Here is a 45,997-nt window from a genome sequence, read left to right as displayed (position 1 = left end):
CTTAGGTCTGTCTTGTTAACTTTCGCCCATGACAGACTACTCGTTACGCTACATGAATATCAATATCTTTCAAGAACTCTCGCGCCTCCGCTCACGCTTCGGCTTTTTTATCTTCCGCAGCCCCGAAAGGCCGCATCCGTCTTTGCTTCTTTTTCTGCCGCCGGCACATCGCGCGCCGGCTCCGGAACCTACCGTCTTTCAACCCCCCGTTCCGTTTGGGACTGCAAAGGTAAGGAGCTTTTTTTATTCCACCAAAAAAAATTTTACTTTTTTTTTTACCCCCCGAAACGCCCGGAAACCAAACGCCCCCAAACAACCGCAAAACCTTACCCAAACCGTTCAAAAAACAACCGCAAACTCAAAACTTCTTACCGTTTCCCCGTTTGCGGGCTGCAAAAGTAGAAGAGTTTTTTTGATATTCAAAATGTTTTTCAAAATTTCTATCAAAAAACATCTAATCACTTAATTATCAGCTCTTCCCTTTTTCTGGTAATTCCTTCTCAATGAACAACAACCTACTTTTCAAAAAAGCAGGGCATCAAAGGTAGCCATTTTTACCTGTTGATGCCAAATAAAATTGAATAAAAATCAAGCATCAATTATCCTCGCGATCATTCTCTCTCCAGTGAAATCGCATTTGCTGGGATAAAATCGCCGTTGGCGTCCAGCAAAAACGACATCGGCCGTTCAGGATTTTTGATAATTTCGAACAACGAATACCCCCAAGGCTTCCAAAAATTCTCGAGTACCTGCCCGAATGTTTTCACCTGCCATTGATCAAACATCGGCCTCATGCTCATACTGGCCAGCGGCATCGGTTCGACATATACCATATCAGGCGTCGTCAATACGGTATATTCAGGCAACCGGCTAAATAAATATGCCGAATAAAAATACCTTGCGCATAATTCTTCAAACTGAATCGGATGCAGCACCTTCCCCGTTATCTTTTCCAGGTATTCCCCATGATATACGTTATTGGTACCATTATCCTGCAAGCACACGATAAGGCCAAAATCATTCATCCTAAGTGAGTACACCAACGTATTGATTTCGTCGCGGTAGCCGAATGTATTTTCGGGATTGTCCACCGGTACAACCACCACGGAAAAAGGTATAGCACCATCAAACTGCATAGGCCTGATAAGCGACTGCAGCATTAAGTGCAAATTTTTAAATTTATGCGCCAGTACCTGTGAAAAATTCATGGCCTCTCCGCTAAGCATTTGCTGGCGTATGCCTGCTTGTATCTCATTAAAGACAACTCCATACACCATCTTAGCCACCCACTGAAACAGCAATACGCTCTCCAACTCCTTTACCGCATGGTACCCACTGTCAAACGCTTGCTCCACCTGTCTATCCAGCTCGGCAATCCGTTCAGCCACTTCCGTCGCACATGGCAGTTGCAATTGCTTATAGGTACGCATACTTTCATCAAGCAGCTTGAAGGGCTTGTCTTCCAAATCAAACTTGCGCATGAGCCAGTGCGGAAAGACCTGTATGTGTTCATCCACCGACTGCAACGGCTGCCCGCTCAAGAAGCAGCTATTATTGTCGAACCGGAAGTCGGTGAATGGGTTGTATAGAGTTGTATGCATAAACTAACGCGTCATTTGCTAAATGGCAAGGTCGGTACCTTGCCTTAATCCAATGAGGGAAATGATATTCCTTTTATTTTCCGATAAAGCTCCACGGCGTAGAGGTCAGTCATCCCCGAAACAAAATCAAGTACCGACCGAATTTTAGCGTACGTATCCTGCCGTTGGGTGTAAAACTGCTGGGGCATTAATGCCAGCAGCTTCGTATCATATTTCGTCCGCTCCTGTTTGAGGTAGGCGGGGATAAACTCTTCCAATAGACCGTTCATGACTTTATAGCCCGCAACCTCAATTTGCACGACCGATTGCGCATTGTAAATTTTTTCTACCGACACCTGCTCGATCGCACGCATGGCATTGACCAAATCAACATCTACCGCAGCCATTAACGGCTGGCCAAACTGCCCCCGCAAAAGGGCATCTTGGTTTTCTGCGAAGACTTTTGCGCAAGACATAATCAGTGTATTTATCGCCTTTGCCCGCAGCAAACTTATCCGGCTATCAAAATCGGCAAGTTTTTTTAAGCGTCCTTCCAGTTGGTCATCGCGGCAAACCGGCAACAACAGGCGCTCGACCTGTTCGTAAGACAAGATGCCAAGCCGATGGGCATCTTCAAGGTCAATGATATTGTAGCAGATGTCGTCCGCCGCTTCCACCAGATAAACCAAGGGATGACGCTTATAGCCCGTCTGTACGTCCGCATCTTTAATCAGCCCCAACGCTTGCGCTATCTTTTCAAAGACAGGCTCTTCAGATTTAAAGAAGCCATACTTCTTTCGGTGGTGTGTATTTTTGTCGTGCCCATCAATGGCGGCGCACGGATATTTCACAATGGCAGCCAATGTCGTATAAGTCAGCGCAAAGCCGTGCTCATCTTTACCCGCAAAAGGATGCGTAAGTATACGCAGCGCATTAGCGTTACCTTCGAAGTGAGTCAGATCGGCCCATTCAGCCGGCGTAACTTGGTCTTTAAATTCAACCCCAATCCCATCTGTAAAATAGTTTGAAATAGCTGCCTCTCCCGAATGCCCAAAGGCGGGATTCCCTAAATCATGGGATAAACATGCAGCGGATACAATATTACCCACTTCCTGCAAATAGGGAATCTCGTTGTCTATCTCCGGATTTGCCCTACGCATTTCATTATAAAAAATACGCCCTAGCGATCGCCCTACGCTAGCTACTTCAAGGCTATGAGTAAGCCTGTTGTGTACAAATACACTGCCCGGCAATGGGAAAACTTGTGTTTTGTTTTGAAGTCTACGAAAAGGCGACGAAAAAATCAGTCGATCGTAGTCCCGCTGAAATTCGGACCGCGCGTCATGCTGATCATCTACCTGGCGGGATTCGTATCCCCACCGCTTGGCGGAGAGCAATTGTTTCCAATTCATTACGTCCATGTGCAGGCAAAGGTAAGACAAAATTGACTAAACATCGTGGGTTACTGAACCGCCTCCAAAAAATCCCGCAGCCCATCCACAATGCGCTCAGCGACCTCATCATGAAAGCCAATATCCAACAACCGCTCCTCGTCGGCCGGATTCGATAGAAAAGCTACCTCCACCAAAGCGGATGGAAATCCCGTGGGCGCATTGAGTGCGAAATTAAATCCGCCTACATTACCGAAATCCGCCAACCCCAGTTTTCGCAACTGGGCAAGAATATGGCGCGACAGGGGCCGGTACGCGTGATGCCGGTAATAGGTAGACGTTCCCTGGACCAAGGGGTTTACCGAGGCGTTGCAGTGAATACTTATCAATAAATCCGGATGCTGCGCTTTGAGCCACGTCAGCCGGTCGCCGTTGTTGAAGGACCGATCTGTTTCCCGCGTCATAATCACCGTCGTGCCTATCCTTTCCAAGGCAGTTTTTAATTTCAATGCCATGGATAAGTTGAGGTCTTTCTCCAGTGCCCCTGTCATTCCCGTTGCGCCACGATTACGCCCGCCATGCCCTGCATCCACGGCGACGCGCAGCTTTCCAAGGTCAAGCTTTGGAGGCTGGGCCTTTACACGGATGACCAGCTGAGTACCGCTATACCCCACATCATATCCCCACAATTGTGGTTGCTTCGTCTCGATATATACGCGAAATACATCTTTACTAACCTGCTCATACCACACATTTTCAATCGCTATAAGGCTGTCCTTCTGTGTTATCCAATTACTGTTAGACACCGCACCATAAATATCCACCACGATGCGCGTGGGCGCATGCTGTACAATTGCGGTATAAGGAAGCCGTTCATTCAGGCCAATGCGGATGAAATCGTTCGTGCTATCCGACGACACCATCCAGCTACCGGTAAGCGAATAAGGTCGAAAATGTACACCTTGCTGCAAGCGAACAAAATCTATCGGCACGTAAGCCTGCACTTGTTCAGAGAGCCTCAACCGGTACATATCGTTCATTTTGCCTGTTATTTCCAACTTCACCAGACTATCTAGATACCCCATCTTGGCTCCGCCCAAACGATCGGTGCCTAAGCCATAGAATAAGGGGACATCATTGGTCTTGGTCAAGCCCGTCAATGCATGGGATTGATTCAATACAGTAATCCGCTGGCGGCTGTCCTTTGTTACCGTTTGTTGGGTAGTTTCGTCGTATAACACAAACCGAATAGCCTGTTCCATCAAACTATCGGACGGTTGGATCACATATTCACCCGGGTAAATCCCCGCCACCTCCGCATCTGCCGTGTCCACTTCAAAAAGTGGAATACCTTTATAAAACGTGGCTTTCATCCCCGGAGAAGCCTTCATTTCTACCTGTAGTAAATCGCCGGGCTGCAACCATAAATCCCCCTCCATCGATAGACGCACGTCATCGATGGCAAAACCGCTCGTCGGTTGGGGCGGAGCAGGCTTTTTATAAACCACAACCATTCGCCGACACACCGTATCCGAACCAACAATGTACCGGACATGCAGCTCATTGTCCCCTTCGGTCAGGTGCAGTGGCGCGGCAAACATACCGGTGCGATATACCTGTACTTCGTTGCCATTGAGGAAAAGCATACCTGAAGGATCAGCCTGCCCTTTGAAAAAGGCAATGCCTTCCGCCACGATCGTACTATCCGAAGTGGGGAAGGCAACTTTTAGTTTTGGCGCCTGTTGCGCAGCCAGCATCAACGGCCAACCGGCAATCAAAATAAACGTTGTCCTAAAATCTATTATAAAGCGAAACAATGAAGCGTAATCCATGATCTTTCAAGCCCTTTGCGTATTCTTTCCATCCCCGCCATCACCGCTACATTTGGGGGATTGGTTTTTGATTAGCAAGAATAAAAAAAATCAGATTACATTGTACGCTTATATTCCATTTCCCATTGGGGCAGCTAAGGCGAAGGCATCGGGTAATAACTCGCCTTCAACAGCGAGGTCGGGTCGGTGAATGGGTGCTTAGGTTTTAAGTACCGCCCGAGAAACTGATAGATCGTCAACCGGACTTCCACCGCCTTTTTAGTATCCAGCCGGTCAAAGACATGTCCGCCGGGCATATTCTCGAATATTTCATACTCGAAAGTCTTATTTGCCGCTTGGAGGGACTTGATCAGGTGTTCTACCTCCAGCACATTCACATCCTCATCGTTGGTATTTGCATGTACAAACAACGGGGTTTCCAACTTATCCGCATTCCAAACCGGCGAACGCTTCCGGTATTCCGCCACGTTTTGGTCGGCGCTTTTGCCCAAATGATAATCTGCCGAGTACAACTGCCGATATCCATCGTTTTTATATCCCATACGGGCGATAAGGTCACTTACCGGCACCCCGGCAAACCCGACTTTATAATCCTTCGGAAAATTAAACAAATTCATCAAGGTGATCATTCCTCCGTGGCTCCACCCCATGATACCGACCCGGTTTTTATCAATGAAGCTATACTGATCCAACATAAAATCTTTACTCACCCGCACATCTTCATTCTCCAATCCGCCGTAGTCAATCTGTTGGTAAAATCCCCTGCCATATCCGCTACTCCCCCGGTATTCCGGGGCGACCACCACATACCCTTGTATCATAAGCTCCTTGATGATATGCGCGTATGCCGTTCTGAAATTCCCATGTACGCCATCATGGGGCAATACAAGCAATGGGTATTTATCATCAGGATTAAAAGGTTTAGGGATAAACACATAGGCCATGAATTTCAACGGATTGCCAGCACCCTGGCCGGTCGGATTCCGCTCCACCGCTGGTGGCGGTCCTGTAAGTTGCACTTTGTCCATGTAAGCAAAGTCATCCAGTCCGAGCATCCAATTCAGATCGTCAATAACCTTATTCAGCTGCTGAAATTGGTGTTGCAAATTTTCAAACTGACTTTGCAACCGTTCATACGACTGGTCGGCCTGCTGGCCCACCACGATTTGGGACACAAAAAGCCCAGCACCTAAACATGCCAGCCGCGCCCAGCGAAAAGAGGGGATAATAAACATGACTAATTAAGTATGAGGTACAAAAATTCCTATGCATTCATGGCCGGCAGCTGCACAACCCGCCCTGTACGCACCGATTCATCACAAGCAAACGCAATACGCAGGCTGTTGATGGCGTCGTCCGTCGCACGGGAAAGATCCAGATCTTCAACGATGGCCCGAAGAAAAAAGGCCTGTTCGCGATTACACAGTTCCTGGTGATCGGGTTCGTCTTCCATACTGATCCATTCATCCGGCGCCACAAACTCATTGGCACCATCTAAAGCCGCATGATGCAACCGCAGTCGCTCCGTCTTGGTGTGCGACGCCACAGCATCCGATTTTCCATCCTGCTGGGCGTTAGCAGCCACAATTGAGACCGAACCTTTAGGCCCGATAACATCTTTTACAAAGTAAGCCGTCTCGCTGATCATCGGCCCCCAACCCGCTTCATACCAACCGACCGATCCATCTGAAAAGCGAAGCTGTAATTGGCCGTAATTATAATTGGTGTCGGCAATGTCATCCGTCAGTCGTGCACCTATCGCGCTCACTTGCGTTGGCACCCCAGGCGCCATTTGGCACATCACATCGATATAATGCACACCGCAGTCGACAATGGGGCTAAGGCTCTTCATCAGATTACGGTGGGTATCCCACATGGCGCCGTGGCTTTGCTGGTTTAAGTTCATCCGCATAACCAACGGGGTTCCCAAACGGCGGGCTTCCGCAATAAACCGCATCCACGAAGGGTGGTGCCGTAGAATATAACCCACCACCAATTTTTTACCACGTTCCACAGCCGCGGCCTTCACACGCAAAGCGCCGTCAACCGTGTCCGCGAGCGGCTTCTCAAGAAATACGTGAGCTCCTGCCTCAAAAGCCGCGATTGCATACGCCTCATGTGTATCAGGATACGTAGCGATACACACCGCATCGGGCTTGGTAAGCTTCAGCGCTTCCAAATAGTTGTCGTATAAGGCATAACCCCCTCCCAGCGCGTCGTTGAGGACTTCTTTGCTCTTTCCGGGGGAAACCAGGCCACAGATCTGAAAACCTTCCAGTCCGTGGTACGCATGGGCATGAGATGCCCCCATATTTCCACAGCCCACTACAAGTATGCGGAGCGGGGCACGTTGGTTATTGGTCATAAGTCTCCTTTTTTTAGCGCGCTGATAGCATAGTCGCACGCCCGCGCAGTGAGCGCCATGTAGGTAAGCGATGGATTTTGGTTCCCCGTAGATGTCATGCACGCTCCGTCCGTTACAAACACGTTAGGTACCTCGTGCAATTGGTTCCATTTATTCAATACTGAAGTCCTCGGATCATGCCCCATTCGGGCGGTACCCATCTCATGGATACATGCACCCGGGTGCGAAGGTCGATCATAGGTACTGATGTTTTTCAAACCAGCCACTTCCAGCATTTCGGCAGCGTCATTCTTCATATCCACACGCATCTTCAGCTCGTTCTCCTTAAACTCCGCATCAATGGCCAGCAGTGGCAATCCCCATTTATCCTTTTTTGCATGATCCAGCCACACCCGATTCTCGTAGTAGGGAAGGGTCTCACCCCATCCTGCGAGTCCCATACGCCACTCTCCCGGCTTTGTCCGTGCTTCTATTTCTTCCGCATAGCTCAGTTCAGCAATGTTTTTTTGCCATCCTGAACGGCTCGCACTGCCGGACATTCCAAATCCCCGCAAATAATCACGCTTATCTTTTCCAAAATTACGGTAGCGGGGCACATATACAGACGCCGGTCTTCTGCCGGAGTAATAAACATCTTCAAATCCTTCGAACGTGCCCGATGCACCTACCCTGAAGTGATGGTCCATTAAGTTGTGCCCCAATTGGCCGCTTCCATTACCCATTCCTTCAGGAAAAGCATCCGAAACCGAGTTCAGGAGGATGTAAGTACTTCCCAACGTCGACGCATTCAGAAAGATGATCTTGGCGTAATATTCCGTAGTTTCCAAAGTCTGCGCATCGATTACCCGAACACCCTTTGCCCTTTTGGTTTCCTTATCATAGATTATTTCGCTCACTACCGAAAATGGACGCAACGTCAGATTTCCTGTCGCGACGGCAGCAGGCAACGTGGCCGATTGCGTGCTGAAATATGCGCCATAAGGACAGCCCCGGGCGCAGAGGTTTCGGTTCTGGCACTTGCCCCGGCCGTTGTGCGGCACGGTCAGGTTGGCCATCCTAAAAATCGTCAGCACCCGCTCCCGGTTGTAATGCGCTTCTATTCGCTTCTTGACCTCCTTTTCCACGCAGTTCATTTCCATGGGCGGTAAAAAAACCCCGTCGGGGCATTGGGCCAGCCCTTCGGCCTGCCCACTTATGCCCGCAAAGCGCTCCACGTAGTCGTACCAAGGTGCAATATCTTGATAACGGATAGGCCAGTCCACGCCTATCCCTTCTTTAGCGTTTGCCTCAAAATCCACTTCGCCCATCCGTAAACACCCTCTCCCCCACATCAGCGACCGCCCGCCAACGTGGTAGCCCCTGAACCAGTCAAACCGCTTCACCTCCACATATGGATTCTCTTCGTCGTTCACCCAGAAACTTTCGTTGTATTCATTGTAGTGCCCATGCCGGGTCTGCACGGGGTGGGTACGCTTCTGTTCATTAGTCAGCTCCCCCCGATGCTTAAACTCCCAGGGCTGCTTTAAGGTATTTTCGTAATCTTTGATATGCTCTATATTGCGGCCGCGCTCCAACATGAGTACTTTCAGCCCCTTTTCGGTTAGCTCCTTGGCCGACCAACCCCCACTAATACCAGAGCCGACGACAATAGCATCATAGGTATTCGTTTTTTCTGCAGTAATATTTAGGTACATCCTTTTGTTTTATTTAGTTAGTGTCTGTCTATCCCGTCTCTGGCTTCATTGCGATCTCCCGGTAAACGGTCTTTACGACACGTCATTTGCGTTTTTCTGCCCATGTGCTCCTTGCTGGATACCAGGGTAGCCGAGTCCCTGCGTTTCTGGATAGACGCCAGTCATTATCCGCGCTACATTGCCCAAGCACGCTGCCCTTCCTGCAAGGGCAGGCACCCATGGTAGTCACCCGGTATAAAATCCATCACCAGCGCTTGCGTAGCGCCGATTTCAGACGTATAATACCCCTGGTTGGCCAACCGCTTAATCAAGCCGAAAAACGGTGCGCTGTCTCCCTCAAATGTTTTAAGCAACTTCTCGCGGTCTTCCGGCGTCAACTTGTTGAAAGATTTGCCATGGTATTGCCTGGCCTCTTTTTCCAGGGTCGACAATCCCTTCGATACGAGTTCGCGGTCTTCCTCACTGTAGCAATCTTCCAGCATCATCAACACGAATGGTCCGACGCCGGCAGCTTTTGCCCCCGGTATATCCGTTTCCGGAATCAATGTATCACATACCGCGTCCATCAACTCCCGTTCGGTATCGCTGAACGCTGACGTTTCTCCGCGCTCTCCCGAACACGACTGAGTCATCAACCCAAAGGTAGAAATGGTAGCGGTACCGCCGATGAGCATCGCTACACCTTTGATTGCTTGTCTTCTATTCATATACTTGTTGTCTTTTTTTCCTTTCGTTGAAAAATAATACCAATAGCACAAGCAGCGCTACCGATATGTATGCAGGAATTAACCAAACGCTTTCCCAGTTATACGTTGTGTGGTCACCACCGACGATGACATATTGTTCCGTAAGGTACCCCGAAATATAGGATCCCAAAAACATCCCAATCCCATACGTCGCAAACGTGATAAGCCCTTGTGCAGCGTTCTTGATCCGCTCACCAGCCACATGCTCTGTATAGATTTGCCCCGTGACGAAAAAGAAATCATAACATGCACCATGCAATGCAATGCCAACCAAAAGCATCCACATGGCGTTATCAGCGCCCCCGAACGCAAAAAACAGATAGCGCAATATCCAACAAACCAATGACAAAATCAACATCCGCTTGACACCCAGTTTTGCAAACAGAAACGGAATAAGTAGCATAAACAGTGCTTCCGATACCTGGCCCAGTGTCATTTTCCCCGCAGCATTGGATACGCCTATATCATTTAAAAAAGGATTAGCGAAATTGTAATAAAACGTCAAAGGGATACAAATCAGTATGGATAACACAAAAAACAGCAAGAAAGCACGGCTTTTGAACAGCACCAATGCTTCGAGTCCTAACAGCGATTTCCAGGAGGCGTTGTTCGTCCGATTCGGCGGCGTATGCGGAAGCATAAAACTTAGCACCCCGAGTGCTATCGAAGCAATTGCCGCAACATGAAAAATAAGTGACGAGCTATCCAGCTCCAGATAACCTATTAACAGGCCGGCCGCTATCCATCCGATGGTGCCCAGCACCCGTACCGCAGGAAACTGCTTTCCCGGATTATCCATTTGCCTGAAAGAAATGGAGTTGGCAAGCGAAATGGTTGGCGTATACAGTATCGTATATAGTAAGATCAACCACCAGAATGCGGAAAATTCCGTAACCTTGCCCACAAAGAAAAGCACAACAGCTCCAGCGATATGCAATACACCCAATACACGTTGGGAAGGGAAAAAACGATCAGCCACTAATCCGACAAAAAAGGGGGAAATGATGGCCCCGATGGAAAAGGTCGCATACGCACTCCCCACCTCCACGGCTCCAACCTTAAGGTGGGTCATCATGAAGGTGCCCATGGTTACGTACCACATGCCCCATACAAAATATTGCAGGAACATCATCGACGACAACCTCAACCGAAGAAAAACATCCATATAGCGATTAAAAAGTGTGCAAACTATCTTAAAGAAGGAAGCCACTGTAGGCTTCCTTCCATCATCCTCTACTTACCCATTAAATGCGTTACGCAACACTTCCAAACTTTTGGGCACGGCAATATCCGGGTTTTCCTTACCTTCCATCTCCAACGACACATATCCCTTGAAGCCTTTATCACGTGCAATCTTACCTATACGCGGATAGTCGAGATCCAAATCATAATAATGGCCACCTCCATAGTACGTTTTCGCCTGAATGATGTTGGCATATCCCACCAACCGCTCAAATTGCGGGTACGGATCACCTACATAGTTTCCTGTATCCAGGTTAAGCCCCATTGCGGGCGAGTCCTTGAGGGCTGTATAAATACGTTCGAGGTAGTCAATATTGGAAGAAAGCCCCCAGTGATTTTCGATAGCCAATATCACCCCTGCTTTTTCCGCATCGACCAAACATTCGCCCAAGCCATCGATACACCACTTAATCGCATCTTCGTCGGTATACCCCGGAAGCGGGGTTTCTTTACCCGTTTTATAGTAATCAGGTGCTGACCGCCCGGTGCCCCAGCTACCGGTATTCATCCGGATGCAGGGAATTCCCATTTGCACGGCCAGTCCGATGCAACGCTTAGTATGGGCAATATCACGCTTACGGCGCTCAATATCTGGTTGCACGAAACTTTGGTGAATCGAAAGCATCGGCAGAGCCAATCCAGCGTCAAAGGCAAGACGCTTCAATTTATTCATGTAAGGCACTTCCTCGCTTTCCATTTGTCTATGCAGGATTTCCACCCCATCAAAACCCAGCTTTGAAGCGTTTTCAATAACCTTTTCAATCGGATATTTGACTTTCTCGAAATGCCAGTATGAATACGTAGACACTGCAAACCGTATGGGAGGTGTATAAGGTGCGGCTTTGGAAGCTTTGGCGTCCGCTTTAGCAATCAAGCCAGGTGCAGCTACCGCTGAAGCACCAATGACAGCTGCATTTTTCAGCCATGACCGGCGTGATAATGATGTTGAATTTTCCATTTTTTAAAATTTACTTGTTTTGTTACTAAAAAGTCAAGCAACTAACGATGCTCCTTGATGTTTATATACGTTAATAATTGGGGTTCGGCACCAGGGTTCCCAAACTCAAATCGATCTGAGCTTGTGGAATGGGGTAATACTCATGCTTACCGACTTGGAAGACGGCCGATCCGTAATACGTATGGACCGCTTTTTCTTTCTCCCAGTAAGCCGTAAGCTCTTCGGCCACGGTACCGTACCTTACCAGGTCAAAGAAACGGTGTCCTTCCATGGCCAATTCCAGTTTCCGTTCGAATCGTACGGCTTTCCGTCCATATTCCGGATTAGGAAATGTCGGATAAAGCCCGATTTTGTAGTTTGCCGCCGGAATATCGGTGAAACCCATTCCGGGGTTATCATTGTTGATATAGGTATGTACCCACGTGGCGGGATCACTCATCCGGCTGCGCACGCGGTTTACCAGTTCGGTTGCTCTCACTAAGTCACCCAATTCCACTTCCACTTCTGCCGCCATCAGCAACACGTCCGCAAAGCGGATTATTTTGTAGCTGATGGTTGTATAGATGCCGTACAATGCCGTAGCATCTGAATACACACCTTCTTGTGCCTTGTAATAAACCGTTTTGATTGGTGCATAGGGTCCGCCGCTCGATTGCTCGCGAACGGCTGCTTGCCCCGGATGTACACCCCAATCCAAATATGGAATACCACGGCGCCCCACAGTCCAATCCAAGCGCGGATCAAGGGCGGTTTCATCCGGCGTAAACGGCGTCGTGGAGGATATCCCTTGATCATTTTTCACGTCCACTGCGTTGAAATTATCCAAGTAAGGAAGCCCGTCTTCGTTCACCCGGAATGAGTTAACTAAGCTCTGGGAGGGTTGAAAAAAGCCGCTGCCCCCCGGAGGCCCCCAATTATAAGGCCCGTTGAGCCGGTCGCCACGGTTGCCATTTTGGCCGTTCGAGCCATCATTCACCGAAAACTGTACCGCAAAAACCGTTTCCGCATTATTTGATCGCTCCGCGTTAAAGTTGTCATGGAAGTTCACCAAATCATATTTCACGCCCAGGGGGTTTGTTCCATTCGTGATAATGTCATCAAACAATGGCTTGGCGGCTGAGTATTTGCCTTGGAAAAGGTAGGTTTTTGCCAAATACGCCTTCGCCGCCCAACTGTTGGCCCTGCCTATCGCCGACTGTGTTGACGGAAGGTTTTCAGCCGCAAAAGCAAAATCGTTTTCAATCTTCGGCCAAATGTCCGCTGTGTTTGGGACATTCAGGTTACCGTTGTTATAGTTGATGCTTTCATCCAGGAAGGGCACGTTATTCCATTTTTTCTTCGCTTCAAAATGAAAATGCCCCCTTAAAAAGCGCGCTTCTGCGGCAATCCGCGTTCTTTCCGCGTCCGAGATGTCGTTCACCAACTCGAGGATACGCAGCACCTCGTTACTCCGTTGTATCGCGTCATACAACACGCGCCATTCGCTGTTGAACAAACCAGTAGCCGGATTCCCCGCGAACGTTTCTACCGCCAAAATATCCGGAAGGTCTCCGAGCGTAGAGCCTTTGTACGCGTCATCAGCGGCCACACTTCCAAACACCCAGTTTGAGCTCGAAATGCCATTGCCACTGCCTGCCCCGCCGACTTTGTCCAAAAGCGAATAGGCACCGATGAGTAAGCCTTCCGCACCTGCGGCATTGGCCAGCGTCTGATCACTCAATGTCCCCAAGGGATCGACTTTCAAAAAACTATCACTGCATGAGCTCACACCTAAAAGTGTCACCACACCCATGCTGTATACCGTTATCTTTAAAATGAATTTTTTCATTCGAATAATTTGTTTTTGACGGCAATGAATCTTGCATAAATCATTCATGTCCTTTTGTTTATGCCTATTTATGCAGGTTCATATCGATCAATTCCTTAAAATGTGAAACTTACACCTAAGTTATAGTTACGTTGATTATTCGGGTAGTTGCCATAATCGATACCGAACGCGCTCTCCGTACCGCCAAGTTCGGGATCCAGTCCGGTATATTTCGTGATGGTGAAAAGATTCGCCACCTGCAAGTAGACCCGCAACTGATTGATACCCAAACGGGTCAATTGATTCCCTCCAAATGTATAGCTGAGCATGATGTTCTTCAGCTTTAAGAAAGAAGCATCCTCGATATAATAAGAATTAGGAACCGCGTTGTTGCTAAAGTTCGATTGGTTTTCAATAATGGGCGTTTTAGCATCCAGGTTATCGGGGCGCCATGAATTGTACAACAGGTCCTTGCTCTTCACGCCCTGCAACGACGGAAAAAAATCCGTCCACCAACGCTGATAGTTCACGGCATCATTGCCTTGCGAACCGTAAAAAAACATGGTCAACCCGAATTGCTTATAACTTGCGTTCATATTCAAGCCATAGGTAAAATCGGGGTTCGGATCCCCGATGAACGTACGGTCTGCGGTAGAAATCTGGTTATCACCGGTGATATCCGCATATTTAAACCGACCTGGGGCTGCGGCATCCTGCGCGGGCGAATTGGCCACATCGTCCGCATCGCGGAAAAGCCGTTCAACCTGATAGCCGAAGAATGCGCCAACGGGATGCCCCACTTGGTTCCTCACGAAATTTCCCGTCCGGGTAGTACCCGTATCAAAATACGTGTTCGGCAAATCAACCACGCGGCTCCTATAACGAGTCACGTTCAATCCTAAATCAAAGGTCAGCTCTCCAGCTGTCCCATGGTAGTTTGCATTAAAATCGACCCCTTTGTTTTCGATATTCCCGATGTTTACCGTTGGCAGGGAAGCTCCACCAGCCGTGGCTGGCGATTGATCTTCAAACAACAGCCCATTTATCCGTTTCTGGTAATACTCAACCGAAAGGTCAAGTTTTGAATTCAGCACGGTCATATCCAGCCCGATGTTGGAAAGCCGGTCTTCTTCCCATCCGGTAGCTAAGTTTCCTATCCGGCTAAGCCGGAATCCCTGCAGGGGGCTTGACCCCGTCCCACCGATGTCATAGTACGAATTCAAACTGCCGCCCACCGTGCTGTTATATTGCGTGTAAGCATTGCTGGGATCCACATTAAGCTGATTGCCCAAAATACCCCAGCTCCCACGAATCATCAAATTGTCAAGCCAGCTTACTCCTTCCATAAAACGTTCTTCGGATGCTCGCCAGCCTGCGGAAAACGCCGGAAACATTCCCCAGCGATTCTGTTCACTAAACCGGGACGATCCGTCGCGACGGAGCGTGACCCCGACGATGTATTTCTCGTCAAAATTATAGTCAACTTTACCAAACTGGGAGTACAGGGTATACTCCGACATGCTGCTACGATTGGTAAAGTTGCCCGAACCCGAGCTTAATGTAAGAAAGCTTGGATCGTCGCTGAAGTATCCGGCCGAGCTGCCACCGAGCGTCCGGCCAGTATTCTCCACAGCCTCCAAGCCCGCCAACACCTTTACTTGGTGCCGTCCAAACTTCTGGTTGTATTGAAGCGTATTGGTGAATGTCCACTGCTGGGTATACGACGAACCCTCGTTGTACGTATTTATTGAATTATTTTCGGCATCTTCATACGTCCGGCGCAGGAAGTTGTTGGTATTTCCACTTCTTACGAATCCACCGAAAGAAGTTCTGAAATTGAAATGCTTAAGAAAGTCGATCTCCGCGAAGATGTTTCCCTGAGCGGTCCACGAACTGTTATGATACCCACCGTTGCGCTGAGCCACAGCATAAGGGCTGGGGCTTTGTCCCAATCCCCGGGCCCGCGTACCCGCGTAGTTGCCCATCAAGTCAAATACCGGAATAATGGGCTGCATCATGAAAGACAGCATCAATGGGTTACCGGTATCGGAAGTGTTTTGTACGCCGGTGTATGCGCTCGGATTATCCCGGGTAAACAGGTATAGGTTTTCCCCCACACGGATATTATCTTTGATATTGAACGATGTATTGGCCCGTACGCTATACCGCTTTAGGTAAGAGTCTATCATCGTCCCTTGTTGGTTGAAATACCCCGCAGAGAAAAAGTAAGACGATTTATTGCCAGCGCTTGAGGCTGACACCGTATGGCTTTGTATGGGAGCCGGTTTGAATATTTCATGGAACCAATCCGTCCCTTCCTTATTTGCCGGTATGATCTGATAGATATCTCCCCTGCTATAATCAACGTTGTAACTTGCCAGCTGTTCTTCGGTCAAGCTACCCACCACACCCGTATTTGTGCCCACAAGGATGTAATCCGGTATAACGGGAGTCGGGCCGTTGCCATATTGCACATGACTGGGATTACCGTTGGCATCCACTTGCCCGGAGTTAATGAATGCTTTCCAGGTCACCTCGGCCATTTCCTGCGTATTTAGCAGGTTATAGACATTGCCGCTCGGCGGTGTCTGAATCCCGTAATAACCGTCGTAAGTAATTTTAGCCGCACCGGCTTTTCCTTTTTTGGTGGTTACGACAATCACGCCATTCGAACCCCGCACCCCATAGATTGCAGCTGCGCCTGCATCTTTCAACACTTGTATCGATTCGATATCGTTCGAATTGATGTCGGTCAATTCGCCCTGTACACCGTCGATAATGACCAAAGGACTGTTGTTGCCGAATGATGTAATTCCTCGAATCCGGATATTGCTTGCCGAGCCCGGACTGCCGGACGTCGTAATGTTCAGACCTGATGCCCGGCCTTGCAGCATCTGCTCAGCGCTTCCTGCAGGGACATTCTTCATATCTTCCACATCCACGATGGCTACCGAACCGGTGATTTCTTTTTTGGTTTGGGTAGAATAACCGACCACAACGACCTCTTCCAGCACGCTGGGCTCTTCAACAAGGGCAATGCCGTATGTCGTCCGTTGATCGGTAGGGACAGTTTTAGTTTCGAATCCCACATACGAAACAACCAACGAAGAATTCGCCGGCACCGTAAGTGAGAATCGGCCGCTCTGATCCGTGTAGGTGCCATTACCAGCACCACCCTGTATGGATACGGATGCACCACTTAAGGGATTTCCCGTTTCATCCGTTACTGTTCCCATGATTTGTCTGGTAGAATCTTGTGTGACGGTGGCTATCGGTGCCTGTAGGTGCTTGCGCGTAACCAATACCATCGACTTTTTAATACGGTAAGACAAAGGCTGATTGGCAAAAACGGCATCCAGAATCTTGGTAATGGGAGCATTTTTGAAGTTAACAGTGAGTGGTTTGCTTCCACTGAGATCGTCGAATGCATAAAGGAAATCATAATCCGTTTGCTTCTTTAATTCTTCAAAAATCCAGACCAGTGAAACATTTCTGGCTTGAATGGTCGCGTTTTGACCATATGCTGTCGCTTTGACTTGAAATACCGCTATAAGCATCAATGCAATACATAGCTTCATGGTTATCAAAAGTCTAGTTAGGGAAAGAGCGTGACTACTGCCTCTTGCTCGGGCAGCAAAAATGTTATACATTTGCATATTAGGTTTGTTAAAAATTGTTTCCGCAATTGATTGACCTAATCACAGCGTTTGCCGCTGGATAATGAACCGGAAGTGTTCGAGCACTTCTGGTTTTTTTTTAAGTTGATGTCACGACATAACGATAATCCTCCTTCCTTTCTGCTTAAACTTAAAATTGCCGATCGACTGAAAATATTCCAGCAATTCATTCAGCGTACGTTTTCTGGAAAACGTGCCACCGAAGAGTCGCGGCGAGATCTCCCCCTGAAAATAAATTTCTACATCATACCATCGCGATACCTCTTTCATGATACTGGTAATATCCTGTTTATAAAAAGCAAAATATCCATTTTTCTTGGCGATAATGTTGGCGACATTTATCGAAGATACCTGTATACCTGGCATCCCTTGCTGTGTTATGGCCTGTTGGCTTGGCGTCATTGATAGCGATTCCTCAGGCGTGGCCATCGTAATCATGCCTTCAACCAATGTTGCATACGTAGCTTTTTCATCCCGGTAGGCTTTAACATTGAACTGGGTGCCCGTGGCAATGACTTCCGTTTCGTTGGCCGCAACGATGAATGGATTTGTTTTATCAGACGTCACGTCAAAGAATGCTTCTCCAGATATCGTTACACGACGCTCGCTTCCGGTGAAGCGTGTGGGAAACTCCAATGCGGACTCGGTGTTGAGCCACACGTCCGATCCGTCGGGAAGCGTCACATTAAAGTCCCGCCCCTTCGGCACAAAAATCGTATGCTTGGCAAAGACCCTGGACGACGAATCCATGTCGCCCAAACGTTGGTAATAGCTCAAGCTATTAATCGATGTCTTTTTGACCACGGCTTGTCCAACAGTTGTTTCGACCCCGATTGGCAAACTATCTACCAAATAGTCTTTTCCTTCAGCATGAATCGTCAACGCCGCATACGTTTGAAATGCTACGGGTTCACGCTGTTGTATAGCAACGGTCCCTACCGTTGGTAGGGGATGACGACCGAGAAACCAAATTCCCAGCCCTGTCAAGGCCAATAACAGGATGGCAGCCGCACCGGCCAATTTTCCGAATAAGCTCCTGGTTCGCTGCGGAGACTCCGCCTCCAGGGGTTTCGGATTTTCCAACAGATGTCTTAACCGGAACCGCAACTGGTGCTCCACCTCCGCTTCTTCTTCCGGCTGCCATTCCCATTCTTCCTGAGCAGCTTGCTTAGCGAGCCACAAATAAAGGATTTGGCGCTCCTCCGCTGTGCAATCGCCCTGAAGATATCGTTTGATTAAATCGTTGACAGCTTTCCTTTTCATGGTTTAACACCGGGTAACAGTCGCTAAGTGTATTGGCGGCCGGAAAAGTAGTATTGCCCAGATCAAAAAAAACGCAAACCACTCGTTATCAACAAGAAAAAATTCAGCAAACTCAAGAAATTTTACAAACAAATAATGAATTGAATTGTTTAGGAGCAAAAAAAGGTGGTTCAAGCAGCTTTTAAGACAGCAACGCCCTTATCAGCACAAACAGCGCAGCGCCTACGGAGAAATAGGCTTTATTTATTTTCATCCTGAGGTATTTGATCGAAAAACTGACCTGCTTTCTAACCGTGTTCTCCGCAATAGACAGCTTCACCGCAATTTCCTTGTAAGAAAGCCGTTCATTTCGGCTCAAGAGAAATACTTCCCGCATCTTTGGTGGCAGTTTCGCAATTTCTGCGTTGATGAATGCGGCCAAATCATGCGCATCGATCTCTGCTTCCAATGAATGGTGTGGATCCGGAAAATAAGCTGCCATCGCAACGACATAATCGCGGTGCCGTATACTGCTTTTGATAAATCGGATCGCCTTGTGGTGCACCATGGCAAAGATATAGCCTTTCAATGACTTCACTTCATGCAACTGCTCGCGTTGTTGCCACAGCGACGTAAACGCATCTTGTACGATATCAACACTTTCTTCCTTATCCTTTATGATACGGATAACATAAGCATAAAGCTCTTTCCAGTACGCACTGAAAAGCATTGAAAAAGCTCGTTTGTCTCCGGCAATCAAGCCGTTCAACAGTGATGTTTCATCCATCTCTTCAATAAAAAAAACCTCAATTTAGCTGAATTGCCTGAGATATAATTGGTCGCGGGATAAATTTGTCCGGTAAAATTACATTTTTTTGTGATTAAAACGCAACAAAGATCAAATTTATGAGCAGCGACAGCCGTTTACCGAATCCGTTGCTCCTACATCATGCATTACACAAGTTTTGACTTATTTCCTGAAATCAGCAATATTCGCTAAACTTGCATGATGGAGCCTGCTGCATTATACCCCTATTTCCTCAAGTATCCACTTATCAGTACGGATACACGTCATATCCAGCCCGACAGTCTGTTTTTCGCCCTCAAGGGGTCGAATTTCAATGGCAATCAGTTTGCGTCTGAGGCGCTCGAAAAAGGTGCCCGGTATGCTGTCATTGACGAACGTCAATACCGGCGTGACGATCGCTTTTTGCTTGTTGATGATGTGTTGATCGCTTTGCAGGAATTAGCCCGCTTCCACCGCATGCAGCTGCAGATACCCTTTATTGGGATCACGGGCTCGAATGGCAAGACCACCACGAAAGAATTGGTCCATGCTGTACTCTCGAAGCAGTTCATTACGTATGCCACCAAGGGCAATCTCAATAACCATATCGGCGTGCCGCTCACCATACTCGCTATCTCGCACCAAACCGAAATCGCTGTTATCGAGATGGGAGCCAACCATCCCGGCGAAATCGCACTGCTTTGCGATATTGCCCATCCCACCCACGGCCTGATCACCAATGTTGGCAAAGCGCACTTAGCAGGCTTCGGCGGTTTTGAAGGTGTAAAAAAGACGAAGGGTGAGCTGTATGACTACCTCGCCGCCCATCAGGGCACGTTATTTTTGCAAAACGACAATCCTTTGCTCAACGAGATGGCTGGTGCAAGGAATATCCAGCACATCGTCAACTATGGCTTTTCGGCGACCAATGACCTGATAGGCGAGTTAGCGCATGCCTCCCCCATGCTTGAGCTGCGCTGGCGGGAACAAGGAGATGCAACGCCGCGTACGGTACGCACCCAGCTTACCGGCGCATACAATACGGAAAATATCCTCGCCGCAATATGCATCGGCAGGCATTTTGGCATCACGCCCGGCAATATCAACCAGGCGATAGCCGACTACACACCAGCCAACAACCGCTCGCAGCTTACCCAAACCAAACACAATACCGTGATTTGCGATTATTATAATGCCAATGCGAGCAGTATGGCTGCCGCATTGGACAATCTCCGGTTTCTTGAGGCCAGCCACAAGGTTGTCATCCTTGGCGACATGTTCGAAATGGGTGACGAATCCTATGAAGAGCATGGCAAGGTAGTCCAGCAAGCAGCCGCATTGGGTGCCGTACGCACCATTTTCGTAGGCGAAGCTTTCATGCAGCACCGCCATCCCCATGCCGAGTTCTATGAGACAACAGAAGCTGCCAGGGACGCACTGCGCCACCAGCCCGTCCGTGGCGCGCTGGTACTCCTCAAGGCGTCACGCGGTATGGCTTTCGAGCGATTGGTGGACGATCTGTAACCACTTATGATTTTGCGATCCCATGGAGTGCATCCAGCAAGCGATCCAGATCGCTCAGGCTGGTGTATACGTGTGGGGTGATCCGCACGCAGTGCACGTAGTCGTTTACCATGGCCGTCGTGTGTATCTTATACCGATTGAACAAGGCAGCGTCAAGTTCTGGCGCGGTCATGCCATCCATGCTTACCCCGCAAATCCCGCAAGAATAGGCGGCAGCGAGTGACGTATGCAGCCGTACCCGGGGAATATGGCTCACGGCCTCCTTTGCCCAGTAGTCTTTCAAGTAACGTACACGCTCTTCTTTTCGCTTCGGGCCAATCCCTTCATGGAAATTAATCGCTTCGCCGATCCCCTGCTCTAACGGGAAACTGCGCGTGCCCAGCGTTTCAAACTTCCGGATATCGCTCCTTTTTGGCTCGCCATCGCATACCAACGGCCAGATTTTTCCGATGTGCTCGCGTTTCATCCACATCATTCCTGTACCTACGGGTGCCGATAGAAACTTGTGCAAGCTGGTGCCGAAATAGTCACACCCCAGGTCCGAGACCTTGAAATCCAGCAGACCGAATGAATGCGCCCCATCCACGATGACTTCGATTCCATGCTCATGGGCCATTTCACAGATCTTTTTTACCGGCATGATGTGGCCTACCCAATTGATGACATGCGTCACATGGATGACCTTGGTACGTGGCGTAATCGCGTCGCGGTAGGCCGCTACAATCAAGTCATCGTCTTCAATCGGAAAGTCAAAAGCCAGCTGCTTATAGACAATCCCTTCACGTTGGGCCCGCTGCCTCCAGGCATGCATCATGTTTGGATAGTCCAAGTGGCATCCGATGACCTCATCCCCGCGCTGGAGATCCATGCCGAAAATGACCGTATTCAACGCTTCCGTAGCATTCCGGTTGATTGCGATTTCCTCAGGGTCCGTGCCGGCCAAGCGGGCCAATTTCTGCCGAAGTGGCTCACGCCCTTGATCCAGGATACGCCACATATAGTAAGAAGGCCCTTGGTCGGCCAGCTTATGATAATTTTCCACGGCCTGCTGCACGACAATGGGAGGCGGCGACACACCGCCGTTATTTAAAATCAGGATATTAGAAAAACTGGCACTGTAGCCTTGCTGTACCACCGACCAGTAATCTTCATCACGCGCCACTTCAGATGCCGATTTTCCTGCCATTTTTTTATCAAATGGAGCTATGGACTTTGCCATCGACTTAGAAAATAGACTTTGCCCTGAAAAAGCCCCCATCAATAAGGCGGTTCCCCGCAGGAAATCCCGACGGTTATGCAACTGTTTCATGTATCTGGAATAACTTTATGCCCAAAAATATTGCTGAGCGCAGCGAAGTTATGATTTTTGTTGCAAATGAGCGCGGTTTTGGCTACCATTGCATGCTTTTTTAGCCAGTTACTTAAGACACGAACACAAAACCATGAACATTTACCGCATAAGCTGCGTTATTCTTACCGTTTTATCCATCAGTCTCGCAGCACTTTCCCAACCCACACCCGCCGACACGCTTTTCATTCGTGAACACTATAAAAAAAGAGAATTTTTAATACCCATGCGCGATGGGACAAAACTCTTCACCGCTGTTTACGCACCCAAGGATACCACGCAGGTATATCCGATTTTACTGATGCGTACGCCATATAGCGTTGCCCCCTACGGCCCGGACGCTTATCGAGCCCCATTAGGTCCCAACATTCGTTTTACGCATGAACGGTTTATCTTCGTCTATCAGGATATCCGCGGCAAATACATGTCCGAAGGCAACTTTGTTGCGGTACGTCCCTACAACCCCAATAAAACGCATCGTCAGGATATTGACGAAAGCTCGGACACCTATGACACCATCGACTGGCTCGTGCACAACATCCCGCACAACAACGGGAAAGTGGGCATGTGGGGTATCTCGGCTCCTGGTGGCTACGCTACGGCGGGCCTCATCGATGCTCATCCCGCGCTTGTGGCGGTATCGCCTCAAGCACCGGTAACCGATTGGTTCATGGGCGACGACCGGCACCATAATGGTGCATTCATGCTTATGGGGTCGTTCGCATTCGTTTCATCCTACGGCCGCGAACGGGATAGCATATCACCCCGCGGCATGCCCGGATACAACGCGTATGGAACACCGGACGGATACGACTTCTACTTAACCGCCAAAACGCTAAAAAACCTTACCGCCAAATTAGCGGGCACCAATAATACGCTGTGGAATGACCTGATGACACATGGGACATACGATAGTTTCTGGCAGGCACGTACTCCCCTCCCCCACTTAAAGGATGTCAAACCAGCTGTACTCACGGTTGGTGGATGGTTCGACCAGGAGGACCTCTACGGCCCCATCAAAACACAGACCGCCATTGCCACCCAAAGCCCACAGACCCGACAACATTTTGTCATGGGCCCCTGGTATCACGGCACCTGGGCGCGGGGCCGAGGCGACTGGCTTGACAATATACCTTTTGGATCAGCCACAGCCGAGTTTTACCGCGAAAACATCGAATGGCCTTTTTTCATGCATCACCTGAAAGGCAAGTCGGATCCGCACCTGCCGGAGGCATACATCTTTGATACAGGAAGCCATATCTGGAACGCTTACCGCCAATGGCCGCCAAGATTTGCGAAAACACAAAAGCTGTATCTGCTTCCCGGCGGCAAACTTGGCTTTGAAGCGCCTGCCGAAGCCGGCAAGGTTGGTTCGGCGGCGTATTACAGCGACCCCGCTAACCCTGTACCTTATACGGCCGAAATCAGGCTGCTGCGTGGCAGTGCATACATGGTCGAAGACCAACGCTTCGCCGCCCGTAGGCCGGATGTGCTGGTGTTCATGACCGAGCCCTTGGCAGACGACGTGCAGATCGCCGGCCGCTTAACGGCCAACCTGTTTGTCAAAACCACCGGCACGGATGCCGACTTTGTAGTAAAACTCATCGATGTCTTTCCCGACAACACGCCCAACCATCCGGAAAGGCCCACGGCCGTCATGGGCGGCTACCAACTGATGGTCCGCGGCGAAGTGATGCGGGCCAAATTCAGAAATAGCTTCGAAAAGCCCGAACCGCTTGAACCGGGCAAGGTGACCCCGATCTCGTTTGACTTGCAGGATGCCGCACATACATTCAAAAAAGGTCACCGTATTATGGTACAGGTCCAGAGCTCGTGGTTTCCATTGGTCGACCGCAACCCGCAGCAATTTGTAGACATCTACCACGCCGATGAAACCGACTTTACACCGGCGTGGCATGAAGTGTTTTTTACACCTGAGCACCCCTCCCATATCGAACTGATGACCATTGATTAACGAGAAATTGCAATAGACCACAAACATGTGTAGAAAATTTATAGCCATCGTTCTTTTTATCGTCCCATCACTCCTCACTTCAGCACAAAGCGACGATACGCAATATGCCAAACGGGTAGTCAAGCGGCTGGCCTCTCCTGCGTTCAATGGCCGGGGTTATGCAGCGAACGGCGATAAAAAGGCGGCGCGTTTTATCGCTGCAGAAATGAAAAAGACAGGCGTAAAACCCTTATTCGAAAACGACTATTTCCAGCATTTCGAGCTAGGTGCCAATACCTTCCCCGGCGATCTACGCGTTTCACTTGATAATCATCGCCTCACACCCGGAGTCGATTTTATTGTCTGGTCCGGAAGCCCATCTGTGGATGGCCGGTTTGCAGTGAACACAATCAAAAGGAGCGACCTGTATGGCGATCGCGTGCCTGTGAGCGATATCGTTAAGGACGGGCATTTCCTGTTGATTGACAACCGTAAACCAGCGGACGAATCCAGGGAACTGGCGAGACAAGCTGATGCGGCTATTTTGTTTCTGCGCAATGATGCTGATATTGCATTACCCGGAGTGATTATTTATGACGACAGTAAATTGACGTGGTCGTCGCAGACGAAACCCAGCGCAAGACCGGTCATCTTTGTCAACCAGCCCCGGCTTGATCCCCAAGGAATATCGTCGATTGCTATTACCGTTGAGTCGGTTTGGACACCCAACTATACCACCCAAAACGTCGCCGGCATCATACCGGGCACCGCTTCCCCCGATTCCATGATCGTGGTATGCGCGCACTATGACCACCTCGGCCGCATGGGCAAAAAAACGTACATTCCCGGTGCCAATGACAACGCAAGCGGCACTGCCTTTATCTTAGATTTGGCTAGGCACTATGCCAATCATCCCCCGAAATACTCGATGGTATTCATCGCCTTTTCGGGGGAAGAGTCCGGTTTGCTCGGATCCAAAGCATTCGTCAAAAACACCCCTGTGGATCTGGCAAAAATCAAGTTTCTGATCAACTTCGACATGGTAGGTACCGGTGACGACGGCATTACGGTGGTCAACGCCCCCATTTTCCCCGAAGCGTTCAGCCGCATGACGCAGCTGAATGACGATCAACAATACCTCAAGGCAATAAATAGCCGTGGCGAGTCGTGCAACAGTGACCATTGCCCGTTTTACCAGGAGGGCGTTCCCAGTTTTTTCATTTACACGCAGGGAGGCATCGCCGCTTACCACGACATCCATGACCGGGCCTCCACGCTGCCGTTCACGGCCTACGTACAGCTGAAAAGCCTCATCATCGACTTCTTCAAGTTGATGTAATTTTATACCTGCACACTATTCAGCCGCACATGTTCGCTATCGCACATCAGGTGTCCGATATCGGACAGTTTCGTTTTATAACACCAGGCAATCACCTGTTTTAAACACACTTACATTTTTGGCACGGCGTTTTATAGAAGTGGTCGGTGGTTTCACGCAGACCACTGATTACAAAAAAGAAAAAATGGACAGAGCATTACCGAAAAAACGATGGAACAGTAAACGCATCACGATGGTTGTAGGCGGGGCAGGTATTCTTGCGTTGATATTTGCCAGTTATTATTTTACGTCCGGCAATTCACGGCTCAATGTGGATGCCGAACGCATCACCATATCCGAAGTTAAAGAAGATTCTTTTCGCGAATTTATCCCTGTAAACGGCACCGTACTTCCTATTACCAGCATTTTTTTGGACGCGTCCGTGGGCGGGCGTGTGGAAGAGAAATTTGTAGAAGACGGCGCCAAGCTTAAAAAAGGCGATCCCATCATGCGGCTTTCCAACACCGATTTGGAATTGAGCTTGATAAACCAGGAGACCTCTGTACTTAACCTCCTCACCCAATCGCAAATAGCACAAACCAATGCCCAGCAAATGTCGATCAATAACCGCAACCAGATGGCCGACGTGGAAAACCGGCTCAAGGAAGCCGAACGCGTGTATAAGCTCAATAAAACCCTTTATGAACAAAAGGCCATCGGTTCTCAGGAGTACCAACAGGCGCTCAATGATTACAACTACCAAAAGGAACGCATGGAACTGACTAAACAAATCCTTACACAAGATTCCGTATCCACCATGCAGAAGGTCAATCAAGACCGGCAGATGTATGAGCGTACACAAGCCGCTCTTAATCTCATGCGCCAGAAGGTTGACGACCTCATTCTCCGGGCACCGGTCGATGGACAGCTTACCTCCTTTGACGCTGAAATCGGCCAGAGCAAAAATCCAGGCGAGCGCCTTGGACAGATCGATGTGCTAACCGGTTTCAAGGTACGTGCCGATATCGATGAGCACTATATTTCCCGTATTTACCCTGATTTGGAAGGCGAATTTACCTTTGCCGGCAAAAGCTACAAATTAGTCATCAAAAAGGTTTATACCCAGGTGACCAACGGCCGGTTCCAGGTCGACATGGAATTTGTAAACGAGGTGCCTGATGGCATCCGCCGCGGTCAGACGTTACAAATCCGCCTGGCGCTCAGTGACGAAACCAAGGCAGTATTACTCGCCAAAGGCGGCTTTTACCAACAAACCGGCGGCAACTGGGTGTTCAAACTCACCGAAGATGGAAAAACTGCTTACCGTGTGGATGTGCAACTTGGCCGTCAAAACCCCGATTACTACGAAGTCATCAGCGGCTTAGCGCCGGGAGATAAAGTGGTGACGTCAAGCTACGAAACGTATGATAGGGTACAAGAGTTGAGAATCAGCAACTAACATGATAAAAACGATTTCAAGACGGCTTTTAGGACCGCATGCAACCATGCCGATAGGATGTAGGCATGACCGCCGCCTTAATCAGGATGGCGGTACGGAGTAAAAAAACAGATTAGTATGTTACACAACTATATAAAAGTCGCGTGGCGGAATTTAGTGCGCAACAAAGTCTATTCGTTCATCAACATTTTAGGTCTAAGTGTTGGGATGACGTCATGCATGTTGATTTTAATCTGGATACAAAACGAAGTAAGTCACGACCAATTTCACGAAAAGAAAGACCGGATTTTCATCGCCAACAATAGGGATATCAACGAAGGCGTCATCAACGCTTGGTCATGGACACCAAACATCATGGCGCCTACGCTAAAACAGGATTACCCCGAAGTAGAAGACGCCATCCGGTACAATGACTTCAACAGCTTTCTGTTTACCGTGGGCGACAAAAAACAAAAACATCGGGGTGCATTTACAGATCCCGGCTTTTTGACCACATTCAGCTTACCACTGAAGCAGGGCGATCCGAAAACCGCTCTTAACGGCACCTATAACATTGTCCTTACCGAAAAACTGGCGCAAAACCTATTCGGTGACGCCGACCCCATGGGCAAAATCATTAAAATCGACAGTACCGATCAATTCACCGTGTCAGGCATTCTGGAAGATTTGCCAAGCAACACCCGTTTCGATTTTGCCTACTTGATGCCTTGGGATTACAGTGTCCGATTAGGTTGGCGGGATAGCTCTTGGGCAAATAATGCACTGGCAACGTTTGTGTTATTGAAGGAAGGAGTATCACACGCAGCATTCGATCAAAAAATAAAAAATATTACCAAGGATCACCTGGCAAATGATCCGTTATACAAAAACCGGGAAGTGTTCACCCAGCCGCTTACGGAAGCCTGGCTGTACTCCCGACAAGAAAATGGATATTATACGGGCGGCCGAATTGAAATGGTGCGGTTATTCGTGATCATCGCCGGGTTTATTCTCATCATCGCCTGCATTAATTTCATGAACCTCAGTACCGCCCGAAGTGAAAAAAGAGCAAAAGAAGTGGGTATCCGCAAAGTTGTCGGTGCACAGAAAGAACTACTGATCGGCCAATTTCTGGGCGAAAGCCTGTTGCTGGCCGCGATCGCATTTGTCTTTGCTTTGGGCTTTGTATTCCTTACCCTGCCGGCCTTTAGCGGCTTGGTGAATAAGGCCCTGTCAGTAGACCTGGGGAATCCGCTATTTTGGTTGTTTTCACTTTCCTTTGTCGTGATTTGCGGACTATTGGCTGGCAGCTATCCGGCCCTGTACCTATCGGCTTTCAAGCCTGTCAAAGTACTGAAAGGCTTGTTCAAGCGCAGCCATGCCACCGTCAGCCCAAGAAAGGTACTGGTTGTGCTGCAATTTACCTTCGCCATCATCCTCATCATTGCCACCATCATTGTTTCCCAACAGATCAGATATGCACAGTCGAGAGATAATGGGTATGACCGCGACAACCTCGTGTATCTATCCATGGAAGGGGCTATCGAACGCAACTATGAGCTTATCCGAAACGAGTTAATCAGCCAAGGCGCCGCGATAGCCGTCACGAAATCCATGAGCCCCATCATCACCCGTTTTAGCGACAGCTGGGGCTGGAGTTGGACGGGTAGCACAGAAGAAGACAAGCGAATAGATTTCGTGCGGATGGCTACCGATGCTGACTTTGTCAAGACCATCGGCGCAACATTGGTCATGGGCCGCGATATCGACATTTACCAATTTCCCGGCGATTCGACTTCGATCTTGCTAAACGAGACCGCTGTAAGAATGATGCGCCTGGAAGATCCGTTAAATACCATTTTGAGGGCAGACGGTGAAGACTGGCGCGTGGTTGGCGTGGTAAAGGATTTTATCTACGAATCTCCGTTTGAAAATGTACAGCAACTGGTTGTTTTCGGACCCAAATCATGGTTTACGACCATCCATATCAAATTAAACCCGGCTAATTCGACGCAACGTAACTTAGCGATTGCCGAACAGGTTTTAAAAATCCACAATCCGGATTATCCGTTTGAATACCGTTTTGTAGATGAAGCGTATGCGAGAAAATTCAGGGAAGAACAACGGGTGGGCACACTGGCCGCACTATTTGCCGGTTTGACCATTTTTATTTCCTGTCTTGGGTTATTTGGACTTGCCACGTTCACCGCAGAGAGCCGGATCAAGGAAGTCGGTGTAAGAAAGGTACTCGGTGCCTCGGTATTCAACGTGACCGTCTTGCTGTCTAAGGACTTTCTCAAATTGGTATTCGTGGCGTTTGTCATAGCCTCTCCTGTCGCGTGGTATGCGATGAATAAATGGCTTGCCGGCTACACGTATAGCATAGGTGTAGAATGGTGGGTATTTGCGCTGTCAGGTGTACTTGCGATTTCTATCTCGCTACTCACTATCAGCTATCAAGCCATCAAAGCGGGGATGGCAAATCCGGTACGCAGCTTGCGGGACGAGTAATTATGCCTCAGTTGAAGCAACCACATAAAAACAAACAAGATGCTGACGAACTATCTTAAAACGGCTTTCAGGGCGCTTGCCAAGCATAGCGCCTATTCAGCCATTAATATTTTCGGATTGGCGCTAAGTCTTTCCGCCGCCATCCTCATTCTCCTTTGGGTTTGGGATGAACTGAGTTATGACCGGATGCATAGCAAGGGCAACCGGATTTTTCAGGTTTCGACAACTTTCGATGTCACTTCCGAAAACGTTTGGCCTGTAGGACCACCTCCTTTAGCGGTGTTTGGCCAATCGGAATTGCCCAGCGTCGAGGCCGCATGCCGGATGACGAACAGCGAAGCATCCATCAGCAAACCGAACGATAACCGTACGTTCGCTGAGTCCGGGCAGCAGGTCGACCCCTCCTTCTTCCATCTGTTCGATTTCGCGTGGTTGGCCGGCAATCGCCAACTTCCATTTCCCGACAACAATTCCATCGTGCTGACCGAAACATTGGCACGCAAGTACTTCGGTCATGAGGAGGTGTTGGGCCAAACGGTCGTGCTCAATCTCGATCCCAACAATCCTGATGGCAAACGAAACTTCCGGGTGACCGGTGTCATTGCTGATTTCCCGCACAATTCCTCCATAGAGGCCGATTTTCTACTTCCCATCGAACTGCTCAACGAAAATCGGGAAGGTGCAGGCATTAATGAAGAATGGGGAAGCTTTAGCTATCGTACTTTCTTTTTACTCCAAGCAGGATCAACTCCGAAAACTGTTGAAACCCAACTGGCCGACCTACACCGGAAAAACAACGAAGCAGAATTATTCAAAACACTTGTCTACTTCCTACAGCCACTAAAAGACATTCACCTGTACAATGGTAAGGGCGAAGAGCGCGGCATGCAGCAGGTACGGATTTTTGCTTGGGTTGCCCTCATCATTCTGTTGATTGCATCCATCAATTACGTCAACCTCGTCACTGCCCGGTCTACACGGCGGAGCAAAGAGGTCAGCGTCCGAAAGGTCGTCGGGGCCAACCGGGGCCACCTTTTCTGGCAGTTCATCACCGAATCCGTTGTCGTCTTCTTCATCGCGATGTGTCTGTCCATCGGATTTGCTTATGCGGCCATGCCACTTTACAATAGCCTTTCCGGCAAAGAAATGGTATTTAGCCTGTCTGATTCCCGGGTGTGGTTGCTCTTTGGTGGCACCCTACTTTCCGTTGTGGCATTGGCGGGCATCTACCCTGCGTTGCTACTTTCGACCTTCAAGCCTGCACAGGCCTTGAAAGGCGTTTTGCCAGGCATCGGCAAAAACAACGGGTTCCGCAAAGCGCTGGTCATCCTTCAATTCACCTGTTCCGTAGTGCTTATCATCGCAACCATCATCATCAGTCGCCAGCTCGAATACATCCGCAAAAAGGAATTGGGTTACGATAAGGAAAACGTATTTTTATTTAACCAAAAAAATTTCCTGAGCCGCTTTGAAGCCGTGCGCACCGAGCTGGTAAATCAGCCCGGCATCAAAAGCGTTACGGCGGCCAGCGGCGACATCAGCAACATCGGCTCCGGTACCGGTGATATTGAGTGGGAAGGGAAACCCGCCAGCATGGCCAACTTCATGGTATACCAAATGGCCGTGGACCATCAATTTTTGGACGTCATGGATCTCCAATTAGTCGAAGGGCACGGCTTTACCGGCACACCGTCGGATTCGGGGTATGTCATCCTCAACGAAACCGCCGTCAGGCAAATGGGGCTCAGCGACCCTGTGGGCAAACCGATCACGTTCCGCTATCGCCCGGTGACGATCGCCGGTGTCGTCAAGGATTTCCATTTCGCCGATTTGAAAAGAACCATCGCCCCCTGCGTATTATTTGCAGATGCCACGGTTCCACTCAACGGCATGTATATCAAAACCACCGGTGCAGAAGCAGCCCGGGCCATTGCCGCCGTGGAAACGCTGTGGAAGCGATACAACGCCGAGTTCGAATTTGATTATCAGTTCATGGATGAATCGTTTGACAAGCTTTACAAAAGCGATATTCAGGCGGGCCGGCTATTCAATGTATTCGCCGGTATCGCCATCCTGATTTCATGCTTGGGACTCTTTGGTCTCGTTACGTTTACCGCTGAAACCAAGGTCAAGGAAATTGGCATCCGCAAGACACTCGGCGCAAGTGTATCCCATATCATCCTGCTCATCTCCATGGACTTCCTGAAATTAGTGGGACTATCATTTCTTGTAGCGTTTCCGCTGGGGTGGTGGATAATGAATAAATGGCTCGATAACTATGTATACCGCACGGGCATCGAATGGTGGGTGTTTGCCGTGGCCGGTTTTACGGCGTTCGCCATTGCAGCCGTTACGGTATGTGGCAAATCGCTGCGGGCGGCACAGGAAAATCCGATTAAGGCTATACGGACGGAGTAACCGGGAGGTGACGCCATCGAAAAAAGTCGGGGTGATACGCAAAAACGTATCACCCCGACTTTTTTTAACAACGACGTTTAAGGATTTTGTCGCGTAATATTCGGATTAAGCAGCAGTTCGCTTTCCAGCGGGAGCTGCAATGTATAATCCCGTTGTGGAGTCAGGGTGACCTCCTTATACACATGGTTCGCTGAGCCGGTCCGATCTACCGGCAGATTCCAGCGTTTATTGTCATAAAACTCAAATCCGCCCTCGCCCCACAATTCAATCCGGCGGTGCAGCCGAATTTCGGCAAACAGCGCCTCTCCCGTATTGGTAGACTGGGTGTAAGCGGGATCGCGCTGTGATACCAACTGAAAAAGTGTTCGTTGGGCGGCTTCGTCATCGCCTGCTCGGGCTTCCGCTTCAGCCTTTACCAATAGCATTTCCGACGCCCGCATGTAAATTTCGTTCTGGTAATAGGCGGTTGTCTGTCCAGAAATGATACCAGCGGCAAACTTGGTGCTGGCATACTTCGGATAGTGGATGGTTGCGCCCGACGAGGGGTAGGTAAATTCGATATAGTCCTCGCTTACGAAATTCGCTTTGCGATAGTCGGTTTCCGGAATCTGGTCATAAAGCCGCTGGTCAATAGCTACCCATGACCCCTGCGAACCACCATATCCACCTTCTCCCCAAGGGTTCATCCATCCGGGGAATGACGAGGTACCTCTACTTGAATTCACATCCACTTCATACCCGAAAATAGCCTCGTTGTCCAGCACGGTCATCCCCGAGGTTGTATATTGCGCCTCATTCATCAGCATGGGATAGGCAGCGATTACCTTATCAGCCGCAGCGATAGCCGTGCTCCAGTCGCCCATGGTCAGCGCCGCGCGAGCTAATACGACACTTGCAACGGAGCCGTCGATATCCGTCCGATCTTCCGTCTTGTATGACCCTGCGGCCTCAAACAGCCGTACAGCTTCCGTGGCATCCGCAATCACCTGAGCCCACACCGCCGAAGCCGGCGCCCGATCTTTAAACGGATCGTTATTATCCAAGTGCAAGAGCACGCCTGGTTTTTCAGCACCGCCATGCAAGTAATCATCTTGGTAGAGCCACATCAAATACGTATAGGAAAACGCACGCATCGTCAGTGCGGCCGCCTTATACCGCATGATTTTCTCGTTCGAGCCATCAGCCGTGTTCAAATCCACATCCGGTGGTATCAAGCCCAAAATCTCATTGGCATAATAAACATATTTATACAGCGTCCCCCAATATACGGCGACCCTCGCCGTGCTTTCTTCCCGGTATGCCCGTAGTTCATAATCGTTCACCAACCACGTTCCGTTTCGGTTGGCCAGCACCATATCATTGCCTTTCAGGCTGAGCAGGATATTCATCACCGGCCAATTGCGTGTATCCACCGAATTAGCAAACGTATAAGTATTGATAGCAGCCACCATCGTATTCAGCATGGGTTCCAACACCAAATCCGGGTCCTCCTTCACCAGCCGTTGGATGTCTTCCTCGGTAATCCGGTTGCCTGTCGGATTGATATCCAACCGATCACTGCACGCACCGGCCATAAGCAACGCGGCGCCAAGCATTATATAACGTATCTTCTTCATTGCACGAATTTATTCTAGTTAAATGCTAATGTTAAGTCCCAATGATATCGCCTTCGTTTGCGGGTAGTTGAACGGGTTGATGGTCGTACCATCGACCACTTGGCGCGGATCCAGCCCCTTCTTTGCCGAAACAAAGAACAAATTTTCCGCTGCGACATAGATGCGTACCCCTTCCAAGAACAACCGCCGGGCTAGCGCGGGCGATAACCGATACCCGAGGTTAATTGTCCGCAAGTTGAAATAATCCGCGTCGAACAGGCTGAAATCCGAATACTGGCCCTCTCCGCCTCCAATCGGCGACACGCCGAAGTTCGTGCCACCCAATGCACGCAAGGGGATGTTTGAATTCGGGTTATCAGGCGTCCACGCGTTCAGCATATCCACGTGCACACCACGGCCGATGGTTTGCGAAACCAGATTTTGATAAGTACGTGACACCACCTTGCCGCCCAGCTGCCAGCTGGCCACCACACCGATATCGAAATTTTTGTAACGCACGTTGGTAGACACGCCGCCAACCCAATCGGGTGTCGCAGTACCCAATTCAAAGCGCGTCGCCTCGGAGCCTACGGTGGTGGTCACGATATCGCCTGCCGCATGTCCCGGATAGTTGGCCAAATCAGACTCGTTCAGGCGCTTGTACAACATGCCCAACCCCGTCTCCGGATCCACGCCCGCATACCGGTACATATACAAGTTGAAATAATCAGTACCTGCCCTGCGCAGGTAGTTACCGGAAAGGTACCCCCCATCAAGGTCGCGCGATCCCATGTTATCAGGAATTTCCAGCAATTTGGTCCGGTAACGCGACGCATTGACATTGAATGACCAGTGGAGGTTTTCATGACGGATGATGTCCACGCCGAGTTCAAGCTCCAATCCGGTATTCAACAATTTACCTACGTTCTGCAACGCGCCCGAACGGCCGGCCGAAGCCGGATACGATACCGCCAACAGCATATCCACCGTTTTACGGCGGAAGTAATCTACCGTACCATAAAAGCGGTTCCAGAGACGAAAGTCCAATCCCAAATCAAGAATCTGGTTCGATTCCCATGTGATCGACGGATCGCCCCAGGTGTTTGCAGCCAAGGCAAACTCCGCATCGGTTATACTGCCCACACCAGAAAGCAGGTATGTATTTGTCCAAGCGTATTGCGTCGATGCCGGCACCCCATTGTTGCCCTGTACGCCATAGCTGCCCCGCAGCCGCAAATCGTTTATCCATGCGATGTTATCTTTGATGAAAGCCTCTTCGGCAATGCGGTAGGCACCGCCCAGCGACCAAAATGTACCCCAGCGGTTGCCTCGGAAGTAAGATGAACCGTCAGTCCGCAGGCTCGCCGAAAAGTAGTACTTGCCCGCAAAATTGTAGTTAAACCGGCTGAAGTACCCTTCCAAGGCATTCTCACGTTCTTGGCCATTCAACGACAACACCCTCACGGCGTTGCCCATACTTGGATTATCCAGTGCAAACATCCGGTATTTGGTGCCTCGCATCTCATCATACCGGTACTTATTAAACTCATGCCCGAACAACGCATCAACGTTGTGTTGGCCGAATGTTTTGTTCCACGTCAGCAATTGCGTGGCATTGATGGTCATGGCCTTGGCCCACCACCCCTCGATCGTCCCCCCGTAGTCACGCGCCGCAGTACCGCTCTCGTTATTTCCATAAGCCCTGTACTGGCGGTATTGATTATCTACGGAGATGTCCGCTTTCAACGTAAAGTCCTTCAAAAACGTTGCTTCCAGGTATCCCCTTCCAGAAAAATAATCGTTGGTATTTTCCGTCAGGTCTTTCTCAAAATAGACTGCCGGCGAATATCCATTGAATGCGTTGCGGCTTGTCGGGCCGTACGGCGAATACGTCTGGTTGGTCCCGAGGTCAAACGTTGGGTTTCCATTGGCATCCCGGATGACGTTGCCATCGCGATCATACGCGTAAATCGGATATGTCGGCGCAAAAAGATTCATGAAAGTAAAAATGTTGGTATTCACTGTACCTCCGGTATACCCCTGCGGCTCGTTGGTATAGGTTTTTGAATAGGACATGTTGCCTCCACCCTTCAGCCACGGAGCGATCTTGGTATTCAAGTTCAACCTTGCCGAGTGCCTGTCGAAATCCGAGCCCATGACAAACGATGGATTCTTCAACATACCCAGTGATACAAAATAATCCGTATTTTCGGTTGCGCCACTGACGTTTGCATTATATTCCTGGCGGAAAGCCGTCTTCAGGAAATAATCCTGCCAATCATCGTGATAAAGCAGTTGCGCATCCGAGCGGATCCTGCCCGTGGCGGGATCAATCAAGGTCGTTCCTTCAGGAATCCGGTAGGCCATGTAATTGCCAAGCCCATTGCCTGTATTACTTGCCCCATTTGCCGTGAACAGGTTGCTGCTTGCATACTGGCGGGCGTCCTCGTCGGTATGCCCTTGTATGTATCGCATATAATTATATATGCCTTTCCATGTATATTCATAATAGGTTGCCGGATCGCGTATCACCTCGAAATCTGGCACACCTTGACTGACACCGCCCCAACGGAAGTCTACCCCTATTTTCGGTTTCCCCAATTTGCCCTTTTTTGTCGTTACGAGGATTAATCCGTTGGCGGCGCGCGAACCGTAAATGGAGTTGGCGGCGGCATCTTTCGACACCACAATCGATTCCACATCATCGGGATTTAAGGAAGACAATGGTAAGTTGGAAACCGCACCATCCACGACAATCAACGGATCGTTTGACGCATTAATGCTTCCCATACCCCGTACACGGATACGAGCATCTCGGCCGGGTTGTCCACTCTCCGTATTTAGCTGTACGCCGGCTACCGCTCCTTCCAGCGCCTGCGAAATAGTGGCAGCCTGCTGCTGTTTGATGTTGTCAGCCGAAATAGACGCAACGGAGCCTGTGAAGTCGCGCTTTTTTGCGGTACCGTATGCGACGACGATCACTTCATCTATTTCTTGGGAGACCTGGGATAACACGACATCATAGGTTGTTTGCGTACCCACAACAATTTCACGGGTCTGGTATCCCGTTGACGAAAAGACCAAGGTCGCACCCGACTGAACGTCTGCTATCGAAAACCGGCCAGCCTGATCGGTGACCACACCTTTATTGGTGCCTGCAATATGCACACTCACGCCTGCCAGCGCATTGCCGAGGCTATCCCTTACCGTACCTTGGACGCTCGTCTGGGCTGTTACCTCCAGAGGGCCGGCGGCCCGACGTTTAGGACTGAGCGTAATCAGTTTTTCGTTGACTTTATAGTCAAAGGGCTGGTCGGCAAACAAGATAGGCAATAAATCACCGATCTCCATCTGCGACACGTTTATGGTCACCGGTCTGAATTGGCTTAAGTACTCCTCACGGAATAAAAAGTCATAGCCACTTTGCTTCCTGATTTCACGCAAAACACGTTCAAGTGGCGTATTGTTCGCGTGGATGTTCACCTTTTGGGCAAGACTGTTGACCGCCAGGGTATTCAACGCGAAAACCAATAAAAATAAAGGGGTTAGTTTCATGGCTAATGAGCATCTACGGAGCTGCTCGCTGCAGGAGGCAATAACTCGCGTCAAATTACACACGGCAGCCCCGAGGTAAGAAACATATTTCATACATTTGTTATGTTTGGTTATGGAGTTCTGTTCTATTCGTAAAAAATCAGATCTAATGCAGCCAGACTACGGCTGGGACTGTTGGTAGCGGTTCCAGCCACTGCTTAGGCAGCTTAGCGTACGGTAATAGTGAGTCAAGGTCTACGGTATCACGGCAACCCTCCTTCCTTCCAAATCAAAGTGCAGTCCGGTGTATTCACTTAGCGCTGCCAACACTACCGAAAGCTTTTTGTCCCTCGAAATCTCGCCATAAAGCCTCCCCGTTTTAGGAAGGCTCGCATAATCAAATTCGACGTCATACCAGCGCTCGATTTGCCGGATGATGGTCGCCAGGTCAGCGTGATAAAACAGGAACAGGTTATTTTTCCAAGCTACTGCCGCCTCCGTGTCCACAGGGCGGGTCAAAAGTTCCCGGCCTGTGAACACCGCCTGGTCACCAGGGCGAAGGGTTTTGGAAAACCGCCTTTCATGGTCGAAAACGCGCACAGTCCCTTCCAACAACGTCGTTTTGACGTCCGGCTCGTCCGGATAAGCGTTAAGATTAAACTGCGTGCCCAGTACTTCCACCTCCTGTGTCGCCGTCGCGACAACAAAAGGCATTTTGACGCGCTCAGAGGCCGCCGAATATTGGCTTGCCACCTCGAAGTAGGCCTCTCCTTGAAGTTCCACACGACGTTCATGCCCCGAGAAGTGGTTAGGATATTTCAACAACGATGCAGCATTAAGCCACACGCCCGTTCCATCCGGAAGGACAATTTTAAAATACCCTCCCTTAGGCGTTTCCACGGTATTGAACGCGAGCGCACTTCCTTCCTGTTCGTTTGCTTCGTATAAAATCTGGCCGTCAGCGGTTTTATTGATGATGACTCCGCCCTCTGTCGCCAATTGCCCTATACCCGCCTCGTCCAACGCGATTTTCCTCCCGTCGGCCAATGTTAGCACCGCCCGTTCCGTTCCCGGATCAACATCCGCTGGACGACTGCCAGCAACATGCTGCTCCGTTGAGGGCTGGCGGACCAGTGAATAAAACAGCAACGCTACCGCCGATACGATCACCAGAGCCGCGGCCGAATACATCCACAATAGCCGCCCGTTGAACGGCGGCCGGTGTATCCGCGCTTGCATCGCTTCATACATATTCCGTTCAACCCGTATCCAATCGTCGAGGCTAGGCAGTTGGTCGTTGTCCCTGATATAACGCGCAAAGTGGCTTTCCACCATTTCCCGCTCTTCAGCTGAGCACAGGCCTGACCTGTACCTTTCCAAAAGTTCTTTTGCCCTGTTATGTTCCATGCGTTCCGGCATCCTGGCCTTCATTTGCTATGGAAGCGAACCCATTAAAAAATCCCGATTTTTTTCCTATTTTTTTTAAAAAAGCAACAGAATTATCGAAAAAAACACGATAACGATCCGCTTTAATTTCAGTTTAAGACGTTTTATTGATTCACTTGATAGGTTTTTTACGGTTTTTACAGACAATTGCAGGCGATCTGCTATCTCTTCATTGCTCAACCCCTCCTGTTTGAGAAGAAACACTTCCCCCATACGCTTGGAGAACCCTGCGACCACACTATCCAGGTAACTTATCAGTTCTTTCTCTGCGATATGGCTGCTGATGGTATCCACGCCATTGGCTATACCATGCTGTACATAATTGGCAAACTTCTCCTGTACTTTGCGATGATCGGTCAGGTTTAAGAACCGATGCCTGACACATTGATAAAGATAAGGAAGCAAAGGCCCTCGTATCAAGAGTTCGACACGTTTCTCCCAAATATAGATAAACACGTCCTGCACGATATCTGCCGCTTCGTCCGCATCGGCTACGAGCTTGAACGCATACACATACAAATTAGCATGATACGCTTCATAGATCGCCGTAAACGCCTTTTTATCACCAGCACAGAGCGCCTTCAGCAAGGTCTGGTCATTAATACGGTCACGATCGTCCATCTTTACCTTTGGCAGTTAAATTCGTTGGCGCTTAGCTAGTGTCTCATTACGGGTACGCAAAACTAACCAAAGTGATTTGTATTACCAATACTACAACTTGGTGCGCAACAAATTTCAGATTTTGAGCGACTCACGATGTTTACAGCTATTGGATTTTGGCTGGCACGCTCACTCCGTTCACGCGCTTAGGCCAAAATCCAATAGCTGTAAACAAGCAGAAATTCATGCTCGCGTTGGTATCCTTCCATGGTCTTCTTAATGCTCAACCAGCTCGACACGGGTACGCGAAAGGCTTTGCGGATAACGCTCCTGTAAGAAGGCAATTAGCTTTTCGCGCACATAGCACCGCAGTTCCCACGCCTCACCAGAGTTACGGCAGCTCATTAATGCTCGGATTTCCATGGTCTGTTCTTTGACATCGGTCACATGAACGACATTGACCTGGCCATCCCACAATTCATGCCCCGTCAGCAACCGTGTGAGCTCGTCACGCACCACGTCAACGGATACCGTAAAATCCGTATGGATAAATACCGTACCCAGGATCTCGGCCGACGTACGCGTCCAGTTTTGGAACGGCCGTTCGATAAAATATTGAATAGGTAAAATTAGGCGCCGCTTATCCCAAATATTAAGTACTACATAGGTCAGTGTAATCTCCTCAATTTTTCCCCATTCACCCTCCACTACCAACACATCATCGATGCGGATGGGCTGCGTGAAAGCTATTTGGAATCCCGCCAACAGGTTCCCCAATGATTTTTGAGCCGCAAAGCCGATAATGATACCACCAAGCCCTACGCCGGTAAGCAATCCCGCGCCGATTTTCTGCATGCTCTCGAAGGTCAGCAAAACCGTTGCAAGCGTGACCACCACCACCAAAACAACCAATAGCTTCCGGATAAATTGGGTCTGTGTACGGATTTTACGCGCTTTGAGGTTATCCGCTGCGTGATAGTCAAACCGGTGATTGACATTATCTTCCGCAATGCGGATGATACGGATGACGATGATGGCGAAACACACCATAAACAAAATTTCAATTACCTGGTCGACTACCCCTGCCCATCGGGGCGATAATCGCATAAACGGTTTTAAGGCATTGAGAAACAAAATCGGCAAAAACACATTAATCACTTTATTTAAATGCCGTACAGCTGATCGGAAAAGCGAATATCGTCCGTCGTCAACAGCTTTCCAACGGATAACAGGAATCATTATCAGTTTGAATAACAATCCGACAGCGACAGCCAACCCAAACAAAACCAAGTTCCACAGCCATGTGGGAGCATTTGCAAAAAAAAGTTGTAAATCTTCCATGTTTTAGTCCAGATATCGTACCCAGCACCGATGATTCAAGAAAAAAGCAGTGCTTTTTACACGGTTTCCGTGATTATAAACACATAAAATGCAGCGTTGTTTCCAAAACAAAAGGTTTTCACAATAGTTCGCAGCCTTTTCTGCTTAAGACCGTCCGATATCGAACAGACGGTGTCCGGTTCCGAACACCTCACGCGCCCTTTCAAGGGGTAAAAACTAAAAAACAGCCTCTTATATTTTTGGAACGATATTCGGGCATTCCGCATCATACAGGAAGCTCATTGCTAATTGCTTAAAGCCATGTTAAAAAATTACCTCAAAGCCACCTTCCGCAACCTCTGGAAAACCCGGGGGTATAGCTTTCTTAATATTTTCGGACTTGCCGTCGGTATCACCGCCGCCTCGCTTATCTTCTTATGGGTAGCGGATGAGATGACGTACGACAATCTGCCGGGGCACGAAAACATCTATATCGTCAAATCCAAGCAAACCTTCGATGGGGCCACGAACGTTTTTGATGCCGTTCCCGGGCTGTTGGGCCCGGCCGTCAAAGACGAGATACCCGGCATCCAATACGCAGCTCGGGTGGCTTGGGCATCCTCATCCCTATTCAGTGTAGGGGACCATGGTATATATCAAAGCGGTCACTTTGCCGAGCCGGATTTGATGCAAATTTTCTCGTTGGAATTTGTGGAAGGCGATAAAGCTACTGCCATGGCCAACCCCACAGACCTGGTCCTCACCCAATCAGCTGCCGCCCGTATTTTCGGCGACGAACCTGCATTGGGCAAGCTTGTACGTGTCGACAATGATAAAAGCTATACCGTTTCGGGCGTGGTGAGAGACCTACCGAAGAACAGCACATTCCAATTTGATTGGCTTATCCCGTTTGAGGTATACGAACAAGAAAACCAATGGATACGGCAATGGCGGAATAATGTATTGATGACCTATATCCGTCTGGAACCATCGGCCAATCCGGTTGACGTCAATGGGAAGCTCCACGATTTTGCCATACGCAAATCCGTCAACGAACAACTGAATACCCATAATTTGCTTTATCCCATGGCACGCTGGCGGCTATACAACAGCTTTGATCGGGATGGCAACGAACAAGAGGGGCGTATGAAATATGTACGGCTATTCAGCATCATTGCCTGGGTGGTATTGCTCATTGCTTGCATCAACTTCATGAACCTCGCCACCGCCCGCTCCGAAAAGCGAGCCAAAGAAGTGGGGATGCGCAAAGTCATCGGTGCCTCAAGGCCATCACTGATGTTTCAGTTTTTGGGGGAGTCGATTGTCATGGCCCTCATATCGACGCTGCTAGCCGTTGTACTTGTATATAGTTCCATTGGCGTATTCAACAATTTGGTCGAAAAGGAATTGGCGATGGATATCTTCAAGCCGGCCCATTTGATTTTTTTGGGTGGCATCGTATTGGCCTGTGGTCTGCTATCGGGCATCTACCCCGCATGGTACCTGTCTTCGTTCAACCCGATATCCACGCTGAAAGGAGGTAAGCAAAAGGCAGGGACCGCGGGATTCATTCGCCGTGGGCTGGTCGTACTCCAATATGCAGCTTCCATCACGCTTATCATTTGCACAGTCGTTATCTTTCAGCAGGTCCAGTACACCAAAGGACGCGAACTGGGCTATGAGCGCAGCCACGTCTTGCTGACACCCCTGCAAGGAGCGCTCGTAAACCATATTGAGGCCATCAAGGAGCAGCTGGTCGCTACCGGAGTGGTAGAAAATGCCGGTATCAGCGAGTCTAGGCTACTGAATATTGGCTCAAACACATGGCACATGAATTGGGAAGGGAAAGATCCCGGCAAGCAAGTGATGATAGCCAATCTCCGAGTAGATGCTGATTTTATTCCCACATTGGGCATGGAACTGGTGGATGGGCGTAATTTTAGAGCACGGATGCTGGGTGACAGCAGCAGTATCGTCATCAACGAAGCCTTTGCCAAACTCATCAGTCCGGATGCAAATGTCGCAGGACAGACGGTATATTGGGATAAAACACCGTACACCATAGCCGGCGTGGTCAAGGATTTTGTGTATAACAATGTCTATACCCTGCCGAGTCCAATGTTCTTCCGGCCATTTGAAGTACAGCCTTACGGCCAACTTAATATTAAAATAAAAGCGGGAACCGACCTAACGGAAGCACTTCCAAAAATCGAGGACATCATACAAACCCATAACCCCGGCTATCCGTTTGATTATCATTTTTTTGATGACTTGTTTGACGCCAAGTTCAAGTCCGAGATGCTCATCCAAAAACTCGCCGGCGTATTTGCCGTGCTGTCCATCGTCATCTCCTGCCTCGGTCTGTTCGGCCTCGCCGCTTTCACCGCTGAACGGCGCACCAAAGAAATGGGCATCCGCAAAGTGCTGGGAGCTTCGATCTCGTCGTTAGTCGGCCTGCTCAACCGGGAGTTTGTCATGCTCGTATTGGTTTCCTGTGCCGTAGCTTTCCCCTTCGCCTGGTGGATGATGAGCGACTGGCTCAGCAATTACCAGTACCGCACCGACCTGCATTGGTGGGTGTTTGCCCTGGCTGGGGCCGGCGCGCTGGTCATCGCTCTGCTTACCGTGAGTTCCCAGGCCATCAAGGCAGCATTGATGAATCCGACGAAGAGTTTAAGAGATGAATAGGGAACAGTGATGGGTAGTGAGTGATGGGTGACATAAATTAAAGGAACACCAAAAGAAATGATAACAAATAACCTCAAAATCGCATGGAGAAACCTCGGCAGGCGCAAAGGCTTTTCCATCCTGAATATTGCCGGGTTGGCCCTTGGTTTGGCCAGCGCCCTGCTTATCCTGTTGTGGGTGAAGCATGAACGGAGTGTCGACAACTTTCACGCCAAGGGCGACCGCCTGTATGTGGCCATGAACCGGGGCATACTGAACAATGAACTCCACTGCTGGCCCACCACGCCAAAACCCTTGGGGCCTACGCTCGTGGCCAATTATCCGGAGGTCGCCCAGGCCACCCGCTATGCCCGCACGGGTTTTCTCTTTACCGTGAACGAAACCCAAGCCAACGCCGGGGGAGCGTTTGTGGACAGTACGTTCCTCTCCATGTTTGATTTCCCGCTCGTTGCCGGCAATCCGGAGATGGCGCTATCCCGCGCCAACGACATCGTCATCACCGAAGCACTCGCCATGCGGCTGTTTGGTAAAACGGATGTGCTGGGGCAACAGGTGCGCATCGACAGCACCGACTACGCCACGGTGTCGGGCGTGCTGAAAAACCTGCCGACCAATACCCGGTTCAAGTTTGACTACCTGCTGCCATGGACGTACATGGAACGCATTGGTTGGTCGGATGACCTGTGGGGCAACAATTCCGTGACCACCTATGTGGAGCTGACTCCCCAGACGCAGCTGGCCAAGGCCAACCAAAACATCCAAAACGTTTCCATCAAAAACGGCGACACGAAAAACGAAATTTTCCTCCATTCCTTCCCCGATTGGTGGTTGCACGCTGAATTTGAAAACGGCCACCTTGCCGGAGGGCGCATTGAAATGGTCCAGCTTTTTACAGCTATTGCTGTATTTATCCTGCTCATTGCCTGCATCAATTTCATGAACCTATCCACTGCCCGCTCCGAAAAACGCGCCAAAGAGGTGGGTGTACGGAAAGTTGTTGGTGCACGGCGGCATGCGCTCATCGGTCAATTCCTCACGGAATCCATCTTGCTGGCTTCGCTCGCAGGCGCACTATCCATTGCCATGGTACTGGTGAGCCTCCCCGCTTTCGGTGAGTTGGTGGGCACCCAGTTGGCTATCGACTTCAGCAGTGCCCCCCTTTGGACGGGTATCTTGGGGGTCATCCTGTTTACGGGAATCCTCGCGGGAAGTTATCCGGCGTTCTTCCTATCCGGTTTCAAGCCGGTGAAGGTACTCAAAGGCACATTCAAAGGATTCAACAAGGCGGTCAACCCCCGCAAGGCGTTGGTGGTGCTGCAATTTACCATCGCCATCATCCTCATGGTGGCCACCTTCATCATCCGACAGCAAATCCAGCATGCGCAGGATCGCCAGAACGGGTATGACAAAAACAACCTTATCTATGTTTTCCTATCGGGCGACATTGCCAAGAATTTTCCGTTGATTAAGCATGCCCTGCTCAATGATAACGTAGCAACGTCGATCACCCGAAGCCTCTCCCCCGTTACGAGTATTTGGAGCAACGGCATGATTGATTGGGATGGAAAGACACCCGATAACAGCCAGACGTTTGACCGCCTCCATGTCGATGAAGGCGCCGTGACGACCCTGGGTATGGAGTTGGTACGGGGCCGGGATCTCGATCTCACCAAATTTCCCACCGATTCCAATGCGGCACTGATTACCGAATCTACCCAACGCGCCATGGGCCTTGACGATCCCATCGGCAAGACCATCCGCGACCACGGGCAGGACTGGCACATCGTAGGCGTGGTAAAAGACGTTATCATGGGTTCTCCATTTGAACAGATCCGGCCCATCGTGATGTATGGTGCCAGCAGTTGGTTCTCCGTCATGCACATCAAATTCAACCCCGGCCTGCCCACACAGGCAGCGCTGGACAAAACCCGGCAAATCCTGAAAGAATACAACCCCAATGAACCGTTTAATTACAGTTTCATCGATCAGGAATATGCTGCAAAGTTCAGGGATACCCAACAACTGGGCAACATCGCAGGCCTCTTTACCTTCCTTACCATTTTCATCTCGTGCCTTGGCCTATTTGGCCTGGCTGCCTACATGGCCGAAAACCGCACCAAGGAAATCGGGGTCCGCAAGGTATTGGGCGCATCGGTATTGTCGCTGGTCAACCTGCTCAACAAGGAGTTTCTCGCGCTCGTCGGCATTGCTTGCCTCGTAGCCTTCCCCATCGCGTATTGGGCAATGGATAGCTGGCTGAATAAGTTCACCTACCATACCGACATCTACTGGTGGGTGTTTGCGGCCATTGGCCTCGGTGTTCTCCTCATTGCCTTGCTCACCGTGAGCTCACAGGCCATTAAGGCAGCGTTAACGAATCCGACGAGGAGTTTAAGGGATGAATGACCAAATAAAATGGGCCAATATCGCCCTCTTTTACCTGCTGGCCTGTGGACTAACGTATTTGCTAATCCAGTTTCCGAATGTAATCAGGGAAGTTTGGGTACGGTTGTTTGACCTCAAGGTTCCTTTCAATTGGAACCACGGCATCGGGTTGTTGCTCGCCAGCATCCTCGCTTACCGCCTTTTCAAAACAGAAAGGCGGACTACGCTTTTTGGTAACAGGCCGCTGGCCAGCCTGCTCTTTAGCAGTATTTTTTTAATCGCCTATACCATCGTCGGATTCACCAATAATCTCGGCGTCAACCCGCACCTCTGGGCATTTATAACGTGCTTGTCGACGTTGATTTACGACCTCTTTGAAGAAAGCGCATGGCGTGGGTTTCTAAATGACAAATTGAGTACTACACCCTTTTGGCTGAAAGGCATCATCACCGGCATACTTTGGGGATTTTGGCACCTGCTTATTTTCGACAGCTTTGACCAATTTGGCGGACTTCATATTTTCGTCCTGCTATGTATTATCGTATCGATCATCATGGCTTACGCCACGGACAAAACGAACTCGCTGCTGGTAGCGGC

At 49.6% G+C, this 45,997-nt stretch carries 28 protein-coding genes; 9 read left to right on the top strand and 19 right to left on the bottom strand.

Going from position 1 to position 45,997, the window contains the following annotated elements; all coding sequences use genetic code 11:
* Positions 1-611: 611 nt before the first annotated feature.
* The 13 genes from B5X72_RS19785 to B5X72_RS19725 form a co-directional block, all read right to left on the bottom strand.
* Entirely contained in the window at positions 612-1,601 is a 990-nt protein-coding gene (locus B5X72_RS19785) for a hypothetical protein (protein WP_079718669.1), read from the bottom strand.
* A 44-nt stretch (positions 1,602-1,645) separates the two neighbouring features.
* A complete protein-coding gene (locus B5X72_RS19780) occupies positions 1,646-2,992 on the bottom strand; it encodes a deoxyguanosinetriphosphate triphosphohydrolase (protein ID WP_079718672.1) in 1,347 nt (448 codons plus the stop codon).
* A gap of 50 nt (positions 2,993-3,042) precedes the next feature.
* Positions 3,043-4,803, bottom strand: coding sequence for an N-acetylmuramoyl-L-alanine amidase family protein (locus B5X72_RS19775; protein ID WP_079718668.1), 1,761 nt, complete (start codon positions 4,801-4,803; stop codon positions 3,043-3,045).
* Between the two features lie 134 nt (positions 4,804-4,937).
* Complete coding sequence (locus B5X72_RS19770) at positions 4,938-6,038, bottom strand: alpha/beta hydrolase family protein (RefSeq protein ID WP_079718667.1); 1,101 nt, start codon at positions 6,036-6,038, stop codon at positions 4,938-4,940.
* Positions 6,039-6,067: 29 nt separating this feature from the next.
* A complete protein-coding gene (locus B5X72_RS19765; RefSeq protein ID WP_079718666.1) occupies positions 6,068-7,168 on the bottom strand; it encodes a Gfo/Idh/MocA family protein in 1,101 nt (366 codons plus the stop codon).
* The gene (locus B5X72_RS19760; RefSeq protein WP_079718665.1) at positions 7,165-8,862 is read right to left on the bottom strand and encodes a GMC oxidoreductase; all 1,698 of its coding nucleotides are present in this window, start codon (positions 8,860-8,862) and stop codon (positions 7,165-7,167) included. Before B5X72_RS19760 ends, B5X72_RS19765 begins: the two co-directional genes overlap by 4 nt.
* Before the next feature lie 173 nt (positions 8,863-9,035).
* Positions 9,036-9,569: a gluconate 2-dehydrogenase subunit 3 family protein gene (locus B5X72_RS19755; RefSeq protein WP_079718664.1), complete on the bottom strand. Its 534-nt coding sequence runs from the start codon at positions 9,567-9,569 to the stop codon at positions 9,036-9,038.
* Positions 9,562-10,773, bottom strand: a complete 1,212-nt coding sequence (locus tag B5X72_RS19750; protein WP_079718663.1) for a nucleoside permease — start codon at positions 10,771-10,773, stop codon at positions 9,562-9,564. Before B5X72_RS19750 ends, B5X72_RS19755 begins: the two co-directional genes overlap by 8 nt.
* Positions 10,774-10,845: 72 nt before the next feature.
* Positions 10,846-11,808 carry a sugar phosphate isomerase/epimerase family protein gene (locus B5X72_RS19745; protein WP_079718662.1) on the bottom strand — a complete coding sequence of 321 codons (963 nt, stop codon included), beginning with the start codon at positions 11,806-11,808 and terminating at the stop codon, positions 10,846-10,848.
* A 70-nt stretch (positions 11,809-11,878) separates the two neighbouring features.
* A complete protein-coding gene (locus B5X72_RS19740) occupies positions 11,879-13,636 on the bottom strand; it encodes a RagB/SusD family nutrient uptake outer membrane protein (RefSeq protein WP_079718661.1) in 1,758 nt (585 codons plus the stop codon).
* Positions 13,637-13,731: 95 nt separating this feature from the next.
* Positions 13,732-17,193 carry a TonB-dependent receptor gene (locus tag B5X72_RS19735; RefSeq protein WP_176146275.1) on the bottom strand — a complete coding sequence of 1,154 codons (3,462 nt, stop codon included), beginning with the start codon at positions 17,191-17,193 and terminating at the stop codon, positions 13,732-13,734.
* Positions 17,194-17,382: 189 nt separating this feature from the next.
* Positions 17,383-18,555: a FecR family protein gene (locus B5X72_RS19730; RefSeq protein ID WP_079718658.1), complete on the bottom strand. Its 1,173-nt coding sequence runs from the start codon at positions 18,553-18,555 to the stop codon at positions 17,383-17,385.
* Positions 18,556-18,736: 181 nt separating this feature from the next.
* Complete coding sequence (locus B5X72_RS19725; RefSeq protein ID WP_079718657.1) at positions 18,737-19,321, bottom strand: RNA polymerase sigma factor; 585 nt, start codon at positions 19,319-19,321, stop codon at positions 18,737-18,739.
* 219 nt (positions 19,322-19,540) lie between these two features.
* Between B5X72_RS19725 and B5X72_RS19720 the strand changes: the two genes are divergently transcribed.
* Complete coding sequence (locus tag B5X72_RS19720; protein ID WP_317043128.1) at positions 19,541-20,845, top strand: UDP-N-acetylmuramoyl-tripeptide--D-alanyl-D-alanine ligase; 1,305 nt, start codon at positions 19,541-19,543, stop codon at positions 20,843-20,845.
* 4 nt (positions 20,846-20,849) lie between these two features.
* Here B5X72_RS19720 and B5X72_RS19715 read toward each other — a convergent pair whose 3' ends face one another.
* Entirely contained in the window at positions 20,850-22,154 is a 1,305-nt protein-coding gene (locus B5X72_RS19715) for an aminotransferase class V-fold PLP-dependent enzyme (RefSeq protein ID WP_079718655.1), read from the bottom strand.
* Between the two features lie 133 nt (positions 22,155-22,287).
* On the opposite strand from B5X72_RS19715, the gene B5X72_RS19710 reads away from it, so the two are divergent.
* The 5 genes from B5X72_RS19710 (at position 22,288) to B5X72_RS19690 (ending at position 31,832) form a co-directional block, all read left to right on the top strand.
* Positions 22,288-24,168, top strand: coding sequence for a CocE/NonD family hydrolase (locus B5X72_RS19710; protein ID WP_079718653.1), 1,881 nt, complete (start codon positions 22,288-22,290; stop codon positions 24,166-24,168).
* A gap of 25 nt (positions 24,169-24,193) precedes the next feature.
* Positions 24,194-25,486, top strand: coding sequence for a M28 family metallopeptidase (locus B5X72_RS19705; protein ID WP_079718651.1), 1,293 nt, complete (start codon positions 24,194-24,196; stop codon positions 25,484-25,486).
* A gap of 184 nt (positions 25,487-25,670) precedes the next feature.
* On the top strand, positions 25,671-26,924 hold the full coding sequence (locus B5X72_RS19700; RefSeq protein WP_079718670.1) for an efflux RND transporter periplasmic adaptor subunit: 1,254 nt from the start codon (positions 25,671-25,673) through the stop codon (positions 26,922-26,924).
* Positions 26,925-27,041: 117 nt separating this feature from the next.
* Positions 27,042-29,414, top strand: a complete 2,373-nt coding sequence (locus tag B5X72_RS19695; RefSeq protein ID WP_079718650.1) for an ABC transporter permease — start codon at positions 27,042-27,044, stop codon at positions 29,412-29,414.
* A gap of 39 nt (positions 29,415-29,453) precedes the next feature.
* Positions 29,454-31,832 (top strand): ABC transporter permease, encoded by a 2,379-nt coding sequence (locus tag B5X72_RS19690; RefSeq protein ID WP_079718649.1) that lies wholly within the window; start codon positions 29,454-29,456, stop codon positions 31,830-31,832.
* 77 nt (positions 31,833-31,909) lie between these two features.
* On the opposite strand, the gene B5X72_RS19685 is transcribed toward B5X72_RS19690, so the two are convergent.
* The 5 genes from B5X72_RS19685 to B5X72_RS19665 form a co-directional block, all read right to left on the bottom strand.
* Positions 31,910-33,448: a RagB/SusD family nutrient uptake outer membrane protein gene (locus B5X72_RS19685; protein ID WP_079718647.1), complete on the bottom strand. Its 1,539-nt coding sequence runs from the start codon at positions 33,446-33,448 to the stop codon at positions 31,910-31,912.
* Between the two features lie 18 nt (positions 33,449-33,466).
* Positions 33,467-36,982 carry a SusC/RagA family TonB-linked outer membrane protein gene (locus tag B5X72_RS19680; RefSeq protein ID WP_176146274.1) on the bottom strand — a complete coding sequence of 1,172 codons (3,516 nt, stop codon included), beginning with the start codon at positions 36,980-36,982 and terminating at the stop codon, positions 33,467-33,469.
* Positions 36,983-37,216: 234 nt separating this feature from the next.
* On the bottom strand, positions 37,217-38,368 hold the full coding sequence (locus B5X72_RS19675; RefSeq protein WP_217698172.1) for a FecR family protein: 1,152 nt from the start codon (positions 38,366-38,368) through the stop codon (positions 37,217-37,219).
* A gap of 75 nt (positions 38,369-38,443) precedes the next feature.
* Positions 38,444-39,028, bottom strand: a complete 585-nt coding sequence (locus B5X72_RS19670) for an RNA polymerase sigma factor (RefSeq protein ID WP_079718644.1) — start codon at positions 39,026-39,028, stop codon at positions 38,444-38,446.
* A gap of 255 nt (positions 39,029-39,283) precedes the next feature.
* Positions 39,284-40,348 (bottom strand): mechanosensitive ion channel family protein, encoded by a 1,065-nt coding sequence (locus B5X72_RS19665; protein ID WP_079718643.1) that lies wholly within the window; start codon positions 40,346-40,348, stop codon positions 39,284-39,286.
* A 300-nt stretch (positions 40,349-40,648) separates the two neighbouring features.
* Here B5X72_RS19665 and B5X72_RS19660 point away from each other — a divergent pair, with 300 nt between their 5' ends.
* From B5X72_RS19660 to B5X72_RS19650, 3 genes are all read left to right on the top strand, one after another.
* Positions 40,649-43,015: an ABC transporter permease gene (locus B5X72_RS19660; RefSeq protein ID WP_079718642.1), complete on the top strand. Its 2,367-nt coding sequence runs from the start codon at positions 40,649-40,651 to the stop codon at positions 43,013-43,015.
* Between the two features lie 57 nt (positions 43,016-43,072).
* Positions 43,073-45,421 (top strand): ABC transporter permease, encoded by a 2,349-nt coding sequence (locus tag B5X72_RS19655; RefSeq protein WP_079718641.1) that lies wholly within the window; start codon positions 43,073-43,075, stop codon positions 45,419-45,421.
* The coding region (locus B5X72_RS19650) for a CPBP family glutamic-type intramembrane protease (RefSeq protein ID WP_079718640.1) at positions 45,414-45,997 on the top strand (584 nt) is incomplete at its 3' end. The genes B5X72_RS19655 and B5X72_RS19650, both read left to right, overlap by 8 nt.

Source organism: Parapedobacter luteus, assembly GCF_900168055.1.
Classification (GTDB): domain Bacteria; phylum Bacteroidota; class Bacteroidia; order Sphingobacteriales; family Sphingobacteriaceae; genus Parapedobacter; species Parapedobacter luteus.
This window is presented reverse-complemented; position numbering and strand designations above follow the sequence as displayed.

Bases quoted from the DNA above. Each gene is read 5' to 3' on its own strand.
- B5X72_RS19785 (WP_079718669.1), bottom strand. From the start codon at position 1,601: ATGCATACAACTCTATACAACCCATTCACCGACTTCCGGTTCGACAAT.
- B5X72_RS19780 (WP_079718672.1), bottom strand. From the start codon at position 2,992: ATGAATTGGAAACAATTGCTCTCCGCCAAGCGGTGGGGATACGAATCC.
- B5X72_RS19775 (WP_079718668.1), bottom strand. From the start codon at position 4,803: ATGGATTACGCTTCATTGTTTCGCTTTATAATAGATTTTAGGACAACG.
- B5X72_RS19770 (WP_079718667.1), bottom strand. From the start codon at position 6,038: ATGTTTATTATCCCCTCTTTTCGCTGGGCGCGGCTGGCATGTTTAGGT.
- B5X72_RS19765 (WP_079718666.1), bottom strand. From the start codon at position 7,168: ATGACCAATAACCAACGTGCCCCGCTCCGCATACTTGTAGTGGGCTGT.
- B5X72_RS19760 (WP_079718665.1), bottom strand. From the start codon at position 8,862: ATGTACCTAAATATTACTGCAGAAAAAACGAATACCTATGATGCTATT.
- B5X72_RS19755 (WP_079718664.1), bottom strand. From the start codon at position 9,569: ATGAATAGAAGACAAGCAATCAAAGGTGTAGCGATGCTCATCGGCGGT.
- B5X72_RS19750 (WP_079718663.1), bottom strand. From the start codon at position 10,773: ATGGATGTTTTTCTTCGGTTGAGGTTGTCGTCGATGATGTTCCTGCAA.
- B5X72_RS19745 (WP_079718662.1), bottom strand. From the start codon at position 11,808: ATGGAAAATTCAACATCATTATCACGCCGGTCATGGCTGAAAAATGCA.
- B5X72_RS19740 (WP_079718661.1), bottom strand. From the start codon at position 13,636: ATGAAAAAATTCATTTTAAAGATAACGGTATACAGCATGGGTGTGGTG.
- B5X72_RS19735 (WP_176146275.1), bottom strand. From the start codon at position 17,193: ATGAAGCTATGTATTGCATTGATGCTTATAGCGGTATTTCAAGTCAAA.
- B5X72_RS19730 (WP_079718658.1), bottom strand. From the start codon at position 18,555: ATGAAAAGGAAAGCTGTCAACGATTTAATCAAACGATATCTTCAGGGC.
- B5X72_RS19725 (WP_079718657.1), bottom strand. From the start codon at position 19,321: ATGGATGAAACATCACTGTTGAACGGCTTGATTGCCGGAGACAAACGA.
- B5X72_RS19720 (WP_317043128.1), top strand. From the start codon at position 19,541: ATGATGGAGCCTGCTGCATTATACCCCTATTTCCTCAAGTATCCACTT.
- B5X72_RS19715 (WP_079718655.1), bottom strand. From the start codon at position 22,154: ATGAAACAGTTGCATAACCGTCGGGATTTCCTGCGGGGAACCGCCTTA.
- B5X72_RS19710 (WP_079718653.1), top strand. From the start codon at position 22,288: ATGAACATTTACCGCATAAGCTGCGTTATTCTTACCGTTTTATCCATC.
- B5X72_RS19705 (WP_079718651.1), top strand. From the start codon at position 24,194: ATGTGTAGAAAATTTATAGCCATCGTTCTTTTTATCGTCCCATCACTC.
- B5X72_RS19700 (WP_079718670.1), top strand. From the start codon at position 25,671: ATGGACAGAGCATTACCGAAAAAACGATGGAACAGTAAACGCATCACG.
- B5X72_RS19695 (WP_079718650.1), top strand. From the start codon at position 27,042: ATGTTACACAACTATATAAAAGTCGCGTGGCGGAATTTAGTGCGCAAC.
- B5X72_RS19690 (WP_079718649.1), top strand. From the start codon at position 29,454: ATGCTGACGAACTATCTTAAAACGGCTTTCAGGGCGCTTGCCAAGCAT.
- B5X72_RS19685 (WP_079718647.1), bottom strand. From the start codon at position 33,448: ATGAAGAAGATACGTTATATAATGCTTGGCGCCGCGTTGCTTATGGCC.
- B5X72_RS19680 (WP_176146274.1), bottom strand. From the start codon at position 36,982: ATGAAACTAACCCCTTTATTTTTATTGGTTTTCGCGTTGAATACCCTG.
- B5X72_RS19675 (WP_217698172.1), bottom strand. From the start codon at position 38,368: ATGGAACATAACAGGGCAAAAGAACTTTTGGAAAGGTACAGGTCAGGC.
- B5X72_RS19670 (WP_079718644.1), bottom strand. From the start codon at position 39,028: ATGGACGATCGTGACCGTATTAATGACCAGACCTTGCTGAAGGCGCTC.
- B5X72_RS19665 (WP_079718643.1), bottom strand. From the start codon at position 40,348: ATGGAAGATTTACAACTTTTTTTTGCAAATGCTCCCACATGGCTGTGG.
- B5X72_RS19660 (WP_079718642.1), top strand. From the start codon at position 40,649: ATGTTAAAAAATTACCTCAAAGCCACCTTCCGCAACCTCTGGAAAACC.
- B5X72_RS19655 (WP_079718641.1), top strand. From the start codon at position 43,073: ATGATAACAAATAACCTCAAAATCGCATGGAGAAACCTCGGCAGGCGC.